Here is a 57,671-nt window from a genome sequence, read left to right on the forward strand (position 1 = left end):
AACCATCAACCAATCGGAGACTACGGTGTTCCCCGGGTATACGAGAACAAGAACGATCTCCGCAAGAGTATATATAGCAAATAGAATTGCAATTTTGTGTCTATGACCAAATAAATTCATCATCCGAATTCCGACCCCGCTATTCATGCAATTTCTCGGTGCAGTCCTATCTTATACAGTAGGGAGACGCAAGTAAAGAAGCCACGGGAATTTTTATCCACCCTGCTCCCTTGTCTCTATTATATACTGTGCTTGAATTCGTAACAGTTAAATTATATACTGGTAATAAACTACCAGGAAAGGGGATCAGTACCACACCATGTCCAACGATAAAATGATAGGCTCCCCTAACTTCAAATGGTTCGGCCTTGCTGTTCAGGCTCTGGTTGTACTTGCGGCACAGCCCCAGTGCTGTCCAAGCGGTGAGATCGCCTGCCGGCTGCATTCCGAAGCTACCCTGCTCCGCCGAATCCTATCCAAGCTTGCTTGTGAAGGCATTTTAGAGACAAGAGAAGGCCGTGATGGCGGCTACCGGCTGAAGCGCGCACCCGAGGAGATTTCTCTGAAGGACATCTACCTCGCTCTGGAAGAGAAAGGTCCATATTGCAGCGCGATGCTTGATACAACGGGAGACCATGCCTTCGGCAGGGAGATGCACGGGTCATTCTGTACCCTTGTTCAGGAGATTAATGAGAATGTGCTGCAGGTATTGGAAAGGCACACCGTGGCGGATCTGATGTAGTTTTTTTGGGTTTAACTGTGCGAATTATTGCACAGTATCATATATATTAGGAGTGATTCAGATGAGTAACCAGGTTCAAGTGGCTCAAGATTTTTACACAGTATTGAAAGAAAGACATTCCGTTCGATCCTATGATCCAACCGTACGTATCTCCCGGGATGAGCTGACAGAAATACTGGAGCTGGCCTCCACAGCCCCGTCTTCCTCCAATATTCAGCCGTGGCGCTTCCTCGTCATTGATGATGAGAAGCAGAAGGAAGAGCTCGTTACGATCGCGAACGGCCAGAAGCACGTGGCTGAAGCAGCTGCGGTTATCGCGGTGCTGGGAGATCTCGAATCCTATGACAAGGCTGACCAGATCTACAGCAAATCTGTGGAAGCAGGCGTGATGACAGAGGAGAACAAGGATGTCATGGTTCAGCGTATTGTGCAAATGTACGGGGGTCTGCCTAAAGACAAGCTCCATCACATCAACCTTCTGGATGCAGGTCTTGTCTCCATGCAGCTTATGCTGATTGCCAGAGCCAAAGGTTATGATACCGTTCCGATGGGCGGCTTCAACGCGGAGAAGTTCAAGGAAGCGTACAGCCTTCCGGACACTTTGGTTCCTGCTGTACTGATCGCTATCGGCAAAGCTGCCGCGCCGGGACGTTACACCGGAAGACTGAGTGTAGACGAGACTACATTCTGGAACTCCGTGAACTGATATAGAATGAACGGATAGCTTCCCGCTCACTGAAAGAGCTGTCCCCTGCCATTTCTTACAAATGGACGGGACAGCTCTTGATAGGGAGTCAAATTCGAATATAAGCCGCCTAGCGCGCATCCTCCTTGAGTTCCTCACTGCTTAAATCTCTCTTCTTCCGCGTCAGTACCCCTCTCGGCAGACACACGCCGATCACACCTGCCAGAATCATCACCGTACCGATGAAATGATAGTACACCAGTGTCTCATTCAGAATAACCGCCCCCGACCCAATGCTGACGACGGTCGATAGCTGATTGAACACACTCATCTTGGAAGCCTCTATCCGTGAGATCGCATAGTTCGTGAGCAAGGAAGTACAGACAGAAGACAGCACAGCCAGATACAGGATGGCGGTCACGAAGCTTATCTCTGTAAATGGCTTAAAGTAGCTGGCTACCGTGCCCTCTGCTGCATGTCCAGCGAGCGACATCGCGTTAAATACAATAAACCCGATGCTGATCGTCACAAAGGTAACGTCCGAGAGCTTCAGGCTCTTCATCCATTTTCTCGCAAGGACTGTGTAGGTAGCCATGGACAGCGCGGATAACAGGATCAAGATCATGCCTGCGGCATTAACGGAATGAGTCTGAGTCCCATTCATCACGAAGATGAAGACCACCCCGCCTACCGACAGAAGCATGAACAGCTTCTGCAGAAGACTCGTCCTTTCCCCCAGCAGCATTGAAGCCAGAATCATGGTCAGAATAGGAATCATCGCCGTAATAATCCCGGCCTCGGACGAAGACGCATAGACCAGGCCAAAGGTCTGGAATCCGAAGAAGAACGCCGGGTAGAAGAGCGCCAGCGGAAGAATTCGCAGAATGCTGCTCCACGGTATGCTCATCCGGTTCCGGCCCACCAGCAGCATCAGTACAGCGGCAATCAGGGATACGGTGAACCGGTGTGCGAGAATATCCGTGGGGGATGCGTTCTGGAGTGCGATTTTCACAAAAATAAATGAAAAACCAATAATCAACGCATTGGCTAATGCAGCCATGTAAGCCTTCATCAGAGTTGTATTGTTCATGTGTAGGTTCCTTACCGTCTGTCTTTCAGACTTAAGTTTGAAGTGCACTATCTATTCTATATAAGTTAACTACGGGCAACAATACAATCTCAGGAAAAATATACGTCTCTCCTTTCTAGCCGACTGTGCATGAAGGACTAAAGTAACGATTTCACCAAATTTGGCCTCAGGATGCCGTTGTCCATGTTAGAATTTAGCGGATAAAAGCAGCGCTGACGACATAGACAGGAGGTTCTAATCAATGAGCCGGGAAGAACACGAACTTGAGGATAATCAGGCACCCGGATGGGATGCCATTGATGCGCAGATGGAGAGAATCTATGGAGATCAGGAGCCGAAGCACTACGGAACCCTGATCCCTTACATGCTTGGAGGTCAGGATCCGCTTAACGGGATCAGCGCCTATGTACAGAATGAACCGGTATCGCACTGGCACTTCGTAACGTATGGCTTCTCGGAATTATATGAGAAGGAGTCCGAGGATACCGAGTACAGCGGTTACGGGTTTGAGCTGACCTTCCGTCTGCTTAAGGAACAGAATGAGAGCGAACCGCCTGCATGGGCGCTGAATCTGCTTCAGAATTTGGGCAGATACGTATTCGGCAGCGGCAATATTTTCAGATCGGGGGATTATATGGACGCGAACAGTCCAATTGCCCTTGAGCACGACACACAGCTGACGGCACTCGCCTTCATCGATGACCCGGATCTGCCGGAGATAACAACGCCAAATGGCAAAGTGAGCTTCCTGCAGATGGTCGGAATCACGCGCGATGAGCTGGAAGCCATGCAGGCCTGGAACACCATCGGAGTGCTTCGGGAGGCGTCCGAATCGGGACGACTGCCTCTGTATGTTACGGACTTGTCCAGACCCTCCCTTCTAAGTGATTCGCAGCTATGCGAGAAGATTCGACTATGCGCGGCCAGAGACGGGTCAAGCACCGGCTTCCTGTTCGTGGATCAGCTCGAATGGGAGGAGAGAAAGGGACTGCTTCGCGGAGTCTCTTACCACTTGAGTCTTGGCGCGAAGCAGGCTTCTGTCATCAGCCAGGTTCTGCCTGGCCGGCTGCTGAAGGGGAATCCACTGACCCTGTCTTCATCGGGGAACAGGGTGACTTTCTATCCAGGCGGGGACTCAGACGTCACTGTACAGGATAGCGGAATTGATCTCACTCTGAGTAAGGACGCCGTTCAAGAGCTTGCGGACAGGCTTGAGCCGGTGGCACAAGAATTCAAGCTAAATGCCTTCAGGGGACTCACCGTTAAGATCGTTAGAACCGAGATCACGGATCAGGATGGCCAGGTCGTGGAGACCATTGGCTGATTGGAGCAGGCAGAAGCTGATTACCAGGTCATAGATTCCAATAACGATTACTATCCAGAGAAAGCTGCCCATGTCCTTGCAGCCGTAAAGTCACACCAGCAATCAGGCATGATTACAGGTGTTGTCGTTACCGGAACGAAGGACCAGCTGAAGTCCCTCGGGCAGCTCCCCTTCATTAAGGCTGCGACCCTTGGGGCGACAGTCGATATGTACTAATCCCATGAGCATATACCCGCCACCACTTGAGATTGAGTATATATGGATAACCTTAAAATGCGGACATCCCCCTCCAAGGGAATGGCCGCATTGTTCTGATAAATTAACTATATACTGCACTTCGCGTTACTTCACTGCATAACCCCGAACCACACTTCACTGCACCGCCCTGCGCCGTATCACCAGCCGTTAACGTCTGGCCTCCGCCCACTTGGCATTCCACTCGCCGAAGAATGTGCGGATATCGGGCGCAACCGCCGCTTTCTGGATGAAGCTGGTTTCCCATATGTCGAATCCGGCCTTGCCGGCAGTCGTGTAATAGGCTTCTGCCATACTTACATCTTCGATCAAGTTTGGCTTATAGGACAGGAACTCGTTCAGTTGTGCCAGATTGGAATCCCGGGTTCTCAGAGTCGGGATAAATCCGGTATCATCCGCTATGCTGGACTCTTCGAGCAAGAACTTAATCCAAGCCTTGGTAGTCTCCTTATTTTTGCTGTTCTTATTGATGACATACCAGGCGTCCGAACTAAGAGTGGCATTCATTGTGCCGGTTGTAGAAGCTGGCAGCGGCATAAATCCGATGTCTTCCGGCTTGATTCCGGCATCTTTTCCAGCATCCAGGATCTGCGGAATGATCCAGTTCCCTATATAGAACATGGCCGACTCTTCCTTGGCAAAGCTAAGCTTGGAATCCTCCCAGTGATCTGTGTACAGATCCTTCTCCGCATAACCTTTGTCTATCAAGGTGCGGATAATATCCATCGCCTGTCCAATTTCATTGTCCTTCTGGAAAGGTGCATCGGAATCGATCATGAAGTTCAACGCGTCAGAATGTCCATTCATGACCGGAACCATCATTGCACCCCACTGGGTAAGTGTCCAACCCGAGCCATAATTCAGGTTCATCGGCGTGATTCCCGCCTGCTTCAGCTTCTCGCAAGCTTCGTAGAACTCCTGCAGAGTCTTGGGGGGAGAAGTGATTCCGGCTGTGCTGAAGGCCTTTTTGTTGTAGACAAGCCCTGTAGCACTGACACCTACCGTAATAGCGTATCGCTTGTCGTCATGCATTTGACCATTGGCATAGTACAGATTATCGAACAGCTTCATGTCATCCAGTGGCTCGAAGTACTCGGGAAAGTTCTTCTTCTCGAAATTATTAGGCAGAATTAGAGCATCCCCGTAATTATTGCTCAGAATCCGGACGCGAATGTCGGTCTGGTAGTCTTTGAGGCTGACTACCTTCACATCGCTGACCGCCGGATATTTCTTCTTGAATTCTTTCTCATACTTGTCAAAAGTGCCGTTATCAAGCAGGTCACTGCGATGGGTGATAAAGGTGATATCGCCATGTACGCCGGAAGATGCTTCAGCAGCAGCTTGGGTATCCTTTTGCTCGGAGCCCTCATTAGTGCAGCCTGTGAACACTGCTGTGCTAAGTAGCAGAGCGGCAGTTAGTCCCTTCCATTTTCTCATTGTTAACCCTCCAATAGCCCGTTTATGTTGGTACATCAGTTCACCTGAAAAGAAGCCAGTGTGTCCCGCAGCGATACGGAGAGCTGTTCCAGCTCGCCAGACAGCTCTACCAGCTTGTCGCTCATCTTCAGGTGGTCCGTATTCAGCGAGGCTACCTGTTCAGTAGACGCGGACGTCTCCTGGGAGACCGAGCTTACGCTCGAGATTGTGGTGCTTAGTACAAGCTGCGCGTTCTTCAGCTCGTCTACCGACCCGGCAACCTGTTCGGATCTATCAATGAGCTGGCTCATTTGATGGCGGACATTCTGCAGAATTCCGTCCGTGTTCTTCACCGTCTCCACTTGAGATTGGTATAACGGATAGGCTTTGGACATTTCAGCAACCGTGTCTCCGATCTCCTCCTGAATCCTGCTGATAATCCCAGTGACCACATCGATCGAAGAACGGGATTGATCAGCCAGCCGGCGGATTTCATTGGCTACGACCATGAAGCCCTTGCCTGCCTCGCCGGCCCGCGCCGCTTCAATGTTGGCGTTAAGGGATAACAGATTTGTCTGCTGGGTCATTTCCTTCATGACATCCAGAATTTTGTGTATAGATGAGGTGCTCTCGCTTAAATGATTCACCCGGTCCATCATGTCACGGGTAATCTGCTCCGTAGTAGTAGTCTGGTCCGTCAGCTCACTCATGTAGCTGGTCCCCTGCTCACTGTACTGACTCACTTGAACAGCCGCATTGTTCATCTCGACATTGGTGTTCACAAATTCCGTCATCTGCTGATCAATCAGCGTGGTCATCTCTTGTCCCTTCTCCGCTTCCAGAGCCAGGGAGTAGGCCCCTTTCGCGATATGCTCGGCGGCCTCGGTCGCTTCCGTAGCGGCGACAGAGGTCTGGCGGGACACATCGGCAAGCTGGCCTGCTGTAGCCATCACTCTTTTTGCAGAATTTAGGGTCTGTCTGACAAGGGTCGAGATTTGCTCCATCATCATATTGAAGCTGCCAGCCAGCTCCCCGATTTCATCCTTGCTGTTAATATCCGTGCGTACGGTCAGATTGCCCTTGGCCCCTTCATTCAAGAGATCACGCATCTTCACAAGCGGATGGGCGAACATCCGCACCATAATAGCACCCAGTACCACCGCGACCAGCGCGGATGCGATCAGGGCGTAGATCAGGAAGGTCAGAATCCGGTTCGCATTCTTCAGCAGGCTTTCAACCACGATATCTCCGGTCAGGTACCAGCCGGTAATGTCCGACTTGCTGTAGATATACAGCTTTTGGCGTCCTGCGCTGTCATCTTGGGTTAAAGTGCCGGACTGCGAAGCAGCCTTGACATTCTCCGCAGGAACGGTAAAAGCAGGCTTGCTTCCGATAGCCGTACCCGCGGTAGAATAGATCGTCTGACTTGTCGCAGGATCGTAAATGTTTATTGCGCTGCCTTCCTTGGAATCGGATAGCTTCATGTCACCCAGGCGGTTCGACAAAGCCTTCATATCGATCTCGACAAAGAGCAGCGCGATAGTCCCGTCATAATCACGCATGACCCGCGCATGACCGAAGCTTGGCCGTCCCATCCAGATAAAGCCGTCGGAGGCGGCCGGTATCCAGACAGGTTCCCCTTTTGTCTTAATTGCTGTGGCGAACCACTTCTGAGCCGGCAGGGTATCCAGATTCAGGTCCGCAGAGCTGGATAGAGCCGATCCGTCGGGCTTGAACAGTGTGATAGAACGAATATTCTCATCGGAAGAAGCTGAATTTTTGAGGTAAGCGTTCATAGCCTTCTGCTGCTCCATGTACTCAAGAGTGTTCTTCTTCATAGAAGCCAGCGTTCGGAGGTCCTCCAGGAACTTCTGATCCACGATAAATTGCAGCGAGCCATCCTGATATTTGCCAAACGCCATGTCCAGATTCTTACTGGACTCGATTATGGTCTGCTCGGAGAAGCCCGATACCTCGTCCATAATCGATTGTCTTGCCATAGAGTAGGACTGTCCGCCTACCAGACTGACAATAATAAAAACACCGATAAAGTAAAATAAAAACAACCTGATCCCAACACTTTTCTTCGGATTAAGCTTCCATTTGCCCGTATTCGGGTCCCGCAGCATTTGGCCCCACTGATGAAGCCAGCGCGGAGCTCCCCCGCGGACATTCTTTTGTTGATCCTTATCCATAGACTTCTCCCACCTATTTCTACATAGTTCAGATAAAACTGAAGTTATTACTAACCATATATCGGCGCCCGAAGTCGAAAAGTTAAGTAATGCATAAAGTTATATTTGTGCAACAAATTTAGGACATTTTTTATCAGCTGAAAATAACAGGATGTACCATTATAATAGGGTATTAAAATAGGCTCTTATCTGAATCACTTCTCATTTTATCAAGATATAGAGCTTGAGTTATTAACCACATTCCTTTCTTTTCAGTATTTTTGTAACTTAATTTATAACATACTGTAACTTAACAAAAAAAAGATAATTTCTCCTCTCCGGCCAGAACCGCAGATTATATCTACACAACAAAAAAGCCGCATTCTCTGCGGCTGTCTAACTGCTTATATCAAGTTAACCTGCTTCTCTATATTGGTGTAATAACAGCTGAGCTTGTGCTTCTTGCATATTTTCTTAATCCTAGCGGACTCACTGACGATCTCCTCAATACTTGAGAACTGCCGGAATTCATTGGTGACTACAGCAATCGAGATACTGACGAGCGGAATGGTCTCGACCTGACCGAATCGGTTCTCACTGACCACATATTGGCGTTCGAGATCCTCCTTGGAGTAAAAGGCTGCAATCGTATGGTCGAACTGCCGGATGACGCTGTTACAGACTTCCTCATAAGCGAAATCATTCAAGATCGCAATGAAGTCATCCCCTCCGATATGTCCGACGAAATAGTCGGGCTGTGACACATTTCTGCGAAGTATAGAAGCCGTAGCCTGAATCAGCTTGTCCCCTTCCTTGAATCCATATATATCATTGTAGGCTTTGAAGTGATCGAGATCGAAGTACAGGACACTGAAGGTCTCTTGAGTCAGGGACAGCTTCAATCTCTCATCAATGGTGAGGTTGCCCGGAAGTCCGGTCAGGGGATTCAGGAAGCTGGCAATGGTGGCCCGAATCTCGGCGAAGCTGAGCAGCAGATTCCGGATGCTGACTACACCATGGAATTGCCCGCCCGTTGTCACAATCACATAGTCGTAGAGCTCCTCTTCCTCCCGCGCCATCGCGAGCTTGCTTACTTCGGTAATGTTCTCGCTATAGTCCACTATTAGCGGACTCTGGTTCATCACGAGCTCCACCGGTCGGCCCATATACAAATTATACCCGTACAGAGTGCCAATCCGTTGATAGAACCTGGCCCTCATCACCAAAGCCACCGGCTGGCTGCCGCTCTGCACAACAACGCCCTGAAGCTTAGGGTTGCTCTTGAAGATCTGGTCTACCTCCTCACATTTCGTGTCCACGTAGACATGTGGGATTACTTCCGCAATCTCTCCAATCTGTGAAATCATCCTAAGCCCCCCTTGTACAGTATCATTAAGAAACGGCCGCCTGTTCTACCGCTCGCTCAATTTCTTCCGTTATAACCTGAGTGCCTGACTTATCCGCATACTCCTATAGTAGTATACGCATGATTCTGAAGTTGCAAGTAATTGTTAATCCAGCATTAAAATTATGAGAATAGTACCATATTCCGGCAATCTCTGCCTCTAATGGATTGGACTTTATATCTTCTCTGTATCAATATATTCCTTGGCATACCGAAAGCATAATCTTATTAACAAGAACCAGGCTATTAAGGACAGCAGCCCGAAGACAGGCAATACGACAATCGTCAACACATCCGGCACATATAGTGAGAATGGCAGCAAGATCATGACAATTACATTTACCGTTAAATAGTAGACTCGCCGCATAGCTGCCACATGCCGCAGTTGACGCAGCTGATGTGCCCACGCTACAGCAATCAGCCCCTCAAATATCCAATATACCAGCAGCGTATACAGCATCAGCACGCCCACCGAGAGCAGATTTAGCTGCAGCGTCTTGTCTCCTAGATATAGAAAGTTAGCCCCCAGCCCTTGAATGATCTGGACCAGCGAGGCGGCAATCAAGATGACCGCTGTCCATTTGGCTTTTGTGAAAGAGGTATGCTTCCGGCCCAACTGATTCAGCGCAAAGGCCGCCATAATATATCCGATGAAGTCAGGCAGGATATCCAGCCCGCTGATATTAATATTAATCATAACGAGTACAAGTCCCCAGCCAAGCTGGCGGAAAGCTCCGGATAAAGGTGCTTTCAGTTCTCTTAGTTCCATTACTTCAGCCCACCTTCTGACCGGACAAGCCGCTTCATCTGTTCTTCGCTCAAGTTCAAATTACCGTTGATTATAAAGGTCTGGGTCACCTTGCGGCCATCCTTCAGACGGAATTCAAGCCTGCACTGAGGCTCATAATTAGCATAAGCAACCGGGTCGTGCTCCGGTACTTCCCATCGGTAGGAGATCGACAAGCGGTCCCCCTTTTGCAAAGAAACAGGATATTCAAGGGATTCAATCGGCTGATCCTCCAGCTCAAGCTGCAGGTACGGCTTCAGCCGGTCACTAAAGGTGAAATCGATTCGTTCCAGTTCAGCGGACTGCAGCATCGTTCCATTAGTAAAACCCGATCCACCCGATGAAGCGGAGGACGAATAGAATTCAACAACGTTCGCCTGGGAAGCGGGAAGAACCTGGAGCTCCCCAATCGGGACCTTGCGGGGCGGACCCTCGCTATAGTAGACGGTGGCTTCCTTAATTGTAATGGGCTCCTTGATCACCGGCCCTTGCTCCTGGGATTTGAATCCCCCAAAGGCCTTTATCTCCTTGTGATACGTCCCGCTGTTCCCTTCTGAGAAGATAAAGCTCAACTGCGGCAGCTCATCAATCTGTATCCCTGTCACCTTCTTGGTGCCATATTTGTTCTCCAGATAGACCAGCTTGATACTTTCGCCCTCTGTGGCATTCAGTGTGGTGTAACTATTCAGGAACAGCGGCTCTGCCAGCTGCATGCTCCGGTAATACCATATGTTACCGCCCCAGCTCCCGAAGATAAGAAGGAGAATGACAGTCCAGGCTGCTATTTTCTTCGGCTTGGATAAGCTCCTCACTTTAGCACTCCTTTAAGTTCCTTAATTGAAGTGTTGAACAGACATCTTGCCAATAAGCAACATGAGAATAATCGCGCATATGCGGATAAATCCCTTCCCCCGCCAGCCCAGCTTGCCTTTATTGTAGGGTTTAAGTCCAAAGTACAGCCATTCCCAGAACTTCTGGGGAAAGATAAGTGCAAAGAAACCTGCGAAGAACCCAAAAGCAATTATAATTAAGAAAACACCCATGATAACCTCCAACATCTGTTTTACGCTGCCTTCTGTTTTATATTTTACCATTAATTAGGTGGGTGATATTAATCTTTTCAAATAAAAAAACGGCCATATGATATCATGGCCGCTTCATTGGGCATCAGGCTAATCTCTCAATAACCAGGGAAGCACTCACTGTAGGTGTACCGCCGCCGATCGCATTTTGGAGTGTCACAGTGCCTGTAGGATCGATACGATTCAGCGTCAAGGTTCCCCCAGCGGATAGAGCAGTAACTACCTGGCCTGTATAAGGGTTGTTACCCGCGTTGGTCCCATAGTTACTGCATGGAACCAGGGCGGCCGGAGCAGCGCCGGCAGGATCAAAGAACAATCCAAAGGCGCTGTTGCCCGGGGTCGGGAAGACCTCCCAGGTGATCTTGTAGACCCCGCTTGTGTTGATGACAATAGTCGAAGGGGGGGTAAAGGTAACCGCCGCCGCGTTGATCAGCGAGTTGTTGAACGTAACCGCTCCTCCTTGGCCGCCCGGTGCCGGGGCTGGAGCTATAGTCTGGGCTACGTCACTGCACAGAAAGGCGAAATCGGAGATGCCTCCCGCGGGTCCGGCTGGGCCTTGCGGACCTGTTGCCCCGACAGGGCCGGCGGGTCCTTGCAGACCGACGGGTCCCACCGCACCTGGAATCCCTTGCGGCCCAGGCAGGCCTGGGGCTCCTTGAGGTCCCGGAGGACCTGGAACAGGGGTTACTTTTACAACAGGCGGCGGGCAGCTCACTCTAACAATTTTCTTTTTAACAATAATGTTCTTGTGATGTGCTCTCTTACTTCTACAGACCCTGCATACCTTGTGTCTTCTTCCGTGGGACTTAACTAACGAATGCTCAGCGCTCAATTGGACACCTCCTAAGGATTAGAGTACATCCTACGTACATCCGCCTCGAAGAGCATGTGCCTCTACCCAGCAGCTCGCGGGCATTGGTCCATTTTCCCGATAAAGAGGCTTCAGCGGATTTAGGTTTGTCCTATTCACCCAAGCATTCTTCGGCACTCCGGGAAGGGGATTCCCTCCCTCAGGCCGTCTCTGTTCCAGTACTCTATGAGATGAACAGCAGCATGGCATTCCCCTGCCGGACTGCTTCCATATAGTATTCTTTTAGATCCGTATAGTAGGAGAGCACATAATCCATCTCTTCGTCCCCGGACCAGTCATCAAAAGGATAGATCTCCAGCTCATTCATCACAGCCGCGTCAAAGCGCTGCTTCAGGTCCTCCTCGGTAATGTTCACCAAGGTCAGCGTAACCTCCTGTACTTCCTTATTGGTCAAATACCTTGTCTTCCCATACCCAAGGTCTTCACCAACTTCCTTCCCGCCCAAGATCACATTGAACAGCGGCGCCTCGCCCTCCCAGGCACTTCCGTTCAGAAGGAAGTGGATCGCATGCCAGGATTTATCCAGATCCAGCCCTTCATCCTCCTCATCGAACACGACCGCTTCCGGGTCAACCTCGCCTTTGATAATCAGATCCAGAGTCTCCTCAGAGATTTGCTTCAGATTGCCAATCATACTCATGGTTAACTCCACTCCTTTTGTGTATATGTAGGCTTAGCCTCTTATCAAAAAATCTGCTCAGGCCCGTCCCGCTCATCGCCCGGCTACCACTGCACCTCTGTTTACTTTTACCCGCAGGCTTGGATCTGCACCACATATTCTGGAAGCAAGTGGATTCTCCCTACAGACGGCTTCCCTTCTCCGCGAGGCTGGAACGAACATGCTGCCTGGATGGTCTGGCAGAGGACTCTTCGTATATAAAAAGAACACGGCCCGCTCAAGGAACGTGATGCTCCTGGCCGGACCGTGTGTGTGAAATTCTGGGTATCTCTATTCTAGCTGTTATTGCGCGCAATCACTGCGCTATTCTTCACACTTGCAGAAAGTCTGGTCCGCTTCCATTGTTCTACTCTTCATCTCAACAAATGCTTGGGGCGCCAGATGTCTTACTCCTCAACCTGAAATATCGAGTCCACAATGATGGGCAGATTCTCTCTTACTGATACGGCTCCGAACACTGACCTTGCATGAATCCCGCGCTCACCGAACACATCCATGAATAGATGGGAACACCCATTCAACACCTTGTGATGTTCTTCGAACTCCGCCCCCGCATTCACGAAGCCTTGGACCTTCACAACCCGGATTACCTTATCGAGTGAGCCCAAAGCCGACTTCAGCACCGCAAGCACCTCAAGTCCTGCCAGCCTTGCGAATTCATAGCCTTCCTCTGTAGTGTAATCAACTCCAAGCTTTCCCTTCGGGTGGCCGGACGGCCCCTTGCCCGAGACGAACATAAGCCCGTTAACGATGACATAGTTGGCGTATCGCGCCGCAGGCTGGCTCGCTTCAGGGAGCGCGATGTTCAGCTCTCTAAGTCTACTCTCAGCGGAATGTTCAGACATGGTTCTCTACCTCCTCATTTTAATTGAGAGATCTGTGGCGGTAACCTATGTTTATCAAGGTCTTACTATCTCAAGGATTCTCCTCCTCTATTCAGCATAGACTTAATTCACCGCAGCAGCATGTTTAGACGTCCACTTTATAATTCAGCTGCAGCTCATCCCCGGGCAGTCCCCGAATCCCCCAATTACACTTAGGCGTCTCAATTATCGTAATCTCAATATCATCAGGCTTAATATGCAGCTCACCCTCTACCCGTTCGAACAGCATCGCAATCAGCTTCTTCTTGGACTCTACCGTTCTCCCCTCAAAGATACTGATCTCGATAATCGTATATTTATCCGAACGGTCCTCTGGATATAGAAAGTCCTCCCGCTCCAGGTGAATGAATCTGTGAAATCTCTTGTCCGCCGGGTACAAGAATGCATCTACCACACAGCCATGAATAATAGAGGAGAGTTCCCTCTGAATGGGCTTCAGATGCTCCTTAATTCCGTATACCTTGATTTGAGCCATAATCCACACCCTTTTCATAAAAGTAAAGTATGTCTTCTAAAGACCCAGCCGGTCTCTTAAAGCGGTAATATGAGCGGTATGATGCTTGCCATGCCAGGCATAGACACCCAGAGAATAATCCAGGCGGCTGAGCTTCTTCGATTCAGGATGGTAGAATTCCCGCCTATAATCGGCTTCGCCCATAGCGTTCAGAAGGATCACCCATCTTCTGTGAAGCGGCTCTAGCAGGCTTAGTGAAAGTTCTATGTCTCCTGTGAGAGAGTCTGTCAGAGCTGCCCACCTGTCCTCGTAATAAGGCTTGATTGCAGGATTCTCTTCGGTAAGAGCCAGCTTGAACCGGATATAACTGTTCATATGGCTGTCCGCTACGTGATGGACCACCTGTCTAATCGTCCAGCCTCCATCCCGGTAAGGAAGATTAAGCTGATCCTGACTTAACCCTTGAACTGCCTCCCTAAGCTTGACCGGAAGTTCATCAATGTCCTGAATCCATTCTGTCCTCTGAGCCTGTGAGATTTCTCCCTCGAATGCAAATGTGCCAATGGGGTATCTCAAATCCATCACTAACACCCTTTCCGAAATTATGTTGATAAGGTACTTCCCGCAGCTCGAACCTATATAACAGTGTACCAGAGTGCCTCATATCTGGAAATAATGGGAAGCCAGCCTGCCGTGCATAGATATTCAATCCGTTTAGGGATATCCAACTTTCGGGTATCTTAAGAATAGACTTAATTTTGGCATGGAAAGGGGACCTATATGAAGATTATCATTTCACAGCAGGAAGCTATGGAGAAGGGGATCTGGGAGGAAGTCGCCAGGATATTTGGAGTTGCCCAGGAGGATGAAGTCTGGCCTAACGAGACTTATATCCTGACTGAGGAACAGGCACGGCAGCTGGGCCTCATCCAATAAGCCCGCCTGAGGCAGGCTGGCAGGAACTATTTTGCAGCTCTCCACGAACGACTTGGGATCGTTAGGAGAGCCCTTTGTATTTCTTTTTAATAGCAAACGGTATGATAGAGGCCGTACTTCCGTTCGGTCATTTAGCCCGAGTGAGGAGTTCCTCAGGATTGACAGGAAGATGAAATTGCTGTTAATCCCCATTGTATTAATCGGAGATTTATTCGCGGAAATACACTGCAACTTCGCAAGCACCAGGCCGCCCCACTTAACATTTAATTCCATATCCGGGGGATAGTGCAGATACATTTGTCTTACTGCCTAACTAAACGTGCTACAATAGCTATACAGGCTGGACAGATCCACCGAAAGGAGTTCGTTATGGCTGAAGATATACTTAGACGTAACAATGTAACAACACAAGGCAGCGGTACGACAAGTATGATATTCGCACATGGGTTCGGTTGTGATCAGAATATGTGGCGGTTCGTCGCCCCCGCCTTTGAGGATGACTATCAGACAGTATTATTTGATTATGTCGGCTCCGGACAGTCGGATCTATCGGCTTATAACCCTATCCGCTACGGAGACCTGAACGGTTATGCCCAGGATGTTCTCGAGATCTGCGAATCACTCGGGCTCCAGGATACGATATTTGTTGGTCACTCTGTCGGGGCTATGATTGGGATATTGGCTTCAATCCAGAGACCCGAGTTCTTCAGTCAATTGATCCTAATTGGCCCCTCGCCTCGGTACATGAATGATCTCCCCGATTACATCGGGGGATTTGAGCGGAGCGATCTGGACGGCTTGTTCGATCTCATGGACAAGAACTATCTCAGCTGGGCTGGCTACCTCGCTCCTGCCATTATGGGGAATCTGGAACGCCCCGGTCTCGCTGCTGAATTGGAGACGAGCTTCTGCAAGGTGAACCCGGCTATAGCCAGGCAGTTCGCTGAGGTCACCTTCTATGGCGATAACCGGGAAGACCTTCCCAAGGTGACGACACCCGCTCTCATCCTTCAAAGTACGGATGATATTATTGCGCCGCTTGAAGTGGGCGCATATGTGTATCACCATATTCCGGAGAGCACACTTCAGATTATGGAGGCAACCGGTCACTGTCCGCATATGAGCCATCCTGAAGAGACGATTCGGCTGATCCAGGAATATCTGGCCAGTCGTGGCAGCGTGCCTACCCGCCCTTTAGAACAAGGGAGGATCTAGCACTCATGGACGAACGGTTAGACCTTGCCCCCTGCGGCTATCTGTCCTTGTCGGAGGATCATACGATCCTTACCGTTAACAAGACACTTCTTCAATTACTTGGATTCGACCTGCAAGGGCTTCGGGACTGTCATATTGAGTCCATTCTTACAAGGTCCAGCCGTGTTCTGTTCCAGCTCTATTTCATGCCTCTGATCAAGTTGAATGGCAAGATCGACGAGATGTACCTGGTTCTGCAATCCGCCAGCGGAGCTGAAGTCCCCGTACTCCTGAGTGCTGTACGTCGGGAACAGGATGGAAGGCCGGTCCATGACTGTATTGTTATGATTATGCGGCGCAGAATGGAATATGAAGAGCAGATTTATGCGGCAGAGCAAGCTGCCAGGAAGGCTGGCGAGGAACTCGATCTCCTTCAGACCCAACTGAACAAGAAGCGGAATGAGCTCAGCGGCCAATTGTAGCGGCTGAGCCGTGCTGTGCTGTTAAAAATAAAGTATCGAATTGGATGCATTATTCCATGCTCCAGCAAATAGAGGCGGTGTCAGACCTGTGGTCTGATACCGCCTCTATTGCTAGAATTACAGATTAATAGAGCGTATATCCGTATCGCTATCCCGTATATTACTATCCTTTACATCCTGCTAAAGGCCTGTCTGGGTCCTCCCCAAGGCTCCCTTGCTGCACACAGATCGGCCGATCCATATGGTACAGCTTCCGGTAGCGGGGACTGCGCTCCATCAGCTCATCATGTGTTCCTCTCATCTCCACCCTGCCGTTCTCCATGAAGATGATCTCATCCATCTTCTCCGTTCCAGCCAGGTGATGGGTAACCCAAATCAGCGATTTGCCTCTGGTGGCATCCATAATTGTTCTCATGAGCTCCCGCTCTGTCCTCGGATCAAGTCCCACAGTCGGCTCATCCAGGATGACGACTGGCGTGTCCTGCAGCAGAATCCGCGCAAGTGCCACCCGCTGGCGTTCCCCGCCGGAGAATCGCTGACCGGTCTCCCGCATGGGGGTGTCATATCCAGCAGGGAGAGATTCAATCAACGGGGCAAGCTGCGCCTGTCCGGCAGCCAGCCTGATCTCCTCTTCCCCTGCCTCTCCCCGGCCCAGCCGGATATTGTTCCCCACGGTGGTGTCGAACAGATGCGGGCGCTGATTAAGTACAGAGATGATCTTTGGGATATCGTCTCCAAGCTCTTCCGCTGCTGCACCGTTAATCTGCACGGCCCCCGTCTCCGGCGCAAGCACGCCCTGGATAAGCCCCAGCAGAGTTGACTTCCCGGACCCGCTGCGTCCGATCACAGCAATCCGCTTGCCCTGCGGGATGTCCAGCGAGATGCCGTGAACCGCAGCCCCGGCAGCCCCTTCGTAGCTGTAGCTCACTCCATCAAGCTGGATATGCGCAGCGGCCGGCTTCGTGAAGGCTTCGCTGATAAGAGCGCCGGCTCCGCGAGCGGCTCCCGGCCACCCAAGGCCCACCGGCGCGGCTTCTGCAGCTCCCGGCGACTCATGGCCCTGCCGCGCGGCCTCGGATGCGCCAGCGGCTTCGGCTGCCTTAGCCCCTTCAGCCGCGCGGCCCCGGCCTGCGACCCGTGCCGTTTCTTCCCGGCTGGCCTCAGATATTTCATTCAGCCGGCCCAGCGAGCTCCGGTAACGGGGCAGCTTCTCCACCGCCTCAGATACGGGCAGGAAGACGTCCAGCAGCGGGAAGATGACCAGCACACAGGCGGCGATTAGCGTTCCATTCATCCTGCCGTCTGCCGCCTGACCGGCTGACCACGACATCATGAGCAGCACGCCGCCGAGAACCACCAGCTGCCCAAGCAGGGCTCTTAGCCTTGCCCATCTTTTGAGCGCCTGGTCCGCCCTTGTAATCCGGGCTTCATCCGCTTCATAGGACGTCAGGAAGTCCCGAGTCCTTCCGCTGATGACCCAAGTGCCAAGGCCCATTACAGCATCTGTCAGCTTCTGATACAGGCGGCTGCGCTCCTGCTTCATCCGCTCCTGAGTTCTCGCTGTCATCAGCAGGGATAGAATAGGGAGCACGCCCAGCAGAATAAGCAGCAGGCCTGCGGCCATCCACGCACAGCCGGCATCGAACCGGCCGAGCGCAGCGATCACCACGGCATACATGACCACGGCAGCCGCCCCCGGAAAGGCGGTGCGCAGATATACATTTTGCAGCTGCTCAATATCCTCCGCCAGCAGTCCGAGGATGTCTCCGGTTCGGTACTTGGAGCGAAGCCTCAGCGCATCCGGCTCCAGACTGTTGTACAGCCGCACACGCATTTGGGACACAATACGCAGCACCGCGTTATGCCCGGCCAGCCGCTCCACATAATGCAGGACAGCCCGGCTGATGCCGAATGTCCTTACTCCCACGATGGGAACATACACCAGCAGAATGTTCTCGGGGCGAAGGGCCGACTTCGAGATCAGGTACCCGGAGGTGAACATCAGCATCGAGGCGGCGGAGGCCGTCAGCACCCCAAGGAGAACAATCAGGATGAACCGGCCCGAATGGGCCTTAATGTACGGCTTCAGCCAGCCTTCCTGTCTCATTCCGCACTCTCCTCCTGCTCTTTGATCAGCGCGTAATAAGCGCCCTGCTTACTCATAAGGTCCTCGTGGCTTCCCACCTCGGCCACCCTCCCTTGGTCTATGACCACGATGACATCCATATCCGGCAACCAGTGCAGCCGGTGGGTAGCCAGTATAGCCGTCTTCCCCTCAAAAAGACCCAGCATCGTCGCCTTCAGCTCATACTCTGTCTCTATGTCAAGATGAGCCGTCGGTTCATCCAGCAGGATGATTGGACGATCACTGAGAAAGGCCCGGGCAAGCGCAACCCGCTGCTCCTGTCCTCCGCTGAGGCGCCTTCCCCCGCCGCCGATCATCTCCTTGTATCCCCCGGTCAGCTGCCCCACAACCGGACCAAGCCCTGCCGCCTCTATGGCTTGCTTCACATCTTCCAGAGAAGCCTGCGGCGAATAGAACTTTATATTATCTTCAAGCGTGCTGCTAAATAGATAAGGCTGCTGCGGGATATACACGATCTGATTCCGCCAGACGGCCTCCGATAATGAAGACATCATTCGTCCATCCACTTGTACACGGCCTGCAGTCGGGCGGAGGAATCCGCCCAGGATATCAATCAGCGTGGATTTCCCCGCGCCGCTCTCTCCAATGATCCCTATCTTCATCCCCGCCTCAAGCTCCAGGGTGACCTCTTCAAGCGATGCTCTGCCGCCTTCCTCATGCGTGACGGTCAGTCCCGTCAGGGTAAGTCTGCTCTGCGGAGTCCAGCTGTAATCCGGCTCAAGCACCGCTTCCCCGTTCAGTTCCTCACTTGACTGGCTGTTAATGATGGCCTGCATGGCCTGCCCAGCCTCCTTGCCATCCAGGGTAGCATGAAAGTCCGCGCCTACCATCCGTACAGGAAGGAAGTACTCCGGTGCCAGAATTAATACAGTCAGTGCTGGTAAAAGCACCATATTCCCGCTAACCAGCCGTAGCCCCAGGCTTACCGCTACGGAAGCAACCGACAGCATAGTGAAGAAATCCAGCGCGAATGAAGAGAGAAATGCCGTTCGCAGTGTCTTCATTGTGGCTAACCGGTAGCTGCCGCTTACTCGTTCAATGGACTGGCTGTGCGTGCGGCTGCGTCCCAGGAACCTGAGCGTCTCCAGTCCTCGCAGGGAATCCACAAAGTGGTTCGACAAAGCTCTGTAGGTCTGCAGCTGCCCTTCGGCTTGCCTTCTCGCTGCAAGTCCGACCAGAATCATGAAGACGATCAGAATGGGCATGGTTACAGTCAATATCGTCCCTGAAGCCACATCCAGGCTGTAGATATAACCGAGAATCAGCATGGGTGTGAACCCGCCAGCCAGCATTCGCGGCAGCAGCAATTCGACATAATTGCGGAATTTAGTGATCCCTTCCAGCACAAGGGTAACAAGATTACCCGTACCTTCCCTGCCCGCATATCTCGGTCCAAGCTCGAAGAGCTTGACCATCAGCTGGTTCCGCATCCGGGCACCTGTAAGCTCGGCGAATTGAGCAGCAATAGACTGCTGGAAGTAGACCGTAATCTGGCGTACGGCAAAAGCACACAGGAACAGCGCGGCTGTTCCGTATTGCTTCCGCAGAGGTTCCCCTGCGAAGAGGGCGGTGACGGTCTCCGCCAGCCACTTCGCTTGCAGGATAATTGATAGAGTCTGAATCAAGGTCAGGCCGGCCATAGCTGCCATCACCGGCCGTATGCCTCTCAGACCCAGCAGCTCGCGGCCCATTAGTATTCGAGGTGGTCTGTCTCGTGAACCCGTTTGTGGAACACGAAGTAACTCCAGATTTGATATCCAAGTACGAAGGGCAGCAGGAACAAGGCCGCGATGGTCATAACCTTAAGCGAATAAGGCCCGGAGGCCGCGTTATCGATCGTCAAGCTGAAGGCGCTGCTCAGCGAGCTGATCATCACCCGCGGGAACAGCCCGATGAAGACGGATGCGATAGACAGGGCGATGATCGTTCCTGTCATGCCGAAGGCCCAGCCGTCTCTTTTGCCCGATATGAACCACCCAGCCAGCAGAAAGGCCGCAAGCCCAAGAACAGCCACAATCGTGAGCAGCACACCCCGCACTTCGAACACATCGGTCATCCCATACGTCAGGATGGCGAACAGGACAAGCAGCACGGCCAGCGGAATCAGCGCGGTCTTCGCCTGCCGGCGCGCGCGGTCCCGAAGCTCCCCGGTCGTTCTAAGCACTGTGAACAGAAGCCCGTGAACATAACAGAGCACGACTACCAGCACCCCGCCCGCCAGCGTATAGAGATTGACCATGTCAAGCAGACCGGCCTTCATCTCCATGTTCTGATCAATCGGCAGTCCCTTCAGAAGGCCCGAGAAGACAACACCCAGCAGGAACGGCGGCAGAAAGCTGCCGGCGAAGATCGCGGCGTCCCAGGTCTTCTTCCACCCTGCGAAATCCACCTTGCCCCGAAATTCGAAGGCGACCCCGCGTCCGATGAGCGCGAGAAGAAGCACAACCAGCGGGGTGTAGTATCCGCTGAACATGGTCGCATACCAGTTCGGGAAGGCCGCGAAGATCGCTCCGCCGGCGGTCAGCAGCCATACCTCGTTGGCATCCCAGAAAGGACCGATGGAGTTGATCAGAACCCGGCGCTCTGTGTCATTCCTGGCCAGCACCTGTGTGGCCATACCCACGCCGAAGTCGAAGCCCTCCAGGAAGAAGAAGCCGATGAACAGTACCGCAACCAGCACGAACCATAATTCATTAAGAGACAGCATGATAATCCTCCTTGCCGAACGGATCATGAGTGTGGGCATCCGCAGTTTCTTCCGCATACGGTCCCTTGCTGATAGTACGGACGAACAAATACACCAGCACGGCGGCAAGCGCCGCGTAGATAAGGCAGAACGCAATCAGGGAGAACAGAATCTGCCCTGAGGTAACACTGGGCGATACACTATCCTTCGTCTGCATGAGACCGAACACGGTCCAGGGCTGACGGCCGAATTCCGTCATAACCCAGCCGGATGTGTTCGCGATGAAAGGCAGTGAAATGCTGTAGAGCATGATACGCCAGTACCATTTACCGGAACGCTCCAGACGCTTCCTTGCGGCCAGATAAGCTCCGTAAGCACTGAGCACAATCATCAGACAGCCGGCGGCAATCATGATGCGGAAGCTCCAGAAGGTTGTCCGAACCGGCGGAATATAGTTGCCAGGACCATAGATCTTCTCATACTGGGCTTGCAGCTCGTTCATCCCCTTCACTTCTCCCGAGAACTTGCTGTACGAGAGGAAGCTCAGCAGGTATGGAATCTTGATCTCATATGTATTCTCTTTGGTAGTCGGATCAATTGCAGCCACGACGGTCCACCCTGCCGGGTCTCCGCTCTTGCCCCAGAGTCCCTCGCTGGCAGCCATCTTCATAGGCTGGGTCTTCACGAGATACTGTGCCTGCTGGTGGCCAAAGATCGCAGTGAGGAAGGAAGAGGCCAGGGCTACGATCACCGCGATTTTGAATGATTTCTTGAAAAAGTCCACATCCTGCTTCTTCAGCAGCTTGTATGCACTCACCCCGGTAATCAGAAAAGCTCCGGTTGCAAATGCGCCCAGCACGGTATGCGGGAATTCCACCCACAGCTGGCCATTGCCGATCAGCGCGAAGAAATCGTTCATCTCCGCCCGGCCATTGTTCACCGCGAAACCTACCGGTCTCTGCATGAAGGAGTTGGCGGCCAGGATCCAGAATGCGGAGATGGTGGTGCCCAGGGCTACCAGCCAGATGCTGAGCAGGTGCACCTTTTTGGATAAGCGGTCCCAGCCGAAGATCCACAGACCAATGAAGGTGGATTCCAGGAAGAACGCGAACAGCGCCTCCACCGCAAGCGGCGCGCCGAACACATCCCCGACGAACCGGGAGTAGTCCGACCAGTTCATCCCGAACTGGAACTCCTGCAGAATGCCGGTAACTACCCCGACAGCAAAATTGATCAGGAACAGCTTCCCCCAGAACTTCGCCATTCTTTTGTATTCTTCTTTCCCTTTGACCACGTACATCGTCTCCATGATCGCGATCAGCAGAACCAATCCGATCGACACCGGAACGAAGAAGAAGTGGAAAATGGTAGTTGCCGCAAACTGAATGCGTGCAAGCAGTAACGTGTCCATCTCTCTCTTTCCCTCTTTCTGAATTTGTTGTTGTTCAAGAGTGGCATTGCCGGGGTTACATTGCCCGAGGTGAACAAGTGAGCTTGAAACCATGGATGCCACTCTTGATCCATCATGTGTGATCCTGGTCACTATTTTCGCAAAAGTTGGCTTCTACGCTTATGATAATTGTTACAATCAACAGGTTAATTCAGACAGATTTGTGACGGATATCACATAATTATCCATAGACAAATAGACTATCCCCGGCCAACATGCTTCCAGGTACAGCAGCAGGCTTGTTATAGTTCACCTGTCTACTCTATGGAGAGCATATCAATCAAGGACAGCCCTTATCGTGTAATCTTGCCTGTGCACGGTTATGAGGCAGGATGATTGTGCTTATCCCGCCGCTGATCCAGCAAATGCCGCATCGTCAGCACAGGGTGTCTCAGCAGCATTCGGGGACCCGAATATCTCATCACCTCTTTAATCTGCAGCCGCTGCCCCGGCTTGTAACAATGTACCTTACACTCCACACATGTCGACTTCTCTTCCCCGAACTGACAGAGGTTAAGCCGCTTCATCGCATACCGGTGCAGTGTATAGCACTCCCGGCATAATTTGAGGGTCCGGCTGCCGTTATCACAGCTGTGCACGCGGCTTGCCCGGTCATGATGGCCCGAGCAGTACCTTCCGATCATGAAGCTGACAGTCAGCTTCTCACGGTTGATTCGCGGGCCGTTATTGGCCGGTCTTCGTACTCTATGCGGCTTAATGTTAGATTCCAGTGCCGGTTCGCCTGGCCGGCAGCCTGTTCCTTGTCTATGTTCCATAATCTCCTCCTGAACACCGTGTTTCTCAGCTTATCCGCATTGTACCTGCTTAAGGCGGGGATCGCTGTGATTCCCGCAACATCCTTCCCGGCCAGACGCCTCTCCCGTTGAAGCAAGACATTTTTTATCAATGGCAGAACACCCAGGAGCACCATAAGCGGAATCGTCAGGAAATCGTCCTAATTTAGGATGGAAATTCCATAAAATCTCTCATCAGGTTGGCGAATTATGCTAGATGCCATTATACTTATTTAGGTTGCTATATATTAGGAATACAAGCCTATCAAGCACGCTATGAAAAGGAGCTTAAATCCATATAACTAGGCGACCTTGGTAATATTAGCAACTTTCCACAGTTTTGTGCGTTTATATATTACATATGAGAAAGGGAGAGTACCGATCCTGATGCAATCTTTTTGGTCTAAGTCTATTCGGGGCAACAAACCTGCTGTAATTATTCTGCTGCTTATTATATTTATTCTAGCAGCTTATTTGAGAGTTGATTTCCTCAGATCTGTCCAGCACTCCGTCTCCACAGATTCCAAGCAGTACGACATTATGGTCAAGCAGATTCTGGAGAAAGGGGTATATGGCTACAGAAGCACGGAATCCAATGCCCAAGTGTCGCCAGGTCTGCCTATGTTCATGGCGGCAGTCTATAAGCTGGTAGATTACAAGACCCATGACCCGGCTCCTTATATTCGTTATATTCAGGTTGTGCTCAGCCTCATTACCCTCTTTCTCATTTACCGGCTGGCTAGGCGCATGGGAGGTACTGCAGCCGGACTACTGGCTGCCTTTATTGGCGCCATTTATCCTCCATTTATCTGGAGCAACGGCGCAGTACTCACTGAGGTTATGTGTACGTTCTTCCTGGTCTCTTACTTGTATCTTCAGATTATTGCGTTCGAGAAGAAGACCTGGAAATGGGCCTTGGCCAGCGGCACTCTGATCGGGCTGACCGTACTGACCCGGCCGGAATTCCTGCCGCTGATCTTTGTATGTCACGCCATCTACTTCCTCTGGACGAGAAAGTGGAAGGACACACTCAAGCTCCTGGTAATTACCGCGATTGGGGCCGGGATTATCCTGTCCCCATGGATGATCCGCAACATCATTACCATGAAGCAGGTCATTATCGTCGCGACTCAAGTGAACCCATTTGCCGCCGGAACCTACCCTTACAACAACTATTTGGACGGTATGGTAGACCGTCATGGCAAGACTCAAATAGAGGTTGCCAAAGAACGCCTTAAGATTGGCTTCACCGAGAAGCCAGGATTGTTCCTGAAATGGTACACCATCGGGAAGCTGGAATACATTTATGGGAAAATGTATTTCGGAGCCGGACACAAGCCTTATTACTCGGTCTTCCCCTATGCTATCCGGAATTTATTTCACCAGTGTCTAGTCTTGTTCTTCCTGATCGCCTTGATCGGCACTGCCCGCCGGTTCCGCAGACCTGAATTCCTGCTGGCCTCGTCCGTGGTTGTCATGTCCTTGATCCGGCTGGTCTTCGTTCCGGAATTCAGATACAACTACACCGCCATGCCGGTCATTATTATTCTGGACTGCGTCATTGGCGTTGCCATGATCCGCTGGGTATACAGCCGCTATAAAGGACGGAAGAATCCTGCTCCAGCTCTGTCGGAGTAGACCGCGCTCATTCTCTAACCTTATGACAACGTATTGGACAAGCACATGAATTCATTCGTGTGCCTCCTTTTCTATTGTCAAAATTCAGAAATCAAAAGGAGTACATTTGCTAATGGATTTTAAAAAAGCCACCCTGGTTACCGCCCTTATCATCTCCCAGGCCGCTACGGCTGTGCCTGCAAGTGCTGAAGCTGTCTCCTCCCCGCAGGTGCAGTCTCAGACAGCAACCGGGGTACCATCGCTGAGCTCTGCATCACCTGTTACATTCGAGACTAACGGAACAACAAATACGGTCAGCCCCGATTCTTCGCTGGACGGAGCCAAGCAGGTTGCCGCGGTTAATTCGGACACTCAGACGGCTGAGAACGCGGCTCCATCATCATCTCAATCTACGCAGCAAGATCAGGCACCCAATTCTCCGGCCAATTCCACTACACCAGCCGACAGCCAAAGCAGTCAAGGCAGTGTTCCGGCGGATGGAACTGGCAATACAGGTCCCGGGGACAACGCTTCCGGGAACGGCTCACAGCCTCAAGACGGCGGAACATTGACGATACCTGACCCTGCTTCCACCCCGGCCACCCTTGCCCCTGTCGCACCTGGCAGAGGGCAGCTGATTCTATATATGAACAGCAGCCGAATGGAGCAGGATGGCCGCGTCTATACGGCAACACACGCGATGACCGTGAAGAAAGGCGTCTCTTATGTCGGCATCCGCTCGCTGGTCGATCGGGTAGGATATCAAATTGCTTATGACGCGAAGACCAAAGAGACCATCATTACGTACGCGGGAAATGAACTCAGATTCAAGACGGGCAGCAGCAGCTACCGGGTGAATGGAGTCTCCAAGACGATGAGAGGCGCCTCTTATCAGGACAAAAATGTATTTATGGTCCCTCTGACCGCCATTACCCAGGCACTGAATATTCCTTACAGCGTAAGCGGCAAGAAGGTTATTGTTCAGCTGTCCACCAAGCCGGTCGCTACCTTCACGGTACAATCCGGCGAGATTTTTGCCGGCCAGACGATCCTGAACTTTGTGACCAAGAGCTACTCTCCCAAAGGACTGCAGATTGTAAATGAACGATGGACAGGCCGTCCCGATCAGGATATGTTCCAGTCCGCCGGCACGTATCCGGTAACTTACTCTGTTCAGGATTCCAGCGGGGAGTGGAGCGCTCCATTTACGGTGAACATCAAGGTCGTGAATCCCAACGTGCCCCCGGTTGCCCAGTTTGTGACCAATAAGGCAGAGTATAAGATGGGTGAGCTTGTGACTGTCACCGATCAAAGTACAGATGAAGAAGGGGCGATCACAGACCGGAAGTGGGCAAATAAGCAGCTCGCTTACTTCACTCCGGGGCCTCAGATGATCTCTTTAACTGTCAAAGACAAGCACGGAGCCGAGAGTACGATAGAGAAGACTATTAACATTACCAATGAGAGCTTATATACGGAGGACCAATTCTACAAGCTGTTCACACCGATTGGACAGAACCTCCAGATCAACGGGGCAGGCGTACTGAACTACAACAAGATTCCGTTCACTTATACGACCGAGCCGTACACGCTGTTCCGCGACAGCGGACCGGAATCGGTCACAAGTGAGGGCATCCTGTATCAGGATACGATTACAGGCTTAACCCGCTTCATGATCCATCACCGCAACCGGCTTGGCGGCAAAGCCAAGGTGTATCTGATCGCGAAGAATATGGATTCCCAGAATGCCAAGATTGATTATCTCAGCTATGGTACCGCCGGACCTAACCAGCATCCAGAACTGACAGGCCGCTTGTCGGTACAGCGTTACTTCGAGAACTATCAATCCGGCGTCAAGGAGAAGACGGTAACGCTGGCTCCAGGTGAAACCCGGGTCATCTTCGAGGACCTGAATGCATTAGCCCTCAATCAGGAAGATGTCATCTCTCTCTTCGGAGACTTGTACAGTGATTCCCAGGTTCAATATACCGTCCTCATCGTGAAGGCCGATAATGATCCGATCAAGGCGCTCAGCACACTGCCTGCCCTGGACCCGAGAGAATCGATCATTCGGGGAACTTTCTCGGATTCCACGCGAGTCTTCGATTACAGCGAGCTGATAGGGAATACCAATATGCGTCTTCATCTGACAGACAATACGGCAGACCCGTTCCAGACGGGAACCGATGGAATTATGGGCACCCCGGCTACCAACTCAGGCAACTACGGTGTACTGTACAAGATTAAGCTCCACCGTGTAGCTCCGAATACATTGATTACGTTCAATCCACGCGGAGGCCTTTATATGGGCGCTGCATTGGTGAACGGCAATGTGGTCAGCTTCTCCCACTCGGGCTCGGTTAACGTCCCGAATCAGACCAGTGTCCTCTATAGAACGAAGGACTACGAGGAGAACGTTGAGATCTGGATCTCTCCTTCAGCTGGAAGCAACATGCCATTCGCACTGCTCTTCATGCCCATGCCTCAGGTGAAGCAGCAGTAAGACAGATATTGGACTATCCAACGCATCCTACTTCGTTATCATGCCTATTCAATTGAAGACAGCCGTTCCCGGCCGCAGTAATCTGCGGAGGAACGGCTGTTTCTTTGTCTCCATGAAGGTTGTCGGTGTGGAGCTACCGACTCGCGATGTCAAGCTCCCGATTGAAGGTCCAGGAGAACCTCCACCGCTTCGGTCTCAAGCTCCGTAAGCAGGGTCATTGGGTCTGCCTGGCATCTCTGCCGGAATTCACTGAATATGCTGATCTTAGATGCTGGTCTAACACGAAGTCCAAGAGGCCTCTTGACGAGGTGTGCCCTATACTACCCTTCTGCCTTCCGGTATTCCCGGGGGGTCTTTCCCGTAACTTTCTTGAATACCCTGCTGAAATATTTCTCATCCTGGAAGCCAACCATGGTCGAGATTTGGGATAATCTCAGGTCCGAGCTCTTCAGCAGCTGCTTCGCCTTGTCGATCCGCAGGTTCGACAGGTAATCCGACAGATTCTTGCGGGTCACCTGCTTGAACTTGCGGGAGACATTCTCCCGGCTAATGAAGAACCGGTTCGCGATATGCTGCAGGGTAATCTCCTGATGGTAGTTATCATGAATATACTGCTTGATGTCTTCTACCAGTTGACTATCCAGATTCCTCATGCCTGTGAACTCACTTGAGATCACCTGAAGGGTTCTCACAACCTGATTCTTCCAGGATATCAGCGAGAACCGCCCGTCCTCATCATAAGGCAGCTCCATTCGCATCAGGGGCACCCCGGACGGCTGCCGTTTACTGAACAGGTCCTTCTGCAAGCGGAGCAGCTCAGCTGCGTACTCCTCGTGCCAGCTCTCCAGCTGTCCGGCAGTAATCACCTGCATTCCGCATATATGCGAATACCACTCATCAGCTACCTCTTCAATCCTCTGGCTGCTCCCCGACATAATAGCAAATCTGAACTTCTCTATATAAGCGGCAAAAGGATTTGGGGCTTCCTCCTCCCCCCTGTCGTTACGGTATAGATGAATCCGATTGTCTCTCTGGAGAAGATTCCGCCTTCTTAGCGCTTCTCTGGACTCTTCAAATGAGGCTTGAATCCCTTCCGGGAAGGCACTGGCACTCCCGATACCTATATCGAACTGAACCTGGTAAGTACGCTGCATGGCCTCATTGATCTTCTGAAGACGTTCCACGACCGGATAGTCGGGGTCGCCAAATAACATCACGACATCGGCCCCGGTGTTCTGGTACCGGAACGCCTGCAAGCAGCTGCCCTCCGCAAGCACCTCATTGCATACGTTCACGGTCACATAAGAGGCCAGCTCCAGATCAGCGTGGAGCCGGTCCAGGAACCGGCGGTTCACGGGATGCAGCGACAGCACGGCTATCACCACCTTCTTCGTACAGCTGCTAAGTCCAAGCTCATCTTCAACCTGCTGCGGGTTCAATTTGGCATAAGGAATTGTACCTGAGACCAAGTCGGACAGAAGCTTGTCCCGATAGACAGGCCGCAGCACATTCAGCTGAATCTTCTGGTCAAGTGACTGGACCCACTCCTCCTCCTCCTGCTTCCACAAGCTCAGTGCACGCTCTGCGGCGGCGACCAACTGCTTGGCGTTCAGCGGCTTGAGCAAATAATCGGTTCCCCCATACATTATAGCGGGCTTCACATAATTGAAATCCTGATACCCGCTGATCACAATGGTCTTGGATCTGGGTGAATTCTCATGAATCCATTTCAGCAGCTGCGAACCATCCATTAGTGGCATAACCATATCTGTGAAGATAAGCGCCGGCCGTTCGGATTCGATAATCTCAATGGCTTCCTTCCCATTCCCTGCTTCAAAGACATTCTCAATGCCGTAGTTCTCCCAGGGAACGAAATAGCGGACGGCTTCCCGCACATGCATCTCGTCGTCAACGATTAGAGCCTTCATCATTCCCTCCTTCCTCCAGATCCCCGCGAAGCTTCCCTATGGGAAATGCAAGAGTGACCGTCACCCCGGATACCTCGTTGGTAACGATACCAATGCTGGACTCTTCCCCGAAATATAATTGGAGACGGGCAAGCACATTGCTAAGCCCAATACTCTCAGATGAATCGTTCTCACGACCTATAATAGCGCTTTCAATTCCTTGCGTCAGCGCTGGATCTTCCGGCATACCTGTCCCATTATCCGATACGGTAATCCTCATATCTCCCGATTCACTAATTGTGCTGCTGATCGCGATTCGTCCGTCTTTGATTCCCTCTTTGAAGCCATGCTTGAAAATATTCTCTACAATAGGCTGCAGGATCATCTTGGGCACCAGAATACGCCGGGTCTCTTCTGAAATATTCAGGATGACCGTCAGATTCTCATCTCCAAAGCGGCCTTTCTGGAGCTGCAAGTAATTCTCCACATGCTCAAGCTCCTCCTGCAGGGTAACCTCTGTCTTCCCCGTTGCCATCGTATAACGCATCATGCTTCCAAGAGAATAGATCTGATCGTAGACTTTGGGAGCATTGTACCTAAGAGACATGGATGCTATGGATTGCAGGGCATTATAGAGGAAATGAGGATTGATCTGCGCCTGCAGCGCCTTAAGCTGATTGGTCTTGTTCGCCAGCTCCAGACGATACTCGGTTAGAATCAAGTCATTGATGGTCTTGGTCATTGCTGTCATTTTGCGGGCTAATATGCCGAATTCATCCTCCGCCTCCATATCAATCCTTGCATCCAGCTGACCGATCTGAACCTTCTGTGTATAGGAAATTAACCGTTTGATGGGCGTGGTGAACCGGATCGATATCCATACCGCGGCACATACGCCAATAATCAGGAAGAACAGCCCAATGACCGCATTGATCTCGGTAATATGCCTGGCATCACTGTACAAATGATCGTAAGGCACCAGCTTGATGAGCGTACCTGTGAAGAGCGGACCCGTAATTCGTTTGAAAAATACAATGCCCCCGAAATTCTCATCCTTCGAGTAGAAATAACCTTCGTTCTTGTCCTCGGGAATGCTGCTCCATCCGGCCGTAAGCCTGCTGCTATGCTGGCCCTGCTCCGAGGTGTACAGCACCTTGTGATCTTCGTTGACCAGGTAGAGCTTCTCTGTTCCAAGGGTGAACATCGACTTGGTAATCTCGCGCAGCTCGGACAATTTGAAATCAATCGACAGGTTCGCCATTACTTCATTGCTCGGAGTCCGGTAGATCGGATAATGAACGCTAAATACCTCTGTAGTCTCGGATTTCAGATTCGGAATGACGTACTTCAGTCCATATCTGTGATCCAGGTGGGTAGGTTCCAGGAACGGGCGGTTTCTGCCGGTGTTGTCTCTCAAAGGGACATAGCCCGGATTCTTCTCCCTGTGGAAGATCCCCTTAATCAGCGTATTGGACTGTTGGTTGGCCCGAATGAACAGATGCAGCTGATAGATATCCTGGTTGGACTGAAACAGGTTATAGAGCTGGCTTGCAATGATATCCCGGTTGTCTGTCAGCTCATGCCCCCTGCCCATCGGGTCGGCAGGCCGGGTATTCTGAATAACGGTGAACAAGGAATTCGGCAGATTAATCCCGCTATAGACGGATAGTGCCAATTGGTTAATTCCGCTAAAATAATTGGAGAGATTCGTGCCGCCAAGCGTCAACAGCTTCGTATTCTCATTAATCGACTTCTCTGTTACAGACGCCTTCGTATACAGATAGGAAGCGGTTAACGAGATACCCGCGGGCACTACCGTAGCGAGTAGAAGCAGAGACATCAGCTTGGTTTGTATGTTCATTTTTTTGAACAACGTCCACCCACCTTTTTTTCCAACATATTAGCAGAGTTCTGTAAATTATTCCACCCTTATCGATACTGCCTTTTTGCGGGGATAAGAACTAGACTTAAGACCTATTATCCTTTGCCGATGTGTTCGGAACGAATCAAGGATTACCTTCCCGGAAATGCAAAAGCTGCAGCCTCTGGAGATCAGGCTGCAGCTTTTGTGCAAACGATTAGCACGGCGGCAAAAGGGTTACTCTCCCTGCTTGCTAACGTACTCATTCGGGATATCCTTGCCCTCTGCGTTGTGATTCTTAAACTGGCTGAGACGCCCGGCTCTGAGCTCTCCACCGCGCACATCGCTCACGCTTTGTCCGTTATTATCCAGTCCCTTAAAGGTCTTCGGGTCATTCTGCTCGGGGTGTGTCATGTCTGCACTCCTTCTCTTGAAGATTCTTGCATTATGACTGTATTATGCCTTGCGCTTCAAAAATCATGCGTCATGTATGAACAGAAAGTGGAAATCTCTTCGCAAAACTACTTTATATATGTCAAAAGAACTATTAAACGTTAAAAAAATAAGACTTTTTGCCGATATAGGTGGTAACTGACTAATAAAGCCATTCCCTATATTGATCCAGAATTGTGCTTACATACCTGCAGAGGATTGGAGAATACTGATGACTATTTTAACCTATTCGATCATAGCAGACCTGATTCCGTTCCTGTTCCTCTTTTATATGGCTGTTGAAGTATTCTTACGTCAGCGCAGCAACCCGCTCCACCAGTTGACTATGATTCTGACCTTCTCCCTGGGACTGATCTTTCTTTTTGACTTCCTGACCATACACTCCACCGTGGGTGATGAAGCCGATTTGTATGCCTCCCTCCGGTTCATAGCTTCCTTCCTGACCATGTCGCTCTCGCTCTATTTCTTCTGTGAGATTGGCAGGCTGGGATCAAGGGTGGTGGTTAGGCATACGCTCTGTCTGCTGCCCATGCTGGGTGTATTCTTTGTCTTGATTCCCATGTACGGCAAGCCTGCCATCCATATGGTCCAGACTGCCCATGGACGCATAACGGAGTTCAGCGGAACCTTCGTGCTGGTGCTTGTGGCTTTAATTTTATATACGCTGCTCGTGCTGCCTATCATTATCCTGATCGCCCACCGCAAGAATCGCAAAAACAAGCTGTTGATTCAGGAACGGTACCGGGTGCGTGTTATTCTTACCGGTTCCACCATGACCGTGGCGCTTCTGATAATCTTAATGGTAATCAGTCAGCTTCTCAAGAATGCCGACCTTTACGTATTTGACTCCTTGTCCACCTACTGTGTCTTTCCTTGGATTATTGCGGTCCGTTACTCCATGGTTCGCTTTGATTTCCTGGCAACGGCAGGCCGGCGTTATGAACTTCTCTACGAAATGTCTCATAATGGCATTGCCCTTCTGGACGAGAAAGGAGTCATTGTGGAGATGAACCAGGCCTTTCAAAGCCTGCTGGGATTTGCCCCCAACAAGCTGAAAGGGCGTCCCTTCCATACCCTCCTGTCTGAGAGTGGAGCCGAACAATTCGTCTCCCTCTATCCAGAGTATTTCGAGAACCTGAAGCCTTTTCACACCGAAGGTGAACTCAAACACCTGGACGGCACGCTAAAGTTCGTCGAGATCCACTGTGACTTCCTGGAGACGAATGGCAAGGTGCTTTCTTTCCTGGTTACCCAGGATATTACCGAGCAGAGGAACACCCAGCGTGAGCTGACTGAGCTGGCCTACAACGATACACTAACCGGCCTCGGGAACCGGAGATTACTGCAGGACCGAATAAAGGCTGCCCTTGAAGACATTCATTCCAGTGGTGGCAAAATCGCCATTATCTTGATCGATCTCGATCAATTCAAATGGATCAACGATACGCTCGGCCATTCTTCAGGAGATCTGATGCTCCAGCAGGTTGCCAGCAATCTGAAGAGACACCTGCCGCGGAACTGTGTAATTACAAGACTCGGAGGGGATGAATTCGCCATCATGATTGCAGATCTGAAGGAAGAATTCGAAGCGGTTATTCACTGCAATACTTTAATAGAGGTATTCAAGGAGCCCTTTGCGGTAGCGGACAAGCTGTATAATGTCACGGCAAGTATGGGAATCAGCATTGCGCCGCGTGATGGGACCGCGATTGATACCCTGCTTCAGAATGCGGATATGGCCATGTATGAAGCGAAGAGAGCTGGACGTAATCAGTTATATATGTTCAACAAGGATCTTCAAGAGAAGGCCGACCGGTATCTGGCCGTCTATAATGGACTCTCCAAAGCTATTGCCCAGAACGAGCTTACTTTGCACTATCAACCCCAGATTGACCTGCAGACCCGGCGGGTGCATGGAGTAGAAGCTCTATTGCGCTGGACCAGCCCGGAACTTGGGCCAGTATCGCCGGCTGAATTCATTCCCGTGGCGGAAGATACCGGGCTGATCCTGACCATTGGCGACTGGGTGCTCCAGGCTGCCGTTCATCAGGCTAAATATTGGGTGAACCGGGGCTACAAACATTTTGTGGTATCTGTAAATATTTCTGCCCAGCAGCTAAGAGATCCGCATTTGGCGGTGAAGATTATTGAGCTGCTCCGGGTAGAGGGCCTCCCCGCCCGGAACTTGTGTCTGGAAATAACCGAGAGTACGGCAATCGTCGACCTGGAAACTTCCCAGCGTCTGTGCAAGGAATTAACCAGCCTGGGTATCACACTGGCCCTGGATGACTTTGGTGTGGGATACTCCTCCCTAAGCATGCTGAATAACCTCCCGCTTCATTACCTGAAGATCGACCGGTCGCTGGTTACTAACATTGCTGTCAGTCAGCGGGACTCGTCCGTGGTAGGAACCATTATTGAGCTGTCCAGGAACCTGGATATGAAGGTCGTGGCGGAGGGAATCGAGACAGATGAACAGCTCCGGCTCCTGGAGCAGCTTGGCTGCCATGAGGCACAGGGCTACTTGTGCGGTAGACCTATGCCTGCAGATGACCTGACCCGGTTCCTTGAAGGTAAGTAAAAGCATTTAACTCCACATCAAGATGTGGAAGAGGAAGGCAAAAGGGACATCCCGAAAGCCATATATATGGCCTTCGGAATGTCCCTTTGTTATACATCAGCCGGCTTTGTGGCCGCTGCTTGTGCCTGGTACAGTTCCTTGTTACTTGTGCTTGATACTGTTATTAAATACTGCTGTTGTTGTAAGCAGCTGTTCGCTGCAAGCTGCCGCTTGCCTCCGATTACTACCAGGCATAGGCACGGGGCGCCTCGGCCCCCGGTCCCGGGAAGATGTCATCCAGCTTCTGAAGGACCGCTTCGTCCAGTGTGATCTCTACCGCACGCAGGGCATCCTTCAGCTGCCCGGCAGTGCGCGGCCCAATAATCGGGGCAGTCAGCGCAGGATGATGAAGGGTCCAGGCCAGTGCCACATTGGCCTCGGACTCCCCAATCTCCCTGCATAGGGCTGAGAAGGCTTCCAGCTGTGGACGGAGCGATTCAATTCGCTCTGTCTGATGGGAAGTCCGGGTCCCTCTCCCCGACTTCAGTAGATAAGATGCAGTTAATATAGCTTGCATATGCCGGCGCAGATCCGCTCTTAATCACAATTAAGCTAGACCCGGTTCATCACCTTCTCCATGTATACAAGCTCGACTCCAACGGCGAATCCCGTTTCCCTCAGAACCTGGACCAGCTCCGTATGGCTCGCCCGGAGATTGACGATCACCTTTCTGGCATTTCCTTTGCCCGGATCGAACACCTGACCCAACATATACTTATATATCTGCTGAGCACCGATCTGCTCTGGCCGAACTTCGCATTGGTACAGTGCGATTGAAGCGAGCCCGCCCTGCGGATCATAGCCCTGTCTGTATACCGCGTAGCCCACCGGTTCACCGCCGAGATAGACGATGATAGCCTGTCCACCCTTTGCACTCTGCCACTGAGCCTGCCAGGCGGCTGTGCTATTATAGAACGACAGCCCCGATGCCGCGATCGGCATATCCGTCATCGTAGTCAAGGTGGAATCCATGCCCGATTCCGTCTCCAGATGGACAGGGTCGCTGCTGCTCATATGCAGAAGCTTATCCTTGACGGCATAACCGAACTTTTCATACAGCTTAATGGCCCCCTTGTTCTGGACAAAAGCCTCCAGTGTTGCCAGATGTACCCCAGCCTCATGGTATGCCTTCATGCTCTCTTCCATCAGGAGCTTGCCAAGGCCTTGCCCCCGGTACTTCGGAGCAATCCCGATCCCTCCGTTCCAGCCGGTTACCCTGCCCTTGGCAGAACGGATTCCATTAAGATTAATGCCGATTGGCTTATCTCCGTCCAGCAGGATGCTTGATAAATCCAGTTGCAGGTCTTCATTCGTTAACCTTGCCACGAAAGCCTGCAGAGGCATGGACAAATCTACATAATATCCCTCAAAACCTCTCTCCCAAGCCTCCAGAACCAGCTTCATCGGCACCTCATGCAGTCTCTTAATTGTTAACATGTCCTCACCCCTTCAGCAGATAGTAGGTTCCTAGTATAGAAAGATCCCCAGTCCTTGGCATCATTCATAAGTATTGTCCGTTAGTATCATTCATGGGTGGCCATTAGTTCTGTTCATTAATATCAGCTTACAGCACTGCTCCCCAAAATTCCAATTCGTCTAATCACATTCACAGATCCAGGTTCTAGCAGATTGACGGATGATGTGAAGTGGCTATATAGTAGGGAAAGGTTTTTGCTAACTGGAAAATCTTAACGATTAGGAGCGGTCCTTAATGAAATCCCATCCATTAATATCACGTCCTGCCCTAGTGCCTGCGCTTCTGTTCGTCCTTGCCTTTGTTCTACGTCTAATCTATGTCTATGTGACCAGCACCCAAAGCTTTCTTGAAGGCGACGCCGGACGTTATTTCGCCATGGTACAGCAGATGCTGTCGGACCAGATTTACGGATATGGCAGTGAAGAATCCAACGCCCGCGTAACTCCCGGCTTCCCATTGTTCGCCTATATCATTTACTCGCTATTTCCGTTCACGCCGGATGTCTTCAAGTGGGTGAATATTCTAATCGGTGCCTCCACGGTCTTCCCGGTATGCTATTACGTAAGCTCCATATCACGGCCTTTGCTTGGCTGGGCGGCAGGATTATTCGTGGCGGTGTATCCGCCATTCATCTACATGACCGGTCTATTCCTGACGGAGACCCTGTTCATCTTCCTGCTTGCCCTGTTCTTCGCCAGCTGGCAGTGGATGATGAAGCAACCCGCGATCTGGCCGATCCTGTTGAATGCCGCAGTGCTTAGCTGGACCATACTCACCCGGCCTGGCATGCTGCCTGTACTGATCATTGCCGTGCTGTTCTTATTGGTCACCAAGTCCACCCGGCGCATACTTGTTCCTTATCTGCTAACCATCATGGTCTGCTTCCTCCCCTGGGTCCTCCGGAACTGGATTGTACTGGACGAGCTTACGCTGCTCGCTTCCGATAGCGGCAATGCCCTGTTATCCGGCGCATATCCCTTCTTCGAGGAGAAGCCTAACTACCGAGAAATGTACAGCCTCGGAATGAGTCAGACGCAATATGGCATCAAGGTGATTCTACAAGGCTTCAAGGAGAATTTCCTGGAGTATCTGAACTGGTTCTCCTTCGGCAAGCTGATCTATACGTTCAAATCCATGTGGGTCAGCAGCACAATGAATTTTCCACAGCTCTATATGTACGGCGGCGTTCTGCTCCACTATCTGACTTTACTGTTATCCCTGTTCTCCGTTCCTTACCTGCTCTTCAAAAAAAGCTTTCTTGCCTTTGCATTCGCTGCAATGCTTCTCTTCCAGCTGCTGTTCATCCCGACTGCCCGCTATGGTACGCCATTTATGCTTCTGATGGCCATGCTGGTCTGCTCCGCAGGATACACGCTGTGGATGAACCGGAAGCACAGCGGCAGGCTGCCGGCCGCATCCCCCTTGGAACCCTTGCACTGATTCATTGGGGACACTGGCAACAACAATCTAATAAATTGACAAACAAGTCTCCGGACCACGGGAAATGTGGACGGAGACTTGTTATGTAGTACCCTCATTACCCGTTCACCAAGCCGGCCCGTGAGCAAAACAAAAAAAACATCCCTTAACCAATTGGTTAAGGGATGTTCGTATCTGTAATATAATATTACAGTTTTACAACGTTCTCAGCTTGTGGTCCACGGTTGCCTTGAACAACGTTGAACTCAACGCGTTGGCCTTCGTCCAAAGTTTTGAATCCTTCGCCAGTGATTGCGGAGAAGTGTACGAATACATCGTCGCCACCTTCAACCTCGATGAAACCGAAACCTTTGTCTGCGTTAAACCATTTAACTGTACCTTGTTGTGCCATGTGTATTACCTCCAATAATTTATTTAACATGTTTCTTTTTATTCTTTAAAATAAAAAATTCACACATTGTAAAAGGTTCATGCTGTTGTATGATAACCCTTTACAATGTGTAAATGAGGTTAACGCTCAAGTAACCTCATTATAGCCTATCCATTTTTAAAAAGCAAATCGGCACGAAAATAAATTTTTAGCTGGGATCTACTTGTACATCCGCTTGTTTACCGCTTACATGGATGCCTGACTTTGGACTCCCAACCGGCTTCAGATCGCGCAGCAGCTCCTCCAGAAGCGCCTTGGCCGCAGTTCCTTCCTTGCCGGAGATCTTAACCACAAGCTGAACGGAGTCCCCTGATTTCAGAATGCGCTCCGCCTGCTGCCTCTTCGTCTCGTAATCATGCTCTTCAATCCGGGCGGTCAGCCGGATCTCCTTTACCTTAGAAGGTTGACTCTTCCTGCGTTCCTGTCCAGCCGCCTGCTTCGCGGCTCCTGCCGGAATCAGGCGGCAAGGGGGCGGGCTGCTCATCATGGATGTGCAGACAAGATCCACCTTAAGCTGCTTGGCCATGGCAAGCGCTTCAACCGTAGGCACGATTCCGAGATCCTCACCGTCCACACCGGTGAGCTGGACCTCGGAAGCTTTTATTTTCTCATTCATGATCATTGTTATCATACCCGGCCTTTCGCTATAATATACGGTACTTCATATACAAAAGGAGCTTTCCCATTATGAGCCATCGTAAAGAGATCGAAGAACAAATCATTCAGAACTATCAGCGGGACGAGCAGATGATGATCCTGATATTCGCACAGTGGTGTGTGAATCACGGACTTGACCCGGCCGAGCTGTATGAGCGGGCTTACCCTCAGCAGACTGCGAACGCCGCCCTGCAGCAGGGAATTGAGCTGACGGTTCCAAAGGAAGAAGCCGGCGAGATTCCACATGATACTCTGCTTAGTGTGCTGTCTTTGTACGGGAACGAGGACCTTGCCTTTGTGGTTACAGAAGAGATCGGGAAGCTGCCCAAGAATAAGAAATAAAGTAAGCGTGAGCTTCTCGCAGGACTGTGGGAGGCTCCTTCTTAATCCCTCTCGACCAGGTACTTGTTCGTCATGTAGTGGGCATCGCCTTTGTTCGTCTTCACCGGCGGCTTCTTCTTATCCAGGAATACAATCTCCTTACACTTGGTACAGTACCATTTAGTCCGGTAGTAAGGAGATTCCGTTGTATAGGTGGTGCCGCATTTACAATCAATATGAATCCATACGGAATTCTTCTTGAACTCCTCTGAAAGTCTGTTGTAGACTACTTCCTGCTGCTTGGGAAGGACCACTTCGCGGTAGCTGGAGAAGACGTTCTGCACTTTGAAATCCGCCACCAGTTCAGGATTCAGCCCGAAGAACTCTTTGCCAATCTCGGTTACAAACTTGGTGCTGCTCTTATAACTGTCCAGCCACTCCCCAATCTGGGCTGCGGAGAGAGGAACCGTTCCTTTAACCCCGCTATTCAACGTGTAGGTCATTATATGTAAATTGTCTTCCTGTTTGTTAGAATACATCCTTATACCTCCTGAATGGATTGAACGAGCTCCATACACCTCATCTATATTTATTCCACTTAATTATTACTCATTAATGTACCACTAAGTAAAGCCTAAACAAAGCCTGTTTGTGTTGGAAAAATCATACTGCTTCACCTGTTGACAAAAAAAAAGAAGAACACGCAGGCGTGCTCTCCTTCTTGAAGAGTTGGAACTATGAATTAGTAAGCCAGAGCGAAAAGGCCGTGGATGTGGGACAAGTAACGAATGTTACTTGCTTCCTTCATCAAGGAAGCCGGAGTTCCCTTCAGGCGGGTCTGGTTAGCACCCAGCATAGCAATTCCGTCTTTGCGTCCAAGGCTTCCAAGCGTACCTGAGAATACCGGATTGAATACTTCGAATGGAGCACCTTTGATCATAGCAGACAGATTGTAGCCGATCGTCTCGCCCATTTGCCATGCCAGCTGAGCTGTCGGCGGGTAAGGACGCGCACCTTCACTTGGAATCACAACCGCGCTGTCCCCGGCGATGAATACATCTTTGTGGGAAGTTGATTGAAGAGATTCCGTTACGGATGCACGGCCGCGGTTAACCTCGATGCCGCAGTTAGCCACAACGGAGTTCCCTTGAACGCCGCCTGTCCATACCAACGTGGAAGTCTCGATGGAACGTCCATCTTTCAGAATTACAGAGGTCGGCTTCATTTCTGTAATTGGCACTCCAGTTACGAACTGAACACCGCGCTTCTCAAGACTGGTTGTCGCACGTTCCACAAGCTCTGGCGGGAATCCTGCCAGAATGGAAGGTCCGGCTTCAACACAGTACAAGGACACTTCGTTGAAATCAATACCTTTTTGACGGCAGATCTCAGGAAGCTCATCCGCGAATTCACCAACAAGCTCAACACCTGTCAAGCCGCCGCCGCCAATCACGAACGTAGCATCCGCTTTGTTCTTGGATTGCTTATATGCGTTAAGTCTTTCTTCCACATGAGCGCGAACCCGGTTCGCATCATCTACGGATTTCAAGGTGAAGCTGTACTCCTGAAGTCCAGGGATTCCGAAGAATGCAGTCTCACTGCCCAGTGCGATGACAAGCGCATCGTATCTGAGGGTATTTCCGTTGCCAAGAACGACCTGCTTGTCATCCGGCTTAATCGTCTGAACGGTATCAATCACCAAATTCACGTTCTTGCCTTTGAGCAGCTTCTCCAGCGGAAGTGCTACTGCTTTCTCATGAAGATTGCCTGCAGCAAGGCGGTGAAGTTCAGTAATAATCTGGTGGGTCGGATAACGGTTAACGACAGTAATGTTCGCTTCATTCGCATCAAGATACTTGCGTGCAGTCAATGCGCTTAGCAATCCGCCGTAGCCGCCGCCCAAAATCAAAATTTGCTTCGACATATCCATCCTCCATTCTAAAATGTTTGTTTAGATTAACGCTGTGCTTTTTGGCGATCGTTCAATGTGTCCAGGAAAGCCTGGGTGAAACGAAGCGATTTTTGCACATTAGGGTCTTTAAGGATTTTGAGCAGGCCAAATACACCGATCGTTGAGGTGTCGGCTTGCGCGCGTTCGTTGGCTTCGATTGCCGTTGCGGCAATTCCTTTGACCTTACCCACTACCGGAGTAGCGAATTCAGAGAACCCGTGTTTCAAGTCGTTAACGAAGACCGGATCCTTGGCAATGCTTTGTGCGAAGTCATAGGCGGTAGTCAGAGCGCCCATCATTTCAGTAAGCTTCGGCAGCTGGTCTACCAGCACCAATAGGGATTGCTGTACCTCCGGCTTCATCAGCTGATCCAGCAATTCTCTCCCAGCTTCAGGGGACACCGCTTGAGAAGCCACTGCCTCCCCGGCAGCAGATGTCTCTTGTTGATTAGAAGTTTGTGACATTTGGAACTTCCTCCTTTACGTTGAATTATACAGCGTGAATTTTGGAACAAGAAAGTGGATGCCTGTCTTAGGTTCACTCTGTATAGTAGTCCGTTATTTACGTAATACCTGCGATAGACCTTACTATCCCCGGAATCAGTGGAGTGATCCGGCAATAGGAAAGGGACTGTTTCTTAACGTCTCCGAGAAGTTGAACAGGCCGAAACGGAACTCTATACTCTTATATTACACCACTTGTCAAAGAACTGAAAAAGAAATTTCACGATATTTTAAATATTGCAGTGAAATTTGGCGTAGACATGCTACAATTTGCTCATGATGCGCATGCTATATGCGGAAAAATTAATAAAAGGAGGCATCAGAATATTATGAAACAAGAGGCTGTATTCCGCCTTCTTTTGGCCATCGTGCTGTTCACGCTTGTCCCGTTCCTGTATGAATACCGCCTGGTTGCGTCCCTGTTCACTGTGATGGGCATTTACTTTGTAGTTACAGGAGCCTCCAAGCTCACCAGGAAACGTCCACGAAAATAATTTGCGCCTGTAGATTTGCCGGTACTTTATGTTTCCCTCAACTCAGCAGGGGTATGCGCCCCAATCCACTCATTCAGGCAAAAAATAAACGGCCCTCTCTTCTTAAGATAAGGGCCGCATGGCCGATTAGTTATAAGCGTACGCCTCTTCAAGCGTATCCATAAATATTCCGGTATAAGAGATCGACTGGGCTAGCTTCTGCATCTGATTCTTGGCAATCAGGGACGATGGATTGATCATCAGAATATGCTTGAACCCGTTCGACATGTACAGCTTGAAGCAGCCTTCGAGCACAGGCAGCATGTCCTGCTTGGATACAGACAGATCTGTAGAATCAATGATCAGCTTGTATGTGGACGGTTCAATGGAATTCACATTCTCCTCGTATTCCTTCAGAAAGGCTTCCGCCTCGTCAGGCTTCATGAACCCGCCAACAGTAATTACCAGCGACTTCTCAGCTTGCTTCTTCTCAAATTTGAACATGATGATATTACTCCTTTATAAGTAAGATATAGTCTAGATGATTAGAATTGATATAAAAGTGCGGACATGGTGTATCCGATTCCTACCGAGCAAAAGACAACTTTATCGCCAGGGGAGATCTTGCCGGATTCAAGCGCCTCTTCAAGTGCAAAGATCGGGCTTGTGACTCCGGTGTAACCATACTTCTCGCCGACAAAAGTATACTTGTCCAGTCCAACATGCATCTTCTCCAAAGTCTCCTCAATCTCGGGACGGGAGAACTGCGAGAACAACCAGTGATCCACATCGGCTGCCAGAATTCCGTTGCGACCAAGCATAATCGTGATGATCTCTCTCCATTCATCCGAGAAGTAGCTCACATCATGTGGAATGAAGCGGAGTCTCTTATCCGATTCCTGAACGCCTTCGCTGAACATCTTAGACAAGCCTACAGCCGGAAAAGTCACGGTATCTCCAAGCTTGGAGTCCGTCTTGTAGTTCGCATCCAGAAAGCCTCCGGGAAGCTCCTGCTTCTCCAGAATGACAGCGGCTGCGCCGTCAGAGAAATTCGGATAGACGATGGTATCATCCTTACGGGCAATATTGCTGACATGTACACTGCCTACAATTAGCGCACGCTTGATGAAGCGGTTCCCCGAAAGGTACTGCCGCACCTGATCCATCGCGGTAAGCATGCCGATACAGTTCGTATTCAGGTCATAGACGATATGTGCGTTAACCGCTCCAATCTCTCTGTGAATCAGCAAGGCATTGCTCGGATAGGTATATTCCGGTGTGTCGGAGACGAACACCACCATATCCAATTCTTCCGCCGCTACCTTGGATTCAGCAAGGAGCTTCTTCGCCGCCTGTACGCCCATAGTTAGTGAATTCTCATTCTCGGTGCTCACCAGGTATCTGGTCTTTCTCCCAAGATGATTCATAAGACCTTCCGATTCCAGGCCCAGCTTGTTGAAATGCTCTACGAAATAAGCGTTGTCATAGGCTGTTGATGGATGGTAGGTTGCAATTCCTTTGATGTGAATCTGTTGCACGTAATGGACCTCCTTGTATAGTAGGTCTCTCCTTATTGAAGCCAGACAAAAGGCCTACTCCTGAGAGCAGACCTGAGGTAATCACCCTAGTATTCATCCCCCGCTGGTAACCGGCTGTCTTAGCATTATGCCTTAGACCCTTGGCTTTGCGTCCTTGCTTTTCAGCAAGTTTGCCTTTTTCAAGTTAGAGAGCTATTAGACCTGTTTTGCTATTCTATTATAGTTCTATTTTCCTGCTATGTAAATAAAATCCTCGTATTTTCCGTAAATTTTTTCCTATTACATTCTACTAATCTCCTGGCCTGCCGTAAAAGTGTAAAAGCCCCCTCTTTCGGGGTATTATTATAGATGTGTGAACTATGAATGGACTGGAGTGATTCAAGGTGGAACTAAGCCATAAGAATGCCCTGATAACAGGTGCCGGAAAAGGAATAGGGCGTGCTGTAGCCATAGCCTTGGCCAAAGAGGGTGTGAATCTCGGATTGATCGCGAGAACCGAATCGGACCTGACAGATCTTGCAGGGGAGCTGCAGAAGGAATATGGAATCAAAGTGAGCATTGCCCCTGCGGATATATCCAATCCCGCCGAAGCCGAAGCTTCCGCAGCCAAGATCAAGCAGGAGCTTGGCTCCGTGGATATCCTGATCAACAATGCGGGGATCGCCAAATTCGGAACCCTGCTTGAGATGGATCCCGAGGAATGGAAGAGAATTCTTGATGTGAACGTAATGGGGACTTACAACGTCACCCGTGCCGTCCTGCCTGATCTGGTCGCCCAGAACAAGGGTGACATCATTAATGTAGCCTCTACAGCTGGTGAGCGCGGCTTCGCAACAGGATCGGCCTACTGCGCCTCCAAATTCGCCCTCATGGGCATGACCGAGTCACTGGCACAGGAAGTCCGCAAGCATAACATCCGCGTTACGGCTCTGACGCCGAGCACGGTCAATACGGACCTTGCCACAAATGCCGGACTCAAGATCGGTGATGAGGACCGGATGATGCAGCCTGAGGATGTGGCCGAGCTTGTTCTGGCCGCGCTGAAGCTTCCTGCACGGGTGTTCCTGAAGACCGCTGGCATCTGGACGACGAATCCGCAGTAAATGAGAAAAAGAGCCGCAGATTAGCGGCTCTTTTTCTCATTTACTGTATCCTATGATGAGCTGTTAAGCTCTCTCACGGTTGTTCACACCCGCGAGAAATTTAAGACTGTACAGCGCGCACAGGCCGACAATCACGTATACCAGCCTGGACAAGCCGCTGTCCGCTCCGCCAAAGATTGCGGCGACCAGATCGTATTTGAACAAGCCGACAAGCAGCCAGTTAAGTCCGCCAACGATTAGCAGCACCAGGGCAACCGTATCTAATGTTTTCATATTCTTGACCTCCATCCTGTCCGATTTGCAAAGCAAGTATCTTCATGTAATATCTTTACCCTACTGGAAAATTATTAAACCTGCTCTACAATCTATTTAGGAAGGGAGTTAAGTTAATGACCACGCCCACAGCCGTCCCCTATCTGCTTGGTGATGACGGCATTATTCCTAACAACCCGGATCTGCCCGTCCTCGTGTATCCCGAGGTGTTCAAGCATCATCCTCATAAGACCGAGGCCATCTTCAATTCGCATGGCTGGCTGAACAGCTGGACGAATGGCGTGTTCAGTTACCACCACTATCACAGCAACTGCCACGAGGTGCTTGGGGTGATCCGCGGTACCGTCCTGCTTCAGCTCGGTGGCGAACAAGGGCAGCAGATCCGGTTAAATACCGGGGATGTCGCTCTGCTTCCAGCCGGAACCGGGCATAAGAAGCTCTCCGCAAGCCCGGACTTTCAGATTGTGGGCGCTTATCCAGGCGGAATGGAGTATAACACCCGCCGGGGAACAGCAGAGGACCGGCAGAAGGCTCTCGCCGAGATTCCGGAGGTACCGATCCCCGACACCGACCCCGTCAATGGGAAGGCCGGGCCTGTACATACGCTATGGAGGAGAGGAACCTTGCGCGGTTAGCGGATTATACCTGGTGAGTATTTGACCGGGACAAGCGGGTTGCCGAAGGATGTAGCACATTGAGTAGGACCATATCCGAACAGGATAAGCGATAAGGACAATGCTCTTCCCGGAGCCGTTCGAGCGTGAACCGAACTCATAACGCATAAGACAGGGCCGCCCCTTGCGGAGCGGCCCTGCCTCTTCATTTTTTATGGCACATATTGCTGTACGATCTTGGTTACCTGGCCGTTCTTAATCGTAATATGATAAGGAAATGCCTGCACGTCTAACAGCTTGGTATTGCGGAAGATAGACTGGAATTTCTTAAGCGATACATGCTCATTCCACTTGATATCCATGTCCTCAAGCTTGCCAGTACGGTCGTAGATCTGCATCATGACCTTCGCGCCAGCCGCGACCTGGTAGTTAACCGTGCGATTGCTGTCATTCGTAATGTAATAACCGTCCAGAGCTCCCCCAATCTCCTTGTAAGCCTCGGGCTCGCGCTCCTTGAACTTCACATCCGCATCCTTCCCCATATACCAGCCGATCGGGTCCACGGTAATGCGCAACTTGCCATCCACACTCTTCATTTGCTTAATGTATACGGTCCTCGTCTGCGTCTTGACTGCGTTTTTAGTCGTTGTTCCTGCCGCTGTTGCTGCACCTGACGTACTAAATACGGTAAATACGGCTAGACTGAATAAAGTTAGTATTAATGCTGCTCTTCTCTTCACCATGCATCCCTGCCTGTTTCATAATTGGTATACCATTCAATAACCATTTCAGCGCTCTTCAAACGCTGTTCTGTCTTATCTTTAATTATATATGTGCGATTCCGGAAATAGATCACAATATCGTTACAGAGATACGCCTGATTTGTCATAAATAAACAGAATACATAGCCCCCGGCTAAAAAGCCTAACAAAAAAATCCGCCTATCTAGGCGGATTTGTAACTACTACGGTAATGCTCTGGTCCAGCTTCTCATCCCAGTCCATGAAGCACTCTGCGATGGTGCGGCCCAAGGAACTGCTGATCTGGCTGCTGCGTGTTATGTAACCCTTCTCAAGCCTTCTTTTCACATCCCTCAGAATCTCCCCGTGCTCAAGCCGGATCAATTCCTTCTCCATCTCGCCGAGAACACCCTGACGGAGAACCAGCAGTGTCCGTGGATTAATCTCGTAGGAAGAAATCTCAAGCGGCTCCTTCTGCACGCGTCCGCTAATCGTGACGATTTCACGTTCGAGCTCCAGCTTGCCGGGGTATGTCTTGGGCTGCGGTTCATTCAGGCCTATGGGTTCAGGAAAGCTCGCGATCAGCATCCCGCTCTTGCTGTCAAACTCCCAATCATAATACAGCTTCTCAGGCTCCATACCGAGCACAAGCTTAAGATAACCTGTAATCTCAGGTATAACCCGCTGCATGATCTGGTCTCTTATTTGACGGATAATAGATTCTTGATTCTGTTCAAGCAGTACACGTTCGGAATTGATCAGGAAGCTTCTCAGATAGATTGTGGTGAACTTATGGCTGAATGAGACGACAACAGATTCAGGTCCCTTGCCAAAGTGCTCTCTGAATGCTTTTCCTGTAAAGCTTGCGATTTGCTGACAAAGCTGCTGAGATTGTAATTGATTCATTTACAACTGACTCGCCTCGTCGGTGCCCAGCCAGGCCTATGCAGTGTCCCCGGCTTCCTGCTTATTAGCTGCAGCGAGTCATTCTTTCCCTCCCTTAGCAAACATAAAAAAGCCTAACATCCCTGTTCATAGAGAAGTTAGGCCATGAAATTGACTTTTATCCTAAGATAGATTCATTCATTTACCTGACAATATAAAGTTCACAATCGTTAATGTGATCACATCCGTCAAACCAGAAACAACGAGCACTGGGGTTAGCCTCGAAAAATCACTACCTTATACCCGTAGTCTTGGCTATCATAACACATTTCCTCCGGAAGAAATACGTCTATAGGAACTATTTTAATCCTGATTGTGCTAACGGACTGCGGCTTTATGAAGCGAGTATTCATTCAGGGTTACCTGAAGTCCGTCCAGGATGGTATGAACAGGTTCCCAATCCAGCAGCATTCTTGCCTTATCGTTGCTAAGCAGGCTGTGGACAATGTCTCCCTCTCTGGCCGCCTGATAATCGGGAACTATATGTAGGTCGCTTAGATTCCGCAGCATCCCGAACAGTTCTCGAATGCTCAGCGGCTTCCCGCTACTGATGTTCATCACTTGTCTGGATCCACGCTGCAGGGCGGCTGCATTGGCTGCAGCAACATCTTTTACAAAGATGAAGTCTCTGGAATGCTCACCGTCTCCATAGATTGCCGGGCGTTCACCTTCCAGCATCCGGCCCACAAAAGAAGCAACTACCGCCCCTTCTCCGTTCGAGGTCTGTCCGGGGCCATATACGTTGGCGTATCTTAGAATGGCGTAATCGAGTCCGTACTGACGGGAGAAAGACTCAATATATTTCTCCGTGGCAAGCTTGGAGAGCCCATAGAAAGAGAGCGGATCAAGCTCATGACTCTCATCAATAGGGAGATAGAGGGGATTGCCGTAGACTGCTGCTGAAGAGGAGAAGACAATTTTGCGGACATGATAGTCCACACACTGCTTCAGCAGATTCACGGTACCCAGAATATTATGCTGCGCATCCAGATATGGATTGTGAAGAGAGCGCTGAACGCTGATCTGACCTGCCAGGTGAATGACCGCATCCGGCCGCTCCGTGCTGAAGACTTGCGAGAGCTGCCCTGAGCCGATGTCCACCGGATAGAAGATTACTCTCTCGTCATAGTAGGACTTCGTCCCGTCCTCCAAATAATCGATCACGATGACCTGATGTCCCTGCTCCAGCAATTGCTCAACCGTGTGCCGCCCGATGAACCCCGCTCCGCCGGTTACTGCGATCTTCATTGAATCTACTCTCCTATTCTTATAAATACATGAGCATGGAATGAGCGGAGCAACAGCTCTCCCTTCCATATGAGTCGATTCAATGTATGAATATGGCCATGAAAATATGACTTTTTATTTCATACTGTACATTTCTCTCATTAGCGTTACATCGGGTATCCAGTAGTACAGCTCTTTTTTGACCAGGGGGTCGTAGAGCTTCTCACTGTGTCCCGGAATTTGATAATACTTCATATCCTCTGTCTTCATCTCCTTCGCCAGCAAGGACAAGCTCAAGAGATCGCTGTCAGTCAGATTGGTATCCACCATATCCTCTCTCACCTGCCTGATCAGAACCGGAAGCCTTGCAAGATTCGCCGGCTGCAGCAGGGTCCGCAGAATGCTCTTCAGCACAAGCGCCTGGTTCTGCTGACGCCCCTGGTCGCCTTCGGCAAGCGAATGGCGTTCCTGCACAAGCTTGAGTGTGAGATCCCCGCCCAGCTTCTGTTCGCCCGCAGGCAGGGTCAAATGCGCATAGGTCAGCTTCACGGGAGCAGGAAGCGTGACTTCAAGGCCCCCCAGGGTATCTATGAAATGCTCAAATCCCTCAAAGTCGGTCTTCACATAATAATGGATTGAACAGCCGCACAAATTGCTGACAGCCTGGAGCGAGGCCTTCGTCCCCTCATGATTGCCGCCACGGAGCTCTCCGAGCAGATGGGCATGGTTAATCTTCGTATACCCCACTCCCGGCAGCTTGACCCGGGTATCCCGCGGAATAGAGACCAGACTAACCCTGTTCTCGTCAACGTTGACCCTCGCCAGCATCATCACATCCGTCCGGGAATCCTCACTTCCTCTGGCATCAATACCCAGGATCAGTATATTAAGATTCGTCTGCGCAAGGCCCGGCTTCTCACCCATGAGGGAGCGGGCCGGGGAAGCTGCAGCTGCAGGAGGCCCGGAGCGGACATCCCCCGGAATCCGGCCGCCCGTATCCGGTGCGGCGACGGCATCCGGATCCGGAACAGCCAGCACTGGGATCTCCGAAGGACGGAAATGCTGCGAAGGCTGGAGAGACCAGTAGAAAGCATACCCGCCCAGAGCTGTGCAGAGCAGGAGCCCGGCTATCAGCATATACACCTTACGCTTGTTCATCTTCTACTCCTACCTCCTTGGGTCTCTGCCAGCCCGTCAATTGAGAGAATCAACGCGGAAGAACCCGTTCCTAACCCTGCAGCTGCTTCGATGCGGCTGGCGGCTCGTGCGCCGCAGGATTCAGAAGCTTCTCCAGACCAAGCTCCGCGGCGGACTTCGCCTCCGCCCTGATGCCCCGGGACTGTTCCCGCTTCAGCACCACCATAATGGTCTGGAACAGAAGGCGTAAGTCCAGCATCGGGGAGTAATTCTTGATATACAGCAGATCGTAGCGAAGCTTATCTTCCGCAGAGGTTGTATAGTTCGCCTTCACCTGAGCGAGTCCTGTCAGGCCCGGCTTGACCATAAGCCTGTAGGTATAGTGCGGAAGCTCTGTCTTGAAGCTGGAAATGAAGAAGGCGCGTTCGGGTCTGGGACCGACCAGACTCATGTCTCCTCTGAGGACATTGATCAGCTGGGGAAGCTCGTCAATCCGGGTTGCGCGGATGAACTGGCCCAGTCTTGTAATTCTAGCATCCCCGTCCCCGGCAAGGATCGGCCCTGTACCCTGCTCCGCATTGTCGATCATGCTCCGGAACTTGAGAAGATGGAAGGGCTTCTCATGCAGCCCGATCCGTTCCTGAACGAATAAGGCCCTGCCCCTTGAGGTTAGTGGAATGAGAATGAACATAAGCAGCATAATCGGTGAAGCCACAAGCAGCAGCAGCGAGGAGATCAGGAGATCGACCGACCGCTTCATCACGCGCTCGATCAGCGTAAGATGAGGAGGCATAATGGAGTAGATCATCAGATCATCGAGCTGCTGGGGCTCGGCATTGACAAGCGACAGTTCATAGAAGCCCGGTATCAGCAGTACCTCAATCTGCCTTGTCCCTGCGGCTCGGATCAGCGAGGACTTGGTATCCGCAGGAAGATCGTGGGCCAGAAGGACGGCGTCTACATCCTCCCACATGCTGTCAGATGGTGCGGCTTCATCTCCATCCATGACAACGACATATTGAAGATCCAGCCAGACACTGCCTTTGCCGAGCATTTGCTCCAGACCGCTGAGGTCGGCTTGATCCCGGCTTATCACAGCCATGGCCCGCTTGCGTCCAATTCCCTGGGATTGAATATAGAAGATAAGCAGACGAAGGCTGAAGGTAAGGAGAAGCTGGGTGAAGAAAGCCGTAATCACCACAGTCAGCGGTAAGCTGAGCGTCTTCAGCCAATAATTCAGTACAATGAGTTCCACAACAAATACGAGATGAGCAAGCATCAAATTATACAGGTAGGTTCCAGGCTTCTGCCGCCCTGCAAAATCATACAAATAGAACATATAATAAGGCACCACGGTGAACAGACCCAGCCATGGGGCGTAGCCCAGAAAGGTGTTCCATTCCGGGAGAGGAATGTCCCCGTGATAGACAAGCTTGTAAGCTAGCATATAGCTGACATAGATGAACACGCAGTCCAACATCAGAACAAACACTTTCATGCTCTTAAACCGAAACAGCCTGATCATCTCAGACGGGCAGCTCCTCTCTCCCTTGTTCTATTGTTAGCGAGAAGCTCGTCATACACTTCTCTCATCATGGGGCGGATTAGCTTCAAATCATACCGGGGAGCCATCTTCCTGCTCCGTTCCCCCATACGCCGCCGCAGCTGCGGGTCGTCATACAGCTCCTGCAATGCGGCGGCTGCAGCCTGGGAATCGTCTACGGGAATTACATATCCGTTATCCCCATGCAGGACAAGGTCCCTGCTGCCGCGCACGTCCGTAGCGAGAATCGGCTTCCCTGCTGCAAGCCCCTCCAGCAGCACCTTGGGAAGGCCCTCCCGTCTCGACACCAAAGCAAGCACATCGGCTGCCTGCATCAGCTCCTGGATATCCTGACGATAGCCAAGGAATTTCACCTGATCCTCCACTCCAAGCTGCTGGCACAGCTTGATATACTCAGCTTCCTCAGTCCCCACGCCCGCAAGCAGCAGGACCACGGGTACCCCCCGCTGTGTAAGACTATATACCGCATGGATCAGCTGCTGCTGGTTCTTGTTCCGGTTCAGTTCCGCGACACAGAGCACAACCAGCGAGGCCGCAGGGTTCCTGATCCCAAGCTCATTCCGGAGCTCTACCTCGCTGGCATTCGCCACGGGACTTAACAAGCTGATATCCACCCCCACTCCAGGCAGATAGACGACTCGATTCCTCACGGGAAAGCCGCTGGCCCGCTCATAATCCTCCTGATTGATCGTGATCAAGGTATCCGTGAACCTGGACATGAACCGCTCCAGCGGATAATAGATCAGCCAGCCAAGCCGGGATGACCCGGTATGGAAGTGAAACCCGTGGGCCGTGTACACTACACCCCTGCTGCCTGACAAGAGGGCAGCAAGCCGGGTGATCAGGCTGGCATTAGGGGTATGTACATGAATGAGATCGTATCTCTCCCGCCTAAGCCAACGGATCATCTGGAACAGGGCCTTCACATTGCCCCAGGATAGCGGTCTGCGGCTGAAGGCAATATCCCGGCATTCAAAGCCCTCACTTGTGACCTTCTCCCGTCTATGATCAGGATGCCCGTAGGCATGCACTTCCACGCCCTCGCGCCGGAGGTCCTCCATGAAAGGGAGGTGGAACGCAGCCAGATGTGAATATACCGTCGCCACATAAGCAGCTTTTCTAGGAGGAGCTGTATGCTTTGCCTGACTCATGTCCGATCGACTTTTGCCCATAGAGGTTCTCCCATCGCTCAACAATCGTATTTATATTAAATTCGGCGTGAACATATTCCCTTCCCGCGTGGCCCATTTCAGACCGTATTTCTTCCGGATTCGCCATGATCTTGATCATGCACGCCGCCAAATGATCCGGGTCGGACGCTCCTGCGAGATGTCCGTTCACACCCTCATGCACCACTTCCTTGTTCCCGCCCACATCCGTCGCTGCAATCGGCAGTCCGCTTGCGGAAGCTTCAAGCAGCACCATGGGCAGCCCCTCCCATCTTGAGGACATCAAGTAACCGTCCGCCGCACTCATCAGGCGGGCTGCATCTGTCCGCATGCCAAGGAACCAAACGGCTTCGCCGAGCTTCAGCTTCCGGCACAGCTCCTCAAGCCTCGAGCGTTCCGGGCCGATCCCCGCAATCAAGAGACGGCTCTCTGGATAGACCTCAAGCACCCGGGCGAATGCGAGAAGCATGGTCTCGTAATCTTTCTCCGGCACCAGACGCCCCAAGGCCAGCCAGATGAATCTGTCAGCCAGCTTCATCTCATCCCGCAGCTGTATCCGGTCCTGCACTGAACGGCTGAAATGCTCAAGGTTGATGCCGTTGGGCATAAGGATAATTTTGCGGCGGGGAGCGGCCTTAATCTCGATATACCGGTCTACCGCCTCCCTGCTAACATTCGTCATGAGATCACAGAGCGGATCTGTGATCCGGTAGAGCAGGTTCCGCAGCCATCCCCCCTCATTCATGCTGTGCGCGGTACAGATCAGAAGCCTCATCGGCACGAACAAGCGGGTTACCCTCGCCAGCAGGTTGGCATGCACCATATGGCTGTGAATCACATCCGGCTTGAATGAACGAATGAGTCTCCGCAGACGGAAGATGGCTCTGGGGTCGGGGATGCCTTTTCGCATATTCAGGGTATGGACCTCTACGCCCATCTCAGCCAGCTCATCCAGATAAGCCACAGGCCGCACCATACTGATAAGCCAAATCTCGTAGCCCTTACTCCTAAGCGATCTGCACATATGAACGAGCTGGCTCTCGGCCCCCGCATAATCAAATCCGGTAATAAGATACAGAACTCTTTTCACTGCTCTCCGCCTCCCCGCTATGTCCTGTCCGCAAGAATGCAAGTGACACCCATGCAATCAGCATATACTCATAGTTGAAGCCAAAGTCTCCGCTGAGCAGGGCGCACCCTAGCGACTGAATCAGCAGCACCATTAGAACCGGATGAGCCCGGGCCGACCACAGTGAGAACAGATACGCCGCCAGCCACATGAACAATCCGGTAATGCCAAGCTCGCTGGCCATCTCAATAATAATGTTGTGCGGGAACTCCTTCTGAACAGGCGGAGTGCTGCCCCCAAGACCCGAGCCGAAGAAGGGTTGCTCCTGAAAAGATTCAAGCGCCCGGATCTGCAGATCCATGCGTCCGAGAAAGTTATCGTCTCCCTTCAGCTGACTCTGGCTGAACAGCACCGTGAACCGGCTGCTTCCAATCCACTGTCCCAGCTGCTCCGAGTACAGGCCGGCAGCCGCAGCAGCGAGCAAGACCGATCCGGCTATGGCAGCGGTGTACCGCTTCAGATTGCGCAGCTCCCCGTTCTTATACTTTTTGTATAAAATGTAGGCTAGGATAAGCACATTCGCGGCAACAAAGGAGGCGACAGGCCCCCTTGACTGCGTAGCGAACGCAGAGGTCAGAGCGGCTCCGAGCGTGACCAGCCGCAGCAGCCAGGGGATATTCCTTCCCCAGATTGCGACCGCGGCCGCAATCAGCGAGATGCGGGCATTGAAGATCGGATTATCTCCGGGCAGCGTCAGTCTTCCAGGGTACTCGGAGCTGTATTGGCCGAAGAGGAGATGCGTCGCCGCATAGGCAAGCCCGAACAAAGCGACGATGGTCCAGGAGAGCTTGCCGTATCTTTTGCAGAGAATATAGGTGTACAAGCCAGGAATGACGGCTCTGATTATTAAGAGAAGCTCTTTGGACAGACCGCTGGAATTCATAGGCGCCCAGGCATAGGACAGGACACAGTAGCTTAGGAACAGACCCCATAACCATAGACCCTCATTGCTGAACATTTCCCTGAGAATGTCCGGCTTCTCGAACAGGGCAATGATAACGAAGAGCAGAGGAGCGCCCACCAGAAGAATGAAGGAATTCACGGGAATATACTGCTTGTAGAAATAACCGACCGCATCAAAAAAGATACTGAAGCCCAGCACATAACCCGCATCCAGCCTAAGCCCCAGCTGAAGAATGCACTGGATGCCGAAGATCAGAATCACGAGAACCAGCAGAAGAATCAGAATGAGCTGAACATTCACGTTCGTTCACCCTTGTCCCGGATCAGCTCCATGTAACCAAGCCGCTGCGCCTCCTTCACCCGGGCATCCAGATGGCTGATGCTCTTTCTGGGCACCTTCTTCCCCTTCCATGCGCTGGCAAAAGCATCAATCTCCGCAAGACCATCCCTCACATTGCCCGGGCGGTTAGGCAGCTGAAGGATGAACGGCACCGGCCCCCGGAAGTCCGTCTCCTCATACGCTGTGATGACAGGCAGCCCGTTCGCCAGATACTCTCTGACCTTCAGCGGCGACGCCTCCTCCATCCGCTTCCGGTGGAGGGCAAGCGTCCCGATCGCAAGATCCGCCCGCTCCAGCAGCGGCTGGTACTGCTCCCGGACGAGCCTGCCGTGAAAGATCATATTGGCGGGGGCGGGCTCCGCCAGCTCAGACGCATCCACCCCGATGATATCGAAGCTCCACCCTGGCCTGGCCCAAGCTAGCTCAGCGATCGCGTCAACTCCATGCCAGGCCTGGCCTGGAGAGCCGATGAAGACGAGCTGTATAGCGTCGGTCTGGGTGGACAGGGACAGTTCCGGGGGCTTGCTGCTAGGGCTGTGGCCAACCAGCTCATCATCCAGACAGATTCCATTGCCAATGATGATGCTGTGCCGCGCATAGCGGCTGAATTCCGGCACCCCGGACAGCTCCCTGCTTACAAAAACATTCCCCCACGCTGCCCGCAGCACCAGGGCCCGGGTTAGCCGGTGTACAACGTATCGCAGATCCTTGTCCATCCGCATCTCTGTGAGATCATTGCTGTTAATCTCTAGCACGGAGGGAAAATCTCGCAGAAGTCCAGGAAGAGCGTAGTAATAGTGGTCAAACCGGTGATAGATCACGTCCGGCTTCCACCGCCGAACCTGCCGGGCCAGCTTGCGAAAGTCCAGCATGCGGGACAAACCTCCCTGATAAGACTGTGCCACCACTTCAACACCGGCGGATTCCAGCTCTTCTGCCCACTCCTCTCCTGTTCCGCCCGTGAACAGGAAGAGTCCCACCTGATGACCGAGCCGCGTCCATTCCGAGATCTGACTGGCTGCTTTTTTGAACACACCGCTCTGGGGACCTTCATTCCAATGGATTACGTAGGCGATTTTCACTGGACACTCACCCTTTTTGGATTATGGATGCTGAGCTTCTCAAGACATGCCTGATAGAGCTCCCTGTCGGAGGACCTCATCAGCTGGCTGTTATGCCACAGCAGCGTGAAGTCCCCCGCATATTTCGCACACTGACCGTAGTAATGGAGGATGGTTCGCAGCGCCTTTTCCCCCTTCAGGCCCATGTAATTCTGATGCACAATTGTCTGATCCATCACAATCAGTGGACGCTCGCGCAGCTTGAGCGGCTGCCGGGTTAGAACATTGAACACTGGAAATTCGTAACAGACCCCGCACCGGAACCCGGCAAGATCCGCATAGATCAGCGTGCTGTCATAATGCAGGCCCGCATCCTCCCAGTGCTGCCACGTATCCGGGGCCCGCCATCGGAGATAATGCTGTCTGCCGCCCCATTCCTGCTGGGAAATACCGCATTCTTCAGCAGCGCTCCGCAGGATGTCATACTGCCGGCGAATCCGCTCCGGGCTAAGATAAGTCTGATAAGCAGGGTGGAGCCCTATCTCATGTCCGCGCTGATGAATCTCTCTTAAGAGACTGCGAATATTGGGGTCGGTCATCTGATAATTGCCATCCATACCCGGCTCAGTCTCCTGGGTAATGAAGTAGAAGCTGCTGCGGAGCCCGTGCTGTTCACTGAGGTCCATAAGCCACTGGAAGGTGTTAAAAGGATCTGCGCTTAAGTCGCGAAAGCCCCGGCGCAGCATCCCGGCCTTCTTCATGGCCGATTCCGTATCCCAGCGGCGGAGCGCGTCCGCGGCGCTCTCCTTGATTACACTCAGGAAGCTCCGGCCGTAGACGAAGAAGGGCGCGTCCACATCATGACTGATGAGCTTCCTGGGTTCACGCTCCTTCCGCTGAAGCTCCGGCCACAGCTGGTGCAGGCAGGCGTAGAGAATCTCCACGTACTCATTGACGATGGGACGATCCAGAAATCCGGCCTGATACGCAACCGAGCTGTAAGCCGCGAAGCGGTCATGCCGGTCCCGCTCCCGGACAACCAGCTCCTCATACCTCGCCAGCATGAAGAAGGAGCTGCCGAACAGATCAATTCCGCAGGCAATCCTCTCTCCCTCTGTATAGATAAAAGTTCCCTTCCGGTTAGGTCTGCCGTAGATTACAGGAACAGAGCCGAACCCCGGAACTACCGCCTCTTGCAGTGGAAGCTCCGGCATTGAACCGGGCTTGAGCCAATCCGCGTCCCGGGTGCGGAGGAACACATCCGCAAGAAGCAGTGAGGCACCGGCCTGGCTTCCGAACCCGGTTATCTCAATATCTTCCCGTTCTTCATAGGACACGGAATAATCCAGACCGAGAAACTCTTCTAGAATCACCCGGTAGATATACTCCCTTTCCGGCCTGCGCTCTAATGGAGAACGTAGCATTAGCATCGCGATCTCGTTACCCTCGTTCCTTTGTATTTTGAGTGACGGAGCTGCCTGACTGCAGGCTTGTTGATGGCCCTTCGGAAGGCTCCGCTGAAGCGATGGCTTCCGAATCGGAGGAGGCTCTATCCGCTGACACAGCTAACCCCGGGTCCGATGGAATCTGCTGCTGAGCCGCTTCATTCTGCGGCCCTTCATCCTGCTCATCTTCATCCTGCCTCGCTTCATCCTGCTTGGCTTGATTCTGCCCGGCTCCACCTTGCCTGGTTTCACCCTGCCCAACTTCACTCTGCCTCGCTTCATCCCAGGCGGCTTGATCCTGCTGCCGGATCTCATTCCGCTCTGCCTCATCCTGCCTCGCTTCATCCTGCTCACCTTCATCCTGTCTCGCTTCATCCTGTCCGGCCGTACCCTGCCCGGCAGCCTGCATAATATGCCTAGCTGCATCAGCATAGGTGATCCTCTCCCGCAGCCTGCTGCTGTCCCGGATCTCCCGCTGTTCCCGAAGCCATCGAAGCTTCACCTCATACAGCTCCTGTCCGCAGATATCGCGGACTTCGGGCATTTCAAGCCGAGCTTCTTCATCAGAGGGCGCCGGGTCCGCCGGATGTTCTCCCGCTCCTAGTGCATGGCGGCGTAGAGCACCCACTTCCCCGTTCCCTCCGCCAGACTCGTATTTCTTAATGGACATCCAGGATAATCCAAGATGAAGAACATAGCCGAGTGTGGAGGCAAGGCTGAAGAACATAATCACC

Annotated in this window: 56 protein-coding genes, 1 pseudogene and 1 riboswitch (2 of these 58 cut by a window edge); of the genes and pseudogenes, 15 read left to right on the forward strand and 42 right to left on the reverse strand. The window is 51.6% G+C overall.

Annotation, left to right across the window (positions count from 1 at the left end; genetic code table 11):
• Nucleotides 1–123, reverse strand: the start of a protein-coding gene (locus LDO05_RS17235; RefSeq protein ID WP_251376540.1) for a GGDEF domain-containing protein. 1,356 nt of this gene lie to the left of the window's left edge; 123 of the gene's 1,479 nt are visible here — the first part of the coding sequence; its start codon is at nt 121–123; its stop codon lies off the left edge, out of view.
• 196 nt (nt 124–319) lie between these two features.
• Between LDO05_RS17235 and LDO05_RS17240 the strand changes: the two genes are divergently transcribed.
• Nucleotides 320–742, forward strand: a complete 423-nt coding sequence (locus LDO05_RS17240; protein ID WP_251376541.1) for an RrF2 family transcriptional regulator — start codon at nt 320–322, stop codon at nt 740–742.
• Nucleotides 743–803: 61 nt separating this feature from the next.
• On the forward strand, nt 804–1,448 hold the full coding sequence (locus LDO05_RS17245; protein WP_251376542.1) for a nitroreductase family protein: 645 nt from the start codon (nt 804–806) through the stop codon (nt 1,446–1,448).
• Between the two features lie 109 nt (nt 1,449–1,557).
• On the opposite strand, the gene LDO05_RS17250 is transcribed toward LDO05_RS17245, so the two are convergent.
• Nucleotides 1,558–2,517, reverse strand: coding sequence for a DMT family transporter (locus LDO05_RS17250; protein ID WP_251376543.1), 960 nt, complete (start codon nt 2,515–2,517; stop codon nt 1,558–1,560).
• 241 nt (nt 2,518–2,758) lie between these two features.
• On the opposite strand from LDO05_RS17250, the gene LDO05_RS17255 reads away from it, so the two are divergent.
• Together LDO05_RS17255 and LDO05_RS17260 are read left to right on the forward strand one after the other, a co-directional pair.
• Nucleotides 2,759–3,841: a suppressor of fused domain protein gene (locus tag LDO05_RS17255; RefSeq protein ID WP_251376544.1), complete on the forward strand. Its 1,083-nt coding sequence runs from the start codon at nt 2,759–2,761 to the stop codon at nt 3,839–3,841.
• On the forward strand, nt 3,842–4,057 hold the full coding sequence (locus LDO05_RS17260; protein WP_251376545.1) for an anti sigma factor C-terminal domain-containing protein: 216 nt from the start codon (nt 3,842–3,844) through the stop codon (nt 4,055–4,057). It abuts the gene before it with no gap.
• A 189-nt stretch (nt 4,058–4,246) separates the two neighbouring features.
• Here the strand turns inward: LDO05_RS17260 and LDO05_RS17265 are convergent, their stop codons facing one another.
• From LDO05_RS17265 to LDO05_RS17315, 11 genes are all read right to left on the reverse strand, one after another.
• A complete protein-coding gene (locus LDO05_RS17265) occupies nt 4,247–5,533 on the reverse strand; it encodes an ABC transporter substrate-binding protein (protein ID WP_251376546.1) in 1,287 nt (428 codons plus the stop codon).
• A 35-nt stretch (nt 5,534–5,568) separates the two neighbouring features.
• Nucleotides 5,569–7,707 (reverse strand): methyl-accepting chemotaxis protein, encoded by a 2,139-nt coding sequence (locus LDO05_RS17270; protein ID WP_251376547.1) that lies wholly within the window; start codon nt 7,705–7,707, stop codon nt 5,569–5,571.
• A 383-nt stretch (nt 7,708–8,090) separates the two neighbouring features.
• On the reverse strand, nt 8,091–9,053 hold the full coding sequence (locus LDO05_RS17275) for a GGDEF domain-containing protein (RefSeq protein ID WP_251376548.1): 963 nt from the start codon (nt 9,051–9,053) through the stop codon (nt 8,091–8,093).
• Between the two features lie 213 nt (nt 9,054–9,266).
• On the reverse strand, nt 9,267–9,860 hold the full coding sequence (locus LDO05_RS17280) for a hypothetical protein (RefSeq protein WP_251376549.1): 594 nt from the start codon (nt 9,858–9,860) through the stop codon (nt 9,267–9,269).
• The gene (locus LDO05_RS17285; RefSeq protein WP_251376550.1) at nt 9,860–10,690 is read right to left on the reverse strand and encodes a hypothetical protein; all 831 of its coding nucleotides are present in this window, start codon (nt 10,688–10,690) and stop codon (nt 9,860–9,862) included. The genes LDO05_RS17280 and LDO05_RS17285 overlap by 1 nt, the downstream gene beginning before the upstream one ends.
• Nucleotides 10,691–10,711: 21 nt before the next feature.
• Nucleotides 10,712–10,921, reverse strand: coding sequence for a hypothetical protein (locus tag LDO05_RS17290; RefSeq protein ID WP_251376551.1), 210 nt, complete (start codon nt 10,919–10,921; stop codon nt 10,712–10,714).
• A 124-nt stretch (nt 10,922–11,045) separates the two neighbouring features.
• Complete coding sequence (locus LDO05_RS17295; RefSeq protein WP_251378794.1) at nt 11,046–11,792, reverse strand: collagen-like protein; 747 nt, start codon at nt 11,790–11,792, stop codon at nt 11,046–11,048.
• Nucleotides 11,793–11,994: 202 nt separating this feature from the next.
• Nucleotides 11,995–12,471, reverse strand: coding sequence for a YfbM family protein (locus LDO05_RS17300; protein WP_251376552.1), 477 nt, complete (start codon nt 12,469–12,471; stop codon nt 11,995–11,997).
• Nucleotides 12,472–12,896: 425 nt separating this feature from the next.
• The gene (locus tag LDO05_RS17305) at nt 12,897–13,355 is read right to left on the reverse strand and encodes a RidA family protein (protein ID WP_251376553.1); all 459 of its coding nucleotides are present in this window, start codon (nt 13,353–13,355) and stop codon (nt 12,897–12,899) included.
• A 124-nt stretch (nt 13,356–13,479) separates the two neighbouring features.
• Nucleotides 13,480–13,869 (reverse strand): tautomerase family protein, encoded by a 390-nt coding sequence (locus tag LDO05_RS17310; protein WP_251376554.1) that lies wholly within the window; start codon nt 13,867–13,869, stop codon nt 13,480–13,482.
• Between the two features lie 36 nt (nt 13,870–13,905).
• Nucleotides 13,906–14,430, reverse strand: a complete 525-nt coding sequence (locus tag LDO05_RS17315; protein WP_276575597.1) for a YfiT family bacillithiol transferase — start codon at nt 14,428–14,430, stop codon at nt 13,906–13,908.
• 198 nt (nt 14,431–14,628) lie between these two features.
• Here LDO05_RS17315 and LDO05_RS17320 point away from each other — a divergent pair, with 198 nt between their 5' ends.
• From LDO05_RS17320 to LDO05_RS17330, 3 genes are all read left to right on the forward strand, one after another.
• The gene (locus LDO05_RS17320) at nt 14,629–14,784 is read left to right on the forward strand and encodes a hypothetical protein (RefSeq protein ID WP_251376556.1); all 156 of its coding nucleotides are present in this window, start codon (nt 14,629–14,631) and stop codon (nt 14,782–14,784) included.
• A 369-nt stretch (nt 14,785–15,153) separates the two neighbouring features.
• Nucleotides 15,154–15,999: an alpha/beta fold hydrolase gene (locus tag LDO05_RS17325; RefSeq protein WP_251376557.1), complete on the forward strand. Its 846-nt coding sequence runs from the start codon at nt 15,154–15,156 to the stop codon at nt 15,997–15,999.
• A gap of 5 nt (nt 16,000–16,004) precedes the next feature.
• Nucleotides 16,005–16,460, forward strand: a complete 456-nt coding sequence (locus LDO05_RS17330; RefSeq protein WP_251376558.1) for a PAS domain S-box protein — start codon at nt 16,005–16,007, stop codon at nt 16,458–16,460.
• 163 nt (nt 16,461–16,623) lie between these two features.
• On the opposite strand, the gene LDO05_RS17335 is transcribed toward LDO05_RS17330, so the two are convergent.
• The 5 genes from LDO05_RS17335 to LDO05_RS17355 form a co-directional block, all read right to left on the reverse strand.
• A complete protein-coding gene (locus tag LDO05_RS17335) occupies nt 16,624–18,567 on the reverse strand; it encodes an amino acid ABC transporter ATP-binding/permease protein (RefSeq protein ID WP_251376559.1) in 1,944 nt (647 codons plus the stop codon).
• Nucleotides 18,564–20,297, reverse strand: coding sequence for a thiol reductant ABC exporter subunit CydD (gene cydD, locus LDO05_RS17340; protein WP_251376560.1), 1,734 nt, complete (start codon nt 20,295–20,297; stop codon nt 18,564–18,566). The genes LDO05_RS17335 and cydD overlap by 4 nt, the downstream gene beginning before the upstream one ends.
• A complete protein-coding gene (gene cydB / locus LDO05_RS17345) occupies nt 20,297–21,313 on the reverse strand; it encodes a cytochrome d ubiquinol oxidase subunit II (protein ID WP_251376561.1) in 1,017 nt (338 codons plus the stop codon). The genes cydD and cydB overlap by 1 nt, the downstream gene beginning before the upstream one ends.
• On the reverse strand, nt 21,300–22,703 hold the full coding sequence (locus LDO05_RS17350; RefSeq protein WP_251376562.1) for a cytochrome ubiquinol oxidase subunit I: 1,404 nt from the start codon (nt 22,701–22,703) through the stop codon (nt 21,300–21,302). Before LDO05_RS17350 ends, cydB begins: the two co-directional genes overlap by 14 nt.
• Before the next feature lie 359 nt (nt 22,704–23,062).
• Nucleotides 23,063–23,518 carry a nitrous oxide-stimulated promoter family protein gene (locus LDO05_RS17355; protein WP_251376563.1) on the reverse strand — a complete coding sequence of 152 codons (456 nt, stop codon included), beginning with the start codon at nt 23,516–23,518 and terminating at the stop codon, nt 23,063–23,065.
• A 405-nt stretch (nt 23,519–23,923) separates the two neighbouring features.
• Between LDO05_RS17355 and LDO05_RS17360 the strand changes: the two genes are divergently transcribed.
• Both LDO05_RS17360 and LDO05_RS17365 read left to right on the forward strand, forming a co-directional pair.
• Nucleotides 23,924–25,174 (forward strand): ArnT family glycosyltransferase, encoded by a 1,251-nt coding sequence (locus LDO05_RS17360; protein WP_251376564.1) that lies wholly within the window; start codon nt 23,924–23,926, stop codon nt 25,172–25,174.
• Nucleotides 25,175–25,286: 112 nt separating this feature from the next.
• On the forward strand, nt 25,287–27,656 hold the full coding sequence (locus tag LDO05_RS17365) for a stalk domain-containing protein (protein WP_251376565.1): 2,370 nt from the start codon (nt 25,287–25,289) through the stop codon (nt 27,654–27,656).
• Nucleotides 27,657–27,976: 320 nt separating this feature from the next.
• Here the strand turns inward: LDO05_RS17365 and LDO05_RS17370 are convergent, their stop codons facing one another.
• The 3 genes from LDO05_RS17370 to LDO05_RS17380 form a co-directional block, all read right to left on the reverse strand.
• Nucleotides 27,977–29,587 (reverse strand): response regulator, encoded by a 1,611-nt coding sequence (locus LDO05_RS17370; protein WP_251376566.1) that lies wholly within the window; start codon nt 29,585–29,587, stop codon nt 27,977–27,979.
• Nucleotides 29,565–31,436, reverse strand: coding sequence for a sensor histidine kinase (locus LDO05_RS17375; protein WP_251376567.1), 1,872 nt, complete (start codon nt 31,434–31,436; stop codon nt 29,565–29,567). Before LDO05_RS17375 ends, LDO05_RS17370 begins: the two co-directional genes overlap by 23 nt.
• 225 nt (nt 31,437–31,661) lie before the next feature.
• Nucleotides 31,662–31,838: a hypothetical protein gene (locus LDO05_RS17380; RefSeq protein ID WP_251376568.1), complete on the reverse strand. Its 177-nt coding sequence runs from the start codon at nt 31,836–31,838 to the stop codon at nt 31,662–31,664.
• A 250-nt stretch (nt 31,839–32,088) separates the two neighbouring features.
• On the opposite strand from LDO05_RS17380, the gene LDO05_RS17385 reads away from it, so the two are divergent.
• Complete coding sequence (locus LDO05_RS17385) at nt 32,089–34,458, forward strand: EAL domain-containing protein (RefSeq protein WP_251376569.1); 2,370 nt, start codon at nt 32,089–32,091, stop codon at nt 34,456–34,458.
• A gap of 223 nt (nt 34,459–34,681) precedes the next feature.
• Here the strand turns inward: LDO05_RS17385 and LDO05_RS17390 are convergent.
• Nucleotides 34,682–34,981 (reverse strand): annotated as a pseudogene (locus LDO05_RS17390) (aldo/keto reductase); the annotation flags it as partial.
• Between the two features lie 68 nt (nt 34,982–35,049).
• Entirely contained in the window at nt 35,050–35,934 is an 885-nt protein-coding gene (locus LDO05_RS17395) for a GNAT family N-acetyltransferase (RefSeq protein WP_251376570.1), read from the reverse strand.
• A 274-nt stretch (nt 35,935–36,208) separates the two neighbouring features.
• Here LDO05_RS17395 and LDO05_RS17400 point away from each other — a divergent pair, with 274 nt between their 5' ends.
• Nucleotides 36,209–37,414, forward strand: coding sequence for a hypothetical protein (locus LDO05_RS17400; protein ID WP_251376571.1), 1,206 nt, complete (start codon nt 36,209–36,211; stop codon nt 37,412–37,414).
• Nucleotides 37,415–37,601: 187 nt separating this feature from the next.
• Here the strand turns inward: LDO05_RS17400 and LDO05_RS17405 are convergent, their stop codons facing one another.
• Together LDO05_RS17405 and infC are read right to left on the reverse strand one after the other, a co-directional pair.
• Nucleotides 37,602–37,805: a cold-shock protein gene (locus tag LDO05_RS17405; RefSeq protein ID WP_068620988.1), complete on the reverse strand. Its 204-nt coding sequence runs from the start codon at nt 37,803–37,805 to the stop codon at nt 37,602–37,604.
• 187 nt (nt 37,806–37,992) lie between these two features.
• Complete coding sequence (gene infC / locus LDO05_RS17410; protein ID WP_251378772.1) at nt 37,993–38,466, reverse strand: translation initiation factor IF-3; 474 nt, start codon at nt 38,464–38,466, stop codon at nt 37,993–37,995.
• 65 nt (nt 38,467–38,531) lie between these two features.
• On the opposite strand from infC, the gene LDO05_RS17415 reads away from it, so the two are divergent.
• The gene (locus LDO05_RS17415; protein ID WP_251376572.1) at nt 38,532–38,843 is read left to right on the forward strand and encodes a hypothetical protein; all 312 of its coding nucleotides are present in this window, start codon (nt 38,532–38,534) and stop codon (nt 38,841–38,843) included.
• Between the two features lie 41 nt (nt 38,844–38,884).
• On the opposite strand, the gene LDO05_RS17420 is transcribed toward LDO05_RS17415, so the two are convergent.
• From LDO05_RS17420 to LDO05_RS17430, 3 genes are all read right to left on the reverse strand, one after another.
• Nucleotides 38,885–39,361, reverse strand: coding sequence for a hypothetical protein (locus tag LDO05_RS17420; RefSeq protein ID WP_251376573.1), 477 nt, complete (start codon nt 39,359–39,361; stop codon nt 38,885–38,887).
• Between the two features lie 203 nt (nt 39,362–39,564).
• On the reverse strand, nt 39,565–40,746 hold the full coding sequence (locus tag LDO05_RS17425) for an NAD(P)/FAD-dependent oxidoreductase (protein ID WP_251376574.1): 1,182 nt from the start codon (nt 40,744–40,746) through the stop codon (nt 39,565–39,567).
• Between the two features lie 32 nt (nt 40,747–40,778).
• A complete protein-coding gene (locus LDO05_RS17430) occupies nt 40,779–41,237 on the reverse strand; it encodes a DUF1641 domain-containing protein (RefSeq protein WP_251376575.1) in 459 nt (152 codons plus the stop codon).
• Between the two features lie 368 nt (nt 41,238–41,605).
• On the opposite strand from LDO05_RS17430, the gene LDO05_RS17435 reads away from it, so the two are divergent.
• Nucleotides 41,606–41,770: a hypothetical protein gene (locus tag LDO05_RS17435; protein ID WP_251376576.1), complete on the forward strand. Its 165-nt coding sequence runs from the start codon at nt 41,606–41,608 to the stop codon at nt 41,768–41,770.
• A 126-nt stretch (nt 41,771–41,896) separates the two neighbouring features.
• Here the strand turns inward: LDO05_RS17435 and LDO05_RS17440 are convergent, their stop codons facing one another.
• Both LDO05_RS17440 and LDO05_RS17445 read right to left on the reverse strand, forming a co-directional pair.
• The gene (locus tag LDO05_RS17440) at nt 41,897–42,253 is read right to left on the reverse strand and encodes a hypothetical protein (protein WP_251376577.1); all 357 of its coding nucleotides are present in this window, start codon (nt 42,251–42,253) and stop codon (nt 41,897–41,899) included.
• Between the two features lie 41 nt (nt 42,254–42,294).
• Nucleotides 42,295–43,287: a ketoacyl-ACP synthase III gene (locus LDO05_RS17445; protein ID WP_251376578.1), complete on the reverse strand. Its 993-nt coding sequence runs from the start codon at nt 43,285–43,287 to the stop codon at nt 42,295–42,297.
• Nucleotides 43,288–43,389: 102 nt separating this feature from the next.
• Nucleotides 43,390–43,472, reverse strand: a riboswitch (cyclic di-GMP riboswitch).
• Between the two features lie 198 nt (nt 43,473–43,670).
• Here LDO05_RS17445 and LDO05_RS17450 point away from each other — a divergent pair.
• A complete protein-coding gene (locus tag LDO05_RS17450) occupies nt 43,671–44,390 on the forward strand; it encodes a 3-ketoacyl-ACP reductase (protein ID WP_251376579.1) in 720 nt (239 codons plus the stop codon).
• Between the two features lie 63 nt (nt 44,391–44,453).
• On the opposite strand, the gene LDO05_RS17455 is transcribed toward LDO05_RS17450, so the two are convergent.
• Nucleotides 44,454–44,663 (reverse strand): DUF378 domain-containing protein, encoded by a 210-nt coding sequence (locus LDO05_RS17455; protein ID WP_251376580.1) that lies wholly within the window; start codon nt 44,661–44,663, stop codon nt 44,454–44,456.
• 116 nt (nt 44,664–44,779) lie between these two features.
• On the opposite strand from LDO05_RS17455, the gene LDO05_RS17460 reads away from it, so the two are divergent.
• Nucleotides 44,780–45,298, forward strand: a complete 519-nt coding sequence (locus tag LDO05_RS17460; protein ID WP_251376581.1) for a cupin domain-containing protein — start codon at nt 44,780–44,782, stop codon at nt 45,296–45,298.
• A gap of 191 nt (nt 45,299–45,489) precedes the next feature.
• Here the strand turns inward: LDO05_RS17460 and LDO05_RS17465 are convergent, their stop codons facing one another.
• The 11 genes from LDO05_RS17465 to LDO05_RS17515 all read right to left on the reverse strand — a co-directional run.
• Nucleotides 45,490–46,020 (reverse strand): hypothetical protein, encoded by a 531-nt coding sequence (locus LDO05_RS17465; RefSeq protein WP_251376582.1) that lies wholly within the window; start codon nt 46,018–46,020, stop codon nt 45,490–45,492.
• A gap of 198 nt (nt 46,021–46,218) precedes the next feature.
• Nucleotides 46,219–46,923 carry a Na-translocating system protein MpsC family protein gene (locus tag LDO05_RS17470; protein ID WP_251376583.1) on the reverse strand — a complete coding sequence of 235 codons (705 nt, stop codon included), beginning with the start codon at nt 46,921–46,923 and terminating at the stop codon, nt 46,219–46,221.
• A gap of 357 nt (nt 46,924–47,280) precedes the next feature.
• Complete coding sequence (locus LDO05_RS17475) at nt 47,281–48,210, reverse strand: NAD-dependent epimerase/dehydratase family protein (RefSeq protein ID WP_251376584.1); 930 nt, start codon at nt 48,208–48,210, stop codon at nt 47,281–47,283.
• Between the two features lie 114 nt (nt 48,211–48,324).
• Complete coding sequence (locus tag LDO05_RS17480; RefSeq protein WP_251376585.1) at nt 48,325–49,347, reverse strand: LCP family protein; 1,023 nt, start codon at nt 49,345–49,347, stop codon at nt 48,325–48,327.
• Nucleotides 49,348–49,417: 70 nt separating this feature from the next.
• Nucleotides 49,418–50,824 (reverse strand): sugar transferase, encoded by a 1,407-nt coding sequence (locus tag LDO05_RS17485; RefSeq protein ID WP_251376586.1) that lies wholly within the window; start codon nt 50,822–50,824, stop codon nt 49,418–49,420.
• 23 nt (nt 50,825–50,847) lie between these two features.
• On the reverse strand, nt 50,848–52,062 hold the full coding sequence (locus LDO05_RS17490; RefSeq protein WP_251376587.1) for a glycosyltransferase family 4 protein: 1,215 nt from the start codon (nt 52,060–52,062) through the stop codon (nt 50,848–50,850).
• Nucleotides 52,010–53,149 carry a glycosyltransferase gene (locus LDO05_RS17495; RefSeq protein ID WP_251376588.1) on the reverse strand — a complete coding sequence of 380 codons (1,140 nt, stop codon included), beginning with the start codon at nt 53,147–53,149 and terminating at the stop codon, nt 52,010–52,012. The genes LDO05_RS17490 and LDO05_RS17495 overlap by 53 nt, the downstream gene beginning before the upstream one ends.
• Nucleotides 53,115–54,392 (reverse strand): O-antigen ligase family protein, encoded by a 1,278-nt coding sequence (locus LDO05_RS17500; protein WP_251376589.1) that lies wholly within the window; start codon nt 54,390–54,392, stop codon nt 53,115–53,117. Before LDO05_RS17500 ends, LDO05_RS17495 begins: the two co-directional genes overlap by 35 nt.
• The gene (locus LDO05_RS17505) at nt 54,389–55,513 is read right to left on the reverse strand and encodes a glycosyltransferase (RefSeq protein ID WP_251376590.1); all 1,125 of its coding nucleotides are present in this window, start codon (nt 55,511–55,513) and stop codon (nt 54,389–54,391) included. Before LDO05_RS17505 ends, LDO05_RS17500 begins: the two co-directional genes overlap by 4 nt.
• Nucleotides 55,510–56,865, reverse strand: coding sequence for a polysaccharide deacetylase family protein (locus tag LDO05_RS17510; protein ID WP_251376591.1), 1,356 nt, complete (start codon nt 56,863–56,865; stop codon nt 55,510–55,512). Before LDO05_RS17510 ends, LDO05_RS17505 begins: the two co-directional genes overlap by 4 nt.
• 67 nt (nt 56,866–56,932) lie before the next feature.
• Nucleotides 56,933–57,671 carry the 3' portion of an oligosaccharide flippase family protein gene (locus LDO05_RS17515; RefSeq protein ID WP_251376592.1) on the reverse strand. 1,190 nt of this gene lie beyond the right edge of the window, so only the last 739 of its 1,929 coding nucleotides appear in the window; its start codon lies off the right edge, out of view — the gene reads right to left on this strand; it ends in the stop codon at nt 56,933–56,935.

Source organism: Paenibacillus sp. YPG26 (genome assembly GCF_023704175.1).
Lineage (GTDB): Bacteria > Bacillota > Bacilli > Paenibacillales > Paenibacillaceae > Fontibacillus.

Bases quoted from the DNA above. Each gene is read 5' to 3' on its own strand.
- LDO05_RS17380 (WP_251376568.1), bottom strand. From the start codon at position 31,838: ATGACACACCCCGAGCAGAATGACCCGAAGACCTTTAAGGGACTGGAT.
- LDO05_RS17415 (WP_251376572.1), top strand. From the start codon at position 38,532: ATGAGCCATCGTAAAGAGATCGAAGAACAAATCATTCAGAACTATCAG.
- LDO05_RS17255 (WP_251376544.1), top strand. From the start codon at position 2,759: ATGAGCCGGGAAGAACACGAACTTGAGGATAATCAGGCACCCGGATGG.
- LDO05_RS17490 (WP_251376587.1), bottom strand. From the start codon at position 52,062: ATGGGCAAAAGTCGATCGGACATGAGTCAGGCAAAGCATACAGCTCCT.
- LDO05_RS17320 (WP_251376556.1), top strand. From the start codon at position 14,629: ATGAAGATTATCATTTCACAGCAGGAAGCTATGGAGAAGGGGATCTGG.
- LDO05_RS17370 (WP_251376566.1), bottom strand. From the start codon at position 29,587: ATGATGAAGGCTCTAATCGTTGACGACGAGATGCATGTGCGGGAAGCC.
- LDO05_RS17460 (WP_251376581.1), top strand. From the start codon at position 44,780: ATGACCACGCCCACAGCCGTCCCCTATCTGCTTGGTGATGACGGCATT.
- LDO05_RS17435 (WP_251376576.1), top strand. From the start codon at position 41,606: ATGAAACAAGAGGCTGTATTCCGCCTTCTTTTGGCCATCGTGCTGTTC.
- LDO05_RS17405 (WP_068620988.1), bottom strand. From the start codon at position 37,805: ATGGCACAACAAGGTACAGTTAAATGGTTTAACGCAGACAAAGGTTTC.
- cydD (WP_251376560.1), bottom strand. From the start codon at position 20,297: ATGGGCCGCGAGCTGCTGGGTCTGAGAGGCATACGGCCGGTGATGGCA.
- LDO05_RS17440 (WP_251376577.1), bottom strand. From the start codon at position 42,253: ATGTTCAAATTTGAGAAGAAGCAAGCTGAGAAGTCGCTGGTAATTACT.
- LDO05_RS17350 (WP_251376562.1), bottom strand. From the start codon at position 22,703: ATGGACACGTTACTGCTTGCACGCATTCAGTTTGCGGCAACTACCATT.
- LDO05_RS17400 (WP_251376571.1), top strand. From the start codon at position 36,209: ATGAAATCCCATCCATTAATATCACGTCCTGCCCTAGTGCCTGCGCTT.
- LDO05_RS17430 (WP_251376575.1), bottom strand. From the start codon at position 41,237: ATGTCACAAACTTCTAATCAACAAGAGACATCTGCTGCCGGGGAGGCA.
- LDO05_RS17420 (WP_251376573.1), bottom strand. From the start codon at position 39,361: ATGTATTCTAACAAACAGGAAGACAATTTACATATAATGACCTACACG.
- LDO05_RS17280 (WP_251376549.1), bottom strand. From the start codon at position 9,860: ATGGAACTAAGAGAACTGAAAGCACCTTTATCCGGAGCTTTCCGCCAG.
- LDO05_RS17275 (WP_251376548.1), bottom strand. From the start codon at position 9,053: ATGATTTCACAGATTGGAGAGATTGCGGAAGTAATCCCACATGTCTAC.
- LDO05_RS17485 (WP_251376586.1), bottom strand. From the start codon at position 50,824: ATGAAAGTGTTTGTTCTGATGTTGGACTGCGTGTTCATCTATGTCAGC.
- LDO05_RS17385 (WP_251376569.1), top strand. From the start codon at position 32,089: ATGACTATTTTAACCTATTCGATCATAGCAGACCTGATTCCGTTCCTG.
- LDO05_RS17305 (WP_251376553.1), bottom strand. From the start codon at position 13,355: ATGTCTGAACATTCCGCTGAGAGTAGACTTAGAGAGCTGAACATCGCG.
- LDO05_RS17395 (WP_251376570.1), bottom strand. From the start codon at position 35,934: ATGTTAACAATTAAGAGACTGCATGAGGTGCCGATGAAGCTGGTTCTG.
- LDO05_RS17240 (WP_251376541.1), top strand. From the start codon at position 320: ATGTCCAACGATAAAATGATAGGCTCCCCTAACTTCAAATGGTTCGGC.
- LDO05_RS17330 (WP_251376558.1), top strand. From the start codon at position 16,005: ATGGACGAACGGTTAGACCTTGCCCCCTGCGGCTATCTGTCCTTGTCG.
- LDO05_RS17355 (WP_251376563.1), bottom strand. From the start codon at position 23,518: ATGGAACATAGACAAGGAACAGGCTGCCGGCCAGGCGAACCGGCACTG.
- LDO05_RS17360 (WP_251376564.1), top strand. From the start codon at position 23,924: ATGCAATCTTTTTGGTCTAAGTCTATTCGGGGCAACAAACCTGCTGTA.
- LDO05_RS17245 (WP_251376542.1), top strand. From the start codon at position 804: ATGAGTAACCAGGTTCAAGTGGCTCAAGATTTTTACACAGTATTGAAA.
- LDO05_RS17365 (WP_251376565.1), top strand. From the start codon at position 25,287: ATGGATTTTAAAAAAGCCACCCTGGTTACCGCCCTTATCATCTCCCAG.
- LDO05_RS17265 (WP_251376546.1), bottom strand. From the start codon at position 5,533: ATGAGAAAATGGAAGGGACTAACTGCCGCTCTGCTACTTAGCACAGCA.
- LDO05_RS17315 (WP_276575597.1), bottom strand. From the start codon at position 14,430: ATGGATTTGAGATACCCCATTGGCACATTTGCATTCGAGGGAGAAATC.
- LDO05_RS17425 (WP_251376574.1), bottom strand. From the start codon at position 40,746: ATGTCGAAGCAAATTTTGATTTTGGGCGGCGGCTACGGCGGATTGCTA.
- LDO05_RS17270 (WP_251376547.1), bottom strand. From the start codon at position 7,707: ATGGATAAGGATCAACAAAAGAATGTCCGCGGGGGAGCTCCGCGCTGG.
- LDO05_RS17465 (WP_251376582.1), bottom strand. From the start codon at position 46,020: ATGGTGAAGAGAAGAGCAGCATTAATACTAACTTTATTCAGTCTAGCC.
- LDO05_RS17325 (WP_251376557.1), top strand. From the start codon at position 15,154: ATGGCTGAAGATATACTTAGACGTAACAATGTAACAACACAAGGCAGC.
- LDO05_RS17310 (WP_251376554.1), bottom strand. From the start codon at position 13,869: ATGGCTCAAATCAAGGTATACGGAATTAAGGAGCATCTGAAGCCCATT.
- LDO05_RS17475 (WP_251376584.1), bottom strand. From the start codon at position 48,210: ATGAAGATCGCAGTAACCGGCGGAGCGGGGTTCATCGGGCGGCACACG.
- LDO05_RS17455 (WP_251376580.1), bottom strand. From the start codon at position 44,663: ATGAAAACATTAGATACGGTTGCCCTGGTGCTGCTAATCGTTGGCGGA.
- LDO05_RS17290 (WP_251376551.1), bottom strand. From the start codon at position 10,921: ATGGGTGTTTTCTTAATTATAATTGCTTTTGGGTTCTTCGCAGGTTTC.
- infC (WP_251378772.1), bottom strand. From the start codon at position 38,466: ATGATCATGAATGAGAAAATAAAAGCTTCCGAGGTCCAGCTCACCGGT.
- cydB (WP_251376561.1), bottom strand. From the start codon at position 21,313: ATGCTGTCTCTTAATGAATTATGGTTCGTGCTGGTTGCGGTACTGTTC.
- LDO05_RS17300 (WP_251376552.1), bottom strand. From the start codon at position 12,471: ATGAGTATGATTGGCAATCTGAAGCAAATCTCTGAGGAGACTCTGGAT.
- LDO05_RS17250 (WP_251376543.1), bottom strand. From the start codon at position 2,517: ATGAACAATACAACTCTGATGAAGGCTTACATGGCTGCATTAGCCAAT.
- LDO05_RS17470 (WP_251376583.1), bottom strand. From the start codon at position 46,923: ATGAATCAATTACAATCTCAGCAGCTTTGTCAGCAAATCGCAAGCTTT.
- LDO05_RS17480 (WP_251376585.1), bottom strand. From the start codon at position 49,347: ATGAACAAGCGTAAGGTGTATATGCTGATAGCCGGGCTCCTGCTCTGC.
- LDO05_RS17335 (WP_251376559.1), bottom strand. From the start codon at position 18,567: ATGAGACAGGAAGGCTGGCTGAAGCCGTACATTAAGGCCCATTCGGGC.